Raw genomic sequence first — 57158 nt, 5'->3', positions numbered from 1 at the left:
CGGCCTCAAGGCAGCCGCCAGGATGATCGAGGACAAGGCTCTGTCGAAGCCGCTGGCCGATCGTTACGCCGGCTGGGAATCGGCCGAGGCGCAGAAGCTGTTCCGCGGCGAATACTCGCTGGATGAGATCACCAACTGGGTCGAGACCAAGGACGTCAATCCGCAGCCGAGATCCGGTCAACAGGAACTGCTCGAGAACGTCGTCAACCGTTACGTCTGATAAAGCGCGCCGGCGGCGAGCGGTCGCCGGCGCAGCTCTTTGTAGCCGGCTATTATCGCGTCTTCAGCGCTTCAACCATTGGCGCGACGGTGCGGAGACGGAGTTGCGAACCACCAGATCCGGCCGCAGCAGGATTTCCGTCTCGGCCGGGCGGCCATCGGACAAGAGTTCCAACAGCAGCGCCATGGCCTGTTTGCCGATCGCCGTTCGCGGCTGGCGGATCGTTGTCAGCGACGGGGATATGAAGACGGCCTGCGGCACGTCGTCGAAACCGGTCACCGAGAAATCGCGTGGAATGTCGTAGCCACGCGCCCCGAGCCCGACCATGACGCCGATCGCCGTCTGATCGTTCACGCACATGAAGGCGGTCGGAAGCGTGTCGCGCATGAAAAGCTGTTCAACCGCATGCCGGCCGCTTTCGATCGTGCCGTCGCCTTCGAGCACGATCCTGAGATCCGGCGGGATGCCGGCAGCATCGAGGCCGGCATCGTAACCCATGCGGCGTCTGACATAGGCAAGCCGGGTGCGGGAATCGCCGATGAAGGCGATCTTGCGATGGCCTTCGGCCAGCAGCAGATCCACCGCCTTTCGCGCCCCTTCGCTATCGTCGACGCCGACATAGGGAATGCCGCCGTTGAAGACCGGTTCGAAAACGCCGACGCTCGGCGGCAGCCGCGCGGTCATCGTCTGATGACCGAAGGGCAGGATGCCGGTGAAAAGGATCAGCCCGGCCGCTTGGTTGGAGTTGAAGAATTTCAGATATTCCAGGCCGCGCTGGGCATCGTTCTGCGTGTGGCCGATCAGGACGCCGTAGCCATGGGCGCGGGCCTCGTTCTCCAGGCCGACGAGAATATTGGAGAAATTGGGGTCGCCGATATCGGGCGCCACCACGAGGATCATGTTGGAGCGGCCGAGCCTGAGGCTGCGCGCCATGGCGTTGGTGGTGTAGCCGGTGACGGCGATCGCCTGGTTGACTTTAAGCCGCGTGGAGTTGGCAACCTTCTCCGGCGTGTGAATCGCCCGCGAAACCGTTGCGATGGAGACTTCGGCAATCCGGGCGACGTCTTCGATTGTTGCGGGCGTGGAATTCGACACTGGGCTCTGCCTTGGGGCTGTCTTCGCCGCGACACTACACAGACTTGTCGACAGGTCAAAGGCGGGCTTCGACGGATCTGCGTAAATCCACGATGTAAACCTTTACATGCCGTATGTAAAGGTTTACATAAAGTCCCGAAGCGGACGGGAGCCGCAAGCGCACGCGCCTGAAAGTCGGAGACGGTTTTCAGAAGCAGAATCTGCGCTAGTTCAAGATGATGGAGCGTTGCCGGCGCGTGCTGCCGGATGCAAGGCGCTTCTGGGGGAGGCATGATGACCGTGGAGATCGCCGACATCGCGCCTGTGGTGCTGTCCGCAAGGCGTATATGCAAATCCTTCAGCGGCGTGCAGGTCCTCTTCAGCGTGAACTTCGATCTTCGCGCCGGCGAAATTCATGCGCTGATGGGTGAGAACGGCGCCGGCAAGTCTACGCTCGTCAAGGTGTTGTCGGGCTTCGAACAGCCGAGCTCCGGCGAAATCCTGCTCGACGGCAAGCCTGTCGTGCTGCCGCCCAATGGCGCGGCGGAAGCACTCGGTATCGTCATCATTCACCAGGAATTCAATCTCGCCGACCACCTGACCGTGACGGAAAGCCTTTTTCTCGGGCGTGAGGTGACGCGTGTTGGTGTACTGGATCGCAAATACATGCGCGCTGAGACGCGCAAGGTGCTCGACGTGCTCGGTTCGCATGTCGACGAGAACGCGCTGATCAGCACGCTTTCCATCGCCGACAAGCAAATGGTCGAGATCGCCAAGGCGATCAGCCGCGATGCGCGCGTCGTTTTCATGGACGAGCCGACGGCCGTCCTGTCGCGGGAAGAGACCAATATGCTCTTCAAGCAGGTCCGCAAGCTGCGCGACCAGGGCACCAGTTTCGTCTTCATCTCCCATAAGCTCGACGAGGTAATGGAGCTGACGGATCGGGTGACGGTGCTGCGGGATGGCCAGTGGATCAAGACGTCGCCGACATCAATTCTCGATGGGGAATCGATCGCGCAGCTGATGGTCGGCCGCGAGCTTTCCAGCCTCTATCCCGCCAAAGTCGAGCCGGATGTCGACGAGGAGGTCGTTTTGCGCATTTCCTCAGTGTCGACCGATTATGTCAGGGATGCGAGCTTTGAGGTGCGCAAGGGCGAGATTATCGGCTTCTCCGGGATGATCGGCTCCGGCCGCACCGAATTGATGGAGGCGATCGCCGGCCTGCGAAGCCGCCTCGAGGGTGACGTGGTCATCAAGGGACAAAACGTTCCCTCCGGCGATGTGCATGCGGCCAATCGCTGCGGGCTTGCCTACATGACCAAGGACCGCAAGTCGAAGGGCTTGCTGCTGCGCTCCGGCATGATGACCAATCTGACGCTGCAATCGCTCGGAAGGCATTCTCGCCACGGTTATCTCAGTCCCGGCAGTGAGGCGGCTGCGCTGGCGAAGGCCAAGCGCCGCTTCGACATCAGGGTTCGCGACGGCAATATCATTGCCGGCCGCATGTCCGGCGGGAACCAGCAGAAGCTGCTCCTGGCGAAGGTCATGGAGACCGAGCCTGATATCATCATCATCGACGAGCCGACGCGCGGCATCGACGTCGGCACCAAGCAGCAGATCTATCATTTCATCTCGGCTCTCGCCCGCGACGGCCGGTCGATCATTGTCGTTTCCTCGGAGATGCCCGAGGTCATCGGCCTGTGCACGCGGGTGGTGGTGATGCGCGAGGGACATATCGTCGGCGTGCTCGAAGGCGACGAGATTTCCGAGCAGGAGATCATGCGCTACGCCGCCGGCCTCAAGAAGAAGGCGGCGGCCTGATGCATGTCGCCCCGACAGCGTGCCGCGGTTCGGGAGACATGCATAAGACAAAGACCTGAGCGGACGGGACTTTGCCGACACGGACAATAAATAACATGCCCAGGCAGTCTGGGACGGGAGGTTGGTTTTGGACATGAGTGTGAACGAGGAGACCAGGGAAATCCGGCGCAGGTCCTGGCGTGACGTTGATCTGCGCGCAGTTGCACCTTTTGCCGCTTTGGCCTTGCTTCTCATCGTCGGCGCACTGGTCAATCCGAATTTCATCGGCATCACCAATCTTGCCAACGTCGCGACACGCTGCGCTTTCATCGCCATTATCGCCGTCGGCGCAACCTTCGTGATCTCCGCCGGAGACCTCGATCTTTCCGTCGGCTCGATGGTGGCCTTCGTCGCCAGCCTGATGATCCTGCTGATCAATTCGGGCGTCATTGCCGACCCGGTGCTGATGCTGACGGCGGCTGTGGTCTTCACGGTCATTGCGGGGGCGCTTTGCGGCCTCGCCAACGGTCTCATCACCACCGTCGGAAAAATCGAACCTTTCATCGCCACGCTCGGCACCATGGGCATTTATCGCGGCCTGACCACCTGGCTGTCTCAGGGCGGCGCGATCACGTTGCGTTCGAGCGACATCCAGACGCTCTACCGGCCAGCCTATTTCGGCAATATCCTCGGTCTTCCGGTTCCGATCGTGGTGATCCTCGTCGTCACCGCGATTGCGGCCTTCATCCTCTACCGCACGCGTTACGGCCGCCATGTCGTGGCCGTCGGTTCGAACAGCGACGTCGCGCGCTATTCCGGCATCGCCGTCAACCGCGTGCGCACCATTGCGTTCGTCATCCAAGGCCTCTGCGTGGCGATCGCCGTGCTTCTCTACGTGCCGCGTCTCGGTTCCACCTCGGCAACGACCGGCATCCTGTGGGAATTGCAGGCGATTACCGCCGTCGTCGTTGGCGGCACGGCGCTCAAGGGTGGCGCCGGCCGTGTCTGGGGCACGATTTGCGGCGCCTTCATTCTCGAACTCGTCGGCAACATCATGCTGCTGTCGAACTTCATCAGCGAGTATCTCATCGGCGCGATCCAGGGTGCGATCATCATCATCGCCATGCTGGTGCAGCGGTCGCTGGTGCGCAAATCATAAAGTCAGACGGTTCTCGGATTGGCCGGGCTTCACAGGGCACCCGGCTCGGATTGGACAAGTCCCTGATATTTTTGGGAGGAAATAAGCATGCGCAAGCTCATGTTGGGTCTGGCCGTTGCGGGGGTGGCTTTTGCCGGCGCAGCCTACGCCCAGGACAAGAACTACACGATCGGTGTGTCCATTCCGGCCGCCGATCACGGCTGGACTTCTGGCGTTGTGTTCCATGCCGAGCGTATTGCCAAGAAGCTGATGGCCGAACATCCGGGCCTCAACGTCATCGTCAAGACCTCGCCGGATGCTGCGACGCAGGCCAACGCCGTGCAGGACCTCGATACGCAGGGCATCGACGCGCTCGTCATCCTGCCGTCGGATCCGGATCCGCTCGTCAACGCCATCAAGGAAGTCAAGGACAAGGGCAAGTTCGTGGCGCTTGTCGACCGGGCACCATCGAACAACGACAACTCCGTGCGCGACCTCTATGTCGCCGGCAACAACCCGGCGCTCGGCGAAGTCGCCGGCAAATACATTGCTGAAAAGACGCCGGATGCCGAAGTCGTCGTCATCCGCGGCCTGCCGATTCCGATCGACCAGCAGCGCCAGGACGGTTTCGACAAGGGCATTGCCGGCTCCAAGGTCAAGGTGCTTGACCGCCAGTATGGCAACTGGAACCGCGACGACGCCTTCAAGGTCATGCAGGACTATCTGACGAAGTACCCGAAGATCGACGTCGTCTGGTGCCAGGACGACGACATGGCCGTCGGCGTTCTGCAGGCGATCGAGCAGGCCAAGCGCACCGACATCCAGTATGTCGTCGCCGGCGCCGGCTCCAAGGACATGGTCAAGAAGGTCATGGATGGCGACAAACTGATCCCGGTCGACGTTCTTTATCCGCCGGCAATGGTCGGCACGGCGATGGAACTGACGGCGGCCGCGCTCTACGACCAGGTCCCCGTTCATGGCAACTACATCCTCGATGCGACGCTCGTCACCAAGGACAATGCCAAGAACTTCTACTTCCCCGATTCGCCGTTCTGATCGCGATCGGAGATATGCGCCCATTCGAAAGAATGGGCGCATATCTGTCTTTCGATGGCATGCAGCCGAAAATGCTGCACGTACCTCTTGCCCGCCAAAGCCCATCATGATTAGCTCGCAGCCACATCGCATCCAGGCTCACGCCAGATCCGCGAGCGAGGGCGAAAAGGCGCCTTGCGCCCGCCGAATTGCGTGCTACAAAGTTTCCAGAAACGTTTACGGTCGATATTCAGGGAGGAATCTGACATGAAGACGATCAAGGGTCCCGGCCTTTTCCTTGGCCAGTTCGCGGGCGATGCCGCGCCTTTCAATTCGTGGGACGCCATTACCAAATGGGCAGCCGATATCGGCTATAAGGGCGTTCAGGTGCCGACTTGGGCGAGCCAGCTGATCGATCTGAAGAAGGCCGCGACATCCAAGGATTATTGCGACGAATTCGCCGGCAAGGCCCGCGAAAACGGCATCGAGATCACCGAACTCTCCACCCATCTGCAAGGCCAGCTCGTCGCCGTTCATCCGGCCTATGACGAAGCCTTCGATGGGTTTGCTGCTCCTGAAGTGCGCGGAAATCCCAAGGCCCGCCAGGAATGGGCGGTCGAGCAGGTCAAGATGGCGCTGACGGCATCGAAAAACCTTGGCCTCAAGGCGCATGCGACCTTTTCCGGCGCGCTCGCCTGGCCGTTCATCTATCCCTGGCCGCAGCGTCCCGCCGGTCTGGTCGAGACCGCTTTCGACGAGCTTGCCCGTCGCTGGACGCCGATCCTCAACCATGCCGACGAAAACGGCATCGACGTCTGCTACGAGATCCATCCCGGTGAAGACCTGCATGACGGCATCACTTTCGAGATGTTCCTGGAGCGGGTGAAGAACCATCCGCGCGCCAACATGCTCTACGATCCCTCGCATTACGTGCTGCAGTGCCTCGATTATCTCGACAATATCGACATCTACAAGGACCGCATCAAGATGTTCCACGTCAAGGATGCGGAGTTCAATCCGACCGGGCGCCAGGGCGTCTATGGCGGCTATCAGGGCTGGGTGGAACGGGCCGGCCGCTTCCGCTCGCTCGGCGACGGCCAGGTCGATTTCGGTGCGGTATTCTCGAAGATGACGGCCAATAATTTCGACGGCTGGGCCGTGGTCGAATGGGAATGCGCGCTGAAGCATCCCGAGGACGGCGCCCGCGAAGGGGCCGAGTTCGTCGCTGCACACATCATCCGCGTCACCGAAAAGGCCTTCGACGACTTCGCCGGCAGCGGCACCGATCAGGCGGCGAACCGGCGGATGCTGGGGCTCTGACATAAGGCACGTTGCGAGGCTGCCCCTCCCCTAACACTCTCCCCGTTCTGACGGGGAGTGCCTTGCGGGACGTTAGCGAGGGACGGAGAGGTCGCGGCATATCCCCTTCTCCCCGTCAGAACGGGGAGAAGGTGGCGGCAGCCGGATGAGGGGCCCATCCGCACCAAGTTCAATTTCAGGAGGACAAGAATGGCAATCGAAGCATCATCCGAACAGACCCGCGAGCCGCGCATCCGGCTCGGCATGGTGGGCGGCGGCGCCGGCGCGTTCATCGGTGCGGTGCACCGGATCGCGGCCCGCATCGACGATCAGTACGATCTCATCGCCGGGGCGCTGTCGTCGACACCTGACAAGGCCGTGCAGTCCGGCCGCGACCTCGGCCTCGATCCGTCGCGGACCTATTCCAGCTACCGCGAAATGGCGATCCGCGAGGCGAAGCTGAAGAACGGCATCGAGGCGGTGGCGATCGTCACACCGAACCATGTGCATTACGATGCGGCCAAGGAATTTCTGAAGCGCGGCATCCATGTCATCTGCGACAAGCCGCTGACATCGAACCTTGCCGATGCGAAGAAGCTGAAAAAGCTCGCCGACGAGAGCGGCGCGCTCTTCGTGCTGACGCATAATTACACCGGCTATCCAATGGTCCGCCAGGCGCGCGAGATGATCGCCAACGGCGAACTCGGCGATATCAGGGTCGTCCAGGCCGAGTATCCGCAGGACTGGCTGACCGAAGCCGTCGAACACACCGGTCAGAAGCAGGCGGCCTGGCGCACCGATCCGGCCCAGTCCGGCGTCGGCGGCTCCACAGGCGATATCGGCACGCATGCCTATAATCTCGCTTCCTTCATCACGGGCCTGGAACTCGACAGCCTGGCCGCCGATCTCGACAGTTTCGTGCCCGGCCGCCGGCTGGACGACAATGCCCATGTGATGCTGCGCTTCAAGCCGAAGGACTCGGAGAAGCCGGCTAAGGGCATGCTCTGGTGCAGCCAGGTAGCACCTGGCCATGAGAACGGCCTGATGGTGCGCGTCTACGGCAGCAAGGGCGGGCTGGAATGGACGCAGAAGGATCCGAACTACCTCTGGTACACGCCGTTCGGCGAGCCGAAGCGGCTGATCACCCGTGGCGGCGCTGGCGCCGGAGCGGCCGCCGGCCGTGTGACGCGCGTGCCGTCAGGCCATCCGGAAGGTTACCTCGAAGCCTTCGCGACGATCTATACGGAAGCCGCGCATGCGATCAATGCCCACAAGAAGGGGAAGGCGGTCGACAAGGCGGTGGTCTATCCGACGGTTGACGATGGCGTGAAGGGTGTGGCCTTTGTCGAGGCCTGTGTCGCCTCGTCCAAGAAAAACGGCGCCTGGGTCAAGCTCTGAGGCTTGGCGATCCGCGCCTGGAATCAGGCGTAGTCTGCGAAAACGCCGAGGCGGCCATTGGCTGCCTCGGCTTGTCCGTCCTTCGTCAGGCCGCAGCGCGGTTGCGCTTCATCAGGCCGTCGACGCTGAGCGGTCCGGCGCCTGCCGCCACCAGATAAAGAAATACGAAGCAGAACAGGATTGCCGCGACGCCCCCATTCTGCGCGGGATAAAAGCTTTTTCCCGCATGGCCGATGAAATAGGCGAAGGCCATCAGGCCCGACAGTACGAAGGCTGCGATGCGGGTCTGGAATCCGATCAGGACGAGAAAGCCGAGGGTGAGTTCGATCAGCCCGGCAATCCAGGAGAGCGAGCCCATCGGCGGCACGCTTGCCGCGGCCGGAAAATGCAGGATCTTCTGCGTGCCGTAGCTGAACAGCACGAGCGACGAGATGATACGCAGCAGGCTCAGCAGGTGCGGCTGCAGCAGATGGATCGAAGACAGCATCGGATTCCTTTCATATTTGCGGTGTCTTGGCTGTGTCGGTGATCGCGGGCGCGGCGGCAAGTCACGACTTCTGACGTTCGCGTTATGAGAGCGGTCAGCGTCGGAGATCGCGGCGGTGGAACGCGACGAAATGCTGCAGACGCCACCGCTTCACGGCTCACTGTAACGTTGCAGTTTTCTGCTGCCGGACCTGTACTTTGTTTTCCGGCTTGGCTAAATCCGGCTTAAGCGATCCATTCACACGCTGAGAGACGGGAATTTACAGATGATCGATGCGAAGACGCTTGCAGACCGCTTTCCCGGCGATTTCACCTTTGGCGTCGCCACCGCCGCCTTCCAGATCGAAGGTGCCGGCAGGGCCGATGGGCGCAAGCCATCCATCTGGGACGCTTTCTGCAACATGCCCGGGCGCGTCCACAATCGCGATAATGGCGACGTTGCCTGCGATCATTATAACCGGCTGGAGCAGGATCTCGATCTCATCAAGGAGATGGGCGTCGAGGCCTATCGCTTCTCGATCGCCTGGCCGCGCATCATCCCCGACGGCACGGGTCCGGTGAACGAGGCCGGCCTCGATTTCTACGACCGGCTCGTCGACGGCTGCAAGGCGCGCGGGATCAAGACCTTCGCGACGCTCTACCATTGGGATCTGCCGCTGCTGCTTGCCGGTGACGGCGGCTGGACGGCACGCTCAACCGCTTATGCCTTCCAGCGCTATGCCAAGACGGTGATCAGCCGCCTTGGCGATCGTCTCGACGCCGTCGCGACCTTCAACGAACCCTGGTGCATCGTCTGGCTCAGCCACCTCTACGGCATCCATGCGCCGGGAGAGCGCAACATGCAGGCCGCCCTTCACGCCATGCATTATATGAACCTCGCCCACGGTCTCGGCGTCGAAGCGATCCGTTCGGAGGCCCCGAACGTGCCGGTCGGGCTTGTGCTCAACGCTGCGTCGATCATTCCCGGTTCCACCAGCCCTGCCGACCTCGCCGCCGCCGAGCGCGCGCATCAGTTCCACAACGGCGCCTTCTTCGATCCGGTCTTCAAGGGCGAATATCCCAAGGCATTCGTCGAGGCGCTGGGTGACCGCATGCCTGTCGTCGAGGACGATGACATGAAGCTGATCAGCCAGAAGCTCGACTGGTGGGGTCTGAACTATTACACTCCGGAGCGCGTGGCCGACGATGCCGACCGCAAGGGCGATTTTCCCTGGACCGTGAAAGTGCCGCTGGCAAGCGACGTCAAGACCGACATCGGCTGGGAAATCTATGCGCCGGGCTTGAAGCGCCTCGTCGAGGATCTCTATCGCCGCTACGATCTGCCGGAATGCTACATCACCGAGAACGGTGCCTGCGACAACACAGGTGTCGCCGATGGCGAGGTCGAAGACACGATGCGCCTCGACTATCTTGGCGACCATCTCGATGTCGTGGCCGGCCTCATCAAGGACGGCTATCCGATGCGCGGTTATTTCGCCTGGAGCCTGATGGACAATTTCGAATGGGCGGAAGGCTACCGCATGCGCTTCGGCCTCGTCCATGTCGATTATGAGACACAGCTGCGGACGGTGAAGAAGAGCGGCAAATGGTATCGCGACCTCGCGGCACAATTTCCGAAAGGCAATCACAAGCCGAGTCAGCTCTGAACGCGACGCCTGCCGGCGCCGCACGGTCGGCTTGGACCGGCGGCAAAAAATAGGCCGACGAAATCTGCAACAGACGGTTGCTTAAACGTTTCTGAACCCTTGGCTGGCAAAGTCGGATGGTCAGGGAGCGATAATGCAGATACTCGGAAAATTGCAGGGCAGGGGATTGGGAGTAGGCCGTCACATCACCGTTACTGGTGTCTTGTTCTCCTTTGCAGTCATTGTCGCGGTCGCAACCATCATGGTGCTGACAGCAATCGAACGCGTCGCTGAAAATGCCAATGTCCTTGATGACGAGCGCTCGCGTGAAACGACGGTCGGCGCGCTGAAGACCTTCGAGGATCAACTCGGGGCGACGCTCGACGATTATGCCGCTTGGGACGACGCCGCCGCCAACGTTTACACACCTGACGGAATGGCGTGGACGGTCAGCAATTATGGCGAGATGTCGGTCAACAGCTCGCTTTTCGATATGGCGATCGTCATCGACGATACAAAGAATTCGATCATCGCCTATCGCGATGGCAAGCCGATGGAGGAGTCGCTCACAGATTTCTTCGCGCCTTCTCTCTGGAAGCTGCTCGACACGGTCAAAGCGGCCGGCTCGGCGGACAGGCCGCAGGCCGTCGGTTTCGTCCGCACCAAACGGGGGATTGCCGCTGCCGGCGTGGCGCTGGTACGGCAAAAATCCGGAGCGCTCGACGTGCCCGCCGGCCAACACCGCTATCTCATCTTCGCCCGCCATCTCGATGACGACCGGGTGAGCGCGCTCGGCCAGACCTATGTTATCGGCGGATTGAGGCTGGCGCCGGCAACGTTCAAAGCCGATTATCTCGTGTCCATCGTCGATCCGCTCGGGGCAACGCTCGGCAAGCTCGTCTGGACCTCGCGCTCACCGGGGGATGTGGCCTATGCCCAGGTGCGGCCGATGGTCATCGAGGCTCTCGGTCTGGTCGGCATGTTCTTCATGGTGCTGCTCGCCATCGGCTGGCTCGCTGGCCGCCGCCTGAAGGCGGAGGAAAACAGCGCCCGCGAGGAGGCGCTGCGCGACAGGCTGAGCGGGTTGTCCAATCGCGACGGCCTCGGGCTCGCTGTCGACCGCTTCGTCGCCGAAGCCCGCCAGAGCAAGCGCAACGTGCTGCTCCTCTACCTCGACCTCGACGGTTTCAAGGAAGTCAATGACAGTTATGGACACGGCACCGGCGACCAGTTGATCCGGGCGGTCGCGGCCGGGCTCAAGGTGTTGATCCCACAAGGCGCGGTGCTCGCCCGCATCGGCGGCGATGAATTTGCGATCGCCTTTCTCTCCGATGGCGAGAATGCCGCCGCGCTACAGCTTTCCGAGCAGATCCTGGATTTCCTCGTCGAACCGCTGGAGATCGGCCGCCGCGTCGTCGTCGTCGGCGCCAGCATCGGTATCGCCATGTCGCCTGCTGGCGCAATCGACCGCGAAGAACTGGTGCGGCGCTCCGATTTGGCCATGTACAAGGCGAAGGAGGCTGGCCGCGCGCGCATGACGCTTTACGATCCGTCGATGGATGCGGACCGGGAGCAGCGCAATGCGCTGGAGCTCGATCTCAGGATCGCCATCGAAAGCGGCGACCTGACGCTCGCCTATCAGCCACTGGTCGATGCAGCCACGCAGGCGCTGACCGGCGTCGAGGCGCTGGTGCGCTGGAACCGCCCGGGCCACGGCCCGGTTTCGCCCGAAGTATTCATTCCGATCGCCGAGACCAGCGGCCTGATCGAATCGCTCGGCCTGTTCGTGCTGCGCAAAGCCTGCGAGACGGCCAAACAATGGCCGGAACTCAACGTCTCGGTCAATGTCTCGCCCGGTCAGTTCCGCAATCCCGCCTTCACCGACTATGTGCGCTACGTCTTGAAGCAGACGGAGATCGAAGCCAGCCGCATCACGCTGGAGATCACCGAAGGTTACATGATCCAGAATCCGCAGCGTACCCGCCAGTCGATCGAACGGCTGAAGGGGCTGGGAGTGAAAGTGGCGCTCGACGACTTCGGTTCCGGCTTCTCCTCGATCGGATATCTCCGGCAGTTCGGCTTCGACCGCATCAAGATCGACCGCTCGCTGGTCATGGGCGTCAACGAGGACAAGCGCCAGCGCGAAATGCTGCAGGCGACGGTGGCGCTTGCCCGCTCGCTCGATATCCCGGTGACAGCCGAAGGCATCGAGACCGAGGGACAGGCGGTCGCCATGCGCCTGTTCGGCTGCGACTGCCTGCAAGGTTACTTGTTCGGAAAACCCATGGTGGCCGAGCGAATTACCGACATGCTCAACGAGCTTCGTGCTGCGGCGCCGTCGACCCGGCGCCGTCTCGGCGCGGCCTGACAGAGAAATTCGCAGACCGCAAGCCCGTCCGACAGGAACAGGCTCAACTGCCGATATGCCGCCTGCCGCGTTTTCTTGCCAGGGCGATCTGATGCTGCCGCTGACGGTAGCGAAGCCGGTCTTCTTCCGAGCGCGTGTGATAGCAGTGGCTGCAGGAAACACCTTCCTCGTAGAGCGGCGAGGTGATTTCCTCTGAAGTGATCGGGTTGCGGCAGGCGTGGCACAACCGGTGCTCACCTTCCTTCAGCCCATGCTCAACGGAGACGCGTTCATCGAACACGAAGCAGGCGCCGTCCCAGAGGCTTTCCTCCTGCGGTACGTCCTCCAGATATTTCAGAATGCCACCCTTGAGATGATAGACTTCGTCGAAGCCCTCAGCCTTCATGAAGGCCGTTGCCTTCTCGCAGCGTATGCCGCCGGTGCAGTACATGGCGATCTTCGGCTTGTTGTGCAGGCCGGTATTGCCGCGCACCCAATCCGGAAATTCGCGGAACGTCTTTGTCTTCGGGTCGAGCGCGCCGCGAAACGTGCCGATCGCCGTTTCGTAGTCGTTGCGGGTGTCGATGACGATCGTATCGGGATCGGAAATCAGCGCGTTCCAGTCCTGAGGCGCCACATAGGTGCCGACCACCTTGTTGGGGTCGATGTCTTCGACGCCCATGGTGACGATTTCCTTCTTCAGCTTCACCTTCAGACGCAGGAAAGGCATTTTCGACGCCCGGCTTTCCTTGTGCTCCAGGCCCGCAAATTCCGGCTGGGCACGCAGGAAGGCGAGCACGGCGCCTATGCCGGCATCCGGTCCCGCGATCGTGCCGTTGATGCCTTCATGCGCCAGAAGCAGCGTTCCCTTGACGCCGTTCTCTTCGCAAAGCGCCTGCAACGGCGCCTGCAAGCTCGCAAAGCGCGGCACGGAAACGAAATGGTAGAGCGCCGCTACGAGGAACGGGCCGGTGTGTGTCAGGCTGTCGGTCATGCGCGGGAAATACAGAAAATCGGCGAGCGGCGCAATTGCCTTCCCAAATGGCCTCATCAACCTGCGGCCGTCAGCCAGAGGAGTTCGATACGCTCGGCTTCCTCGTCTGGATCGTCGGCGAAGACGGCCTCGGCTGTGACGAGCGCTTGCCGTCGGTCTTCCTGCTGGCGGAAGATGATGGCGTCGAGCAGGTGGGCCAGATCATCGTTGCGGGTGAAGAGCTGGGGTTCTGCCTCGACCAGTTCAGAGAGTACGGCGAGATCGTGGATGTGGCCGAGATCCTCGACAAGCTCCTTGGCCGCATCGCGTTTGGCCTGCATCGCGCCCGGCCAGACGTCGCGCAGGAGGGAATGATAGAGCCGGTAGTCATACGTGCGCTTGCGCAGGTCGTGGAAATCGCCGGCCGATGCCTCGCCGTGGCAGGCGCCAAGGGCAGCCTTCGCCTTCCGCGCGGTACGACGCCAGCTTTTGCCCAGCATGCGGGCATTCTTGCGATGGCCGCCGGCGAAGGACACCTCATCCAGGCAACCGATCGCCTCGTTCAAAGCGTCCGAGATTTCCACCAGTCTCTGTTCCAGGCCGCTTTCGGCTTCTGCCATCCAGTCGCGGCGCCCTTCGAGGATGGCGACGATGCGGCCGAGCGCCTCGTTCTCTTCTTCCTCGCGAGCCGTTGCCTGCAGGTACTGGGCGGTGCCGACGAGCGCATTGGCGTCCCGGATCGGCGAAAGCGACCGGGCTGCGTCGCGCAGGCGTTCATTCTCACGGGCCTGGAAATCCGGCACCTCGTGGGCTACGAGCCGATAGAGCGAGCGCAGCCGCTTCAGGTTCTTGCGAAAGGAATGGATCGCCTCATGCGCGCCATCCGGTCTCTCCTCGAGAACTGTGACCGCTTCAGCCAACTGCTCCTTCGCAACGCTGTGGAATTCGCGGGTGAAATCGGCGTCAGGCCGTATGCGATAGGCCATGCCTGTGGTGCCCATATTCTGTGGCAAGGGCCTGGTTGGAATAGCGGAAATCGCCGGTTACCTCGCGGCCTAGCCAGCTGGGCAGGGCCGGGTCGTCGGTCTCCGACGTCATCTCGACCTCGGCGATGACAAGTCCGCGGTGCTCGCCGGCAAAGACGTCGACCTCCCAGATGAAGCCCTGATGCGGAACCCGGTAGCGCGTTTTCTCGATGACGACGCCGATTGCGTTCTGCAGCAGCTCTTCGGCATCGGCGATCGGAATGTCATATTCGAATTCGTCACGAGTGATGGCGCTGCGACCGATCTTGACCGTCAGCTTCGCATTCCTGCCGTCGAGGGTGCGCACCCGGACGGAACGATCGTCCATCGAGGCAATGTAACCCTGCCTGAGAACAGACTTCGTTTCGACGGCGGACCGCCATCCATCGGCGCGTACCAGGAACTTCCGCTCGATCTCTTTCGCCATAATCAGTGAACCTTTTGTGACGATCACTGCACGGTAGACCAATTTCCACGCATTTCCTACCCATCTTAACATGCGGCCTGGTTTTATCTCGACAAGGTCCGGCGGTGGCGTTATTCGGGAGACAATTTCAATCGTTTCAAGGAGGTCGTGCGACCATGGGCGAGAAAACAGAGAAACTCCTTTCCATCCTGAAACTCCAGCCCGTTGTCCCGGTCCTGATCGTCGATGATGCCAAGTCGGCGGTGCCGCTGGCCCGTGCACTCGTCGCGGGCGGCCTGAAGGCAATTGAGATCACCATGCGCACGCCGGCCGCCCTCGAGGCCGTGCGCGCCGTCGCCGCCGAGGTCGAGGGCGCCGAGGTCGGCGCCGGTACGATCCTGAATGCCGCGCACTGGGAAGCCGCCGTCGAGGCCGGTTCCAAGTTCATCGTCAGCCCGGGCACGACGCAGGAACTGCTCGATGCCGCTGCCGATTCCGACGTGCCTCTGCTTCCGGGAGCTGCCACCGCCAGCGAGGTCATGGCGTTGCGAGAGGAAGGCTACCAGGTGCTGAAATTCTTCCCTGCCGAGCAGGCCGGCGGTGCTGCCTATCTCAAGGCGCTTTCCTCACCCCTTGCCGGCACGCTGTTCTGCCCGACCGGCGGCATTTCGCTGAAAAATGCCAATGATTATCTGTCGCTGCCGAACGTCATCTGCGTCGGCGGCTCCTGGGTGGCGCCGAAGGAACTGGTCGCTGCCGGCGATTGGGCGGGGATCACCAAGCTCGCGGCAGAAGCGGCAGCGCTCAAAGCTTGAGTTTCGACGGGAGCGGGTCGAGCCCGCTCCCGTATTTGTATTTCAGCCGTCGCAAACCTATGTTCTCCTCCAGCCTCAACAGGGAGATGACGAGGAATGTTCGACGCAAAGAAGCTTCTCGACCAATTCTTGGGTTCGCAGGTGCCGGGTCTGGGCGGTTCGGTCCGCGACAGGGCAGACGAGGCCGTGCAGACGGCAAAGAACAATCCAATGAAGACCGGCGCGATCGCAGCCGTGCTTCTTGGCACCAAGACCGGTCGCAGCATCGCCGGCAATGCACTGGCGATCGGTGGTCTTGCCGCCATTGCCGGCCTCGGCTACCAGGCTTACAAGAATTATCAGGCGGGACAGGCGCCTGCGGCTCCCTCGGATGCGCCCTCGGCGAACAATCCGGTTCTCCTGCCACCGCCGGCCGAATCCGGTTTCGGGCCGGCGTCGCCGGCCGGCAGCAACGAATTCGTGCTGGTGCTGATCCGTGCGATGATCGCCGCCGCCAAAGCTGACGGCCATATTGACGATGCCGAGCGCGCCCTCATCATGGACAAGATCAAAGCCGCCGACGTCAGCGGCGAGGCTGCCGCCTTCATCGAGCGCGAACTCGCGTCGCCGACCGATATCGATGCGCTCGTCGCCGCGGCGGTGACGGAAGAACAGCGTGTCGAGCTCTATACTGCCTCGCGGCTCACCATCGATCCGAATTCGCGCGCCGAGCGTGGTTATCTCGATCTGCTCGCCGGCCGGCTCGGCCTTGCCGATCAGCTGGTCGACCATATCGAGGCGACGGTCTCGTCCGCCAAGACCACCTTGTCACAGTAACATCTCGGCCGGTTGCCTTTGTCGGGCGGCTGGCCTATCCACTCCTCAGAACACGGGAGTGAACATGCGCGATCTTGCAAATTTTAAGGGCTGCCCGGCGCCGAAGCCGGTGACGCTGAGGGGCCGCTTCGTCACCGTCGAGCCTTATCGACGCGCGGAGCATCTTGAAGCGCTGTGGGAGGGGCTTGGCGGCATGGGTATCAACCCGCTGCTGCTTTATTTCGCGCAGGACGATTTTTCCGGCATTGAGGATTTCGCCAATTGGCTGGAATCCGTCTACACCAAGTCCGGCTGGCTCACCCATATCTTCCGTGACAACGCCACCGGCAAGATTGTCGGCATGGCGAACTATATGCGGGCCGACCCGGCAAATGGTGTGGTCGAGATCGGCGGGGTGGCGCATGGCGCCGACATGAAGCGCTCACCGCTTTCCACCGAGGCGCATTACCTGATGGCCAAGCACGTCTTCGAAGATCTCGGCTACCGGCGCTACGAATGGAAATGCGACAATAACAACGAGGCGAGCAAGACGACGGCCGCCCGTTACGGCTTCAGCTTCGAAGGCGTCTTCCGCCAGCACATGATCTCCAAGCACCGCAACCGCGACACTGCCTGGTTTTCGATGATCGATGCCGAGTGGCCGCTGATCAACGATGCCTTTGAAGCCTGGCTTTCGCCGGAGAATTTCGACGCCGCCGGCAACCAGATCCGGCGCCTGCAGGATATTCGCGCCAATCTGGAAAAGGAAAGGCTAGCGTGAGCCCTGAGAGCCGCTCGCAGGCGATCGCCGCCGCCATCATTCTGATCGGCGCCGGCCTCGTCATTTATTTTCTGCCGACCATCGTCTTATGGATCGGCAATTTCTCGCCGGTGCTGGGGATCGCTGTCGGCGTCTGCCTGATCATGGCGTTTTTCGCGATCTTCTGGCTCAGGGCGCGCTACCAGCGCAGCAAAGGGAAGCATTAGACACGGAGGTCTCTCTACCCCTGCAGCGATGCCCCGAGCAGCAGGGCGCCCATCAGGATGACGAGCAGGGCGCCGAGGATTTCGATGGCGTTGCCGATCCAGATCGAGGCGGTCGAGCCGCGCCCGGAGAGGCGGACGGCAGCCCCCTTGGCGGTGACGGCGAGCGTGGCAAGGACGGAAACGGTGATTGCGGTGCCGAGCGACATGGCCGCGACCGACAGCATGCCGCCGAGATAGAGCCCGTTCAGCAGCGAGAAGGTCATGACCAGAAGCGCGCCGGAGCAGGGCCGAAGGCCGACGGCAACGATCGCCGACCAGGCCTCGCGGACGCTGAACTTGTCGCCGGCGAGCAGGGCCGGGTCCGGCACATGGGCATTGCCGCAGGTCTCGCAGACCATGCCGGGAACGAAGGTGTGGCCGGCGCCGACGGCCTGCGCCCTGCCGTTGAAGGCATAGGCCTGGCGTTCGGCGGCATTGTCCTTCCAGTCGAGCATCATGCTGACCGGACCGGCGGATGTCGCCATCAGCCGGCGACGCGGCAAATTGCCCACCATCGAGCGCAGTTTGCGAAACAGCAGCCAACCGCCGAAGAGGATAACCATGACGAAGCTTGCGATTTCCATTGCATGGGTCGCGGCTGTCAGCGTGATGCCGGTGCCGCGCAGCACCAGCCAGGCACCGCCGACCAGCCCCACGGCGACGACGCCCTGAATGAACGCCGAAATGAAGGAAATCACCACGCCGCGCTTCAGCTCGACCTCGTTGGCGATCATATAGGAGGAGATGACCGCCTTGCCGTGGCCGGGGCCGGCGGCATGGAAGACACCGTAGGCAAAGGAAAGGCCGATCAGCGACGTCAGTTGCCACGGATCCTGACGCATGCCCTTCAACGCATCGGTCAGCGCGCGGTAGAAGGCCTGCTGCTCATAATTCACATAGAGCAAAAGCGGTGCGAACGGCCCGCCGGTCGGTTGAAAGCTTGGTTCCGCCGTGCCGATGCCGAGCGGCGATTGCGCATGGGCGAGGCTTGCCGCCGTCACCAGCGCAAGGAGTGCTGCGGAAAGGACGAAGCACGGGCGTTTTGTCAGCATGTGATCTCCAGCCGGGTGGCGAAGAGTTTGGACATGTTGGTGCCGGTGGGGTCGTTGAAGAATGCGTCGGTCAGCGACTGCTTGTTTTGCGAGATTACCTCGTCGGCATCGGGCCTTACCACCTGATGTTTGCAGGCCTTGAAGCCGTCGCCGACCGTGGCGAGTTCGTTGTCTGTCGGAAAGTCGATCGACGTATAGAGCGTCGGGTCGTAGACGCCGAAAGTGAGCCTGCCTTTCAGCGGCATCTTCTCCGCCGGCTTGACTGCGAAGAACATCAGCAGCTGGCCGTTCTTGTAGTCGACATGGATGATGTCAGGCTGCTGGACGGTGATGTTCTTCCCGTTGACCGTCAGGTTCATGTAGTAGTCGTAGTCGGCAAGCGATTGCTTCACCGTTTTGCCGACCTGCGCGAGTTCGTTCGGCTCCAGCTTCAGATCGGTGTTCTTGTCGAAATCCATGACGACCGAGGAGGAGAAGACCTCGTCGAAGCGCCAGACATTACGCAGTTCCTCGATGCTGCCGTCATCGCCGGCCACGACTTCGAGCCGCGCCTCCACGAAGATATGCGGATGCGCAAAGGCGGCGGCCGGCGTCAGCGAAAGTAGCGCGGTCATCAATGGTATGGATCTGTTCATGCGTCCCGCTGCCTTATTCGCTCGAGCTGAGTTCTTGCCAGAAATTGGGACGGAATTGGGACAGGCTTGCCGGCCGAACGTGCCCGGCATCACCCGTGCTCGGGCGGGTCTTTCGATGCAGTCTCACGGATGCTTCCTGAACCAGTTGTGCAGGTAGTCGACGAAAATCCTCACCTTGGCCGGCAGGTAGCGCCGGTGCGGGTAGACGGCATAGATGCCGCGGTCGGTCGGGATGTAGTCGTTAAACAGCGTCAGCAGTTCGCCGCTCTCGATCGGTTTGCGGGCGATGAAATCGGGAATGAGGGCGATGCCGATGCCCGCGAGGGCGGCGCGCAATGTCGCATGCGGGCTGTTGACTTCTATCGGCCCGGAGACGGCGACGGCGAAGGTTGTGTTATCAGGGTTGTAGAAGCGAATGCTGCCTTGGGTGCGCGAATTGGTATCGACGATGAAGGGGACGTTGGAAATGTCGCTCGGATGCTCGAGTTCGGGATGGTGCTCGATAAAATCCGGGGTGGCGCAGAGATGGACGCGAAAATCGGAGATCTTGCGGGCGATCATGCCGGAATCTTCGAGCTTGGAAATGCGGATCGCCACGTCGAAGCCTTCTTCGATCAGGTCGACGAATCGGTCATCGGCAGCGATCTCCAGCGAAAGATCCGGGTTCTCGGCGGCAAAATCGATCAGAGACTGGCCGACGTCGGCGTCGACGAAGGTGCGGGGGACGGAGATGCGCAGCCGTCCCTTCAGCTGGGCGTTGTTTTCACGCACGAGATCGGCAAGGTTGTCGATCTCTTTCAGAATATCGGACGCGCTGCGGTAATAGGTGTGGCCGGCTTCGGTCATGGAGAACTGCCGGGTGGTGCGGTTGAGCAGCAGAGCGCCGAGCTCGTCTTCCAGTTCGCGCACATATTTGGACAGCAGCGCTTTCGAGCGGCCGGTGCGCCGTGCGGCGGCGGAAAAGCCTTCGGCCTCGACGACGTCGATGAAGGCACGTATGCGGGTCAGAGTGTCCATTGCGCTTTCCAAGCTGTTTCGAAACGTTGAACAAATTGGCCCGACCTGTTCAATTATTTTTTTGACCCCAAGATCAAAAAAACGCTTGATTGTGAAGGCGAATATTCTTATTTCCACCTCAGCCCAAAGTCGCACGTGCCCATGGGTGTCCGCCGAACCCTCGAATTGGTGAGGAAATCGGTAAGGTACCTGGAATTAACCCCTCCAGTCGCTATTCCGGCCAACCGGAAAATGCGAGGACGCCTGAAGCAACGACGGTGCGGGCCTTTTTGTTCTCTCCCTGCTTTCCATCAGCGGGGGTTACTGAAGAGGCACACCATCATTGCCGGAAGTGCGGTTGGGATTCTCCCTCCAATCCATGGCAGACAAAGCCGAACTTACACCGCGTCCGCGGCGTTGGTTCACTATCCGCGCATCGAGCGCTTGCTATGGTTCCGGGGTCTCCACCGGCTGGTTCCAATGCGAGTTCTCGTATGCCCTTTGTCCTCCGGTTCATGCCGGAGCTCTGGAATTGGAAGAGGGAACGATATGACCACCCAGCGCATCCGCGACTTTCTCGCAACCCGACGTCCCGACGGTCCCTGCCTCGTGGTTGACCTCGACGTCGTTCGCGACAATTTCCACGCCTTCCGTCATGCCATGCCGGACAGCGCCATCTACTACGCCGTCAAGGCAAACCCGGCTCCTGAAGTGCTGAAGCTGCTCGCAGGTCTCGGCTCCAATTTCGATTGCGCATCCGTTGCCGAAATCGAGATGGCGCTCGAAGCCGGTGCGACCGCTGCCCGCATCTCCTTCGGCAACACGATCAAGAAGGAACGCGACATTGCCCGCGCCCATGCGCTCGGCGTCAGCCTCTTTGCCGTCGACAGCCACGAGGAAGTCGAGAAGATCTCGCGTGCCGCTCCCGGCGCCCGCGTCTTCTGCCGCGTGCTGACCGATGGCGAAGGCGCTGAATGGCCGCTGTCGCGCAAGTTCGGCTGCGTTCCGCAGATGGCCGTCGACGTTCTCGTCTACGCCCATCAGCTCGGCCTGCAGTCCTACGGCGTCTCGTTCCATGTCGGTTCGCAGATGACCAAGGTCGATGCCTGGGATTCCGCACTCGCCGACGCCAAGCGCGTCTTCGTCTCGCTTGCCAAGCAGGGCATCCACCTGCAGATGGTCAACATGGGCGGCGGCTTCCCGACCAAGTATCTGCGCGACGTTCCGTCCGCAGAAGCTTACGGCAAGTCGATCTACCAGGCGCTGCGCACGCATTTCGGCAACCAGATCCCGCAGACGATCATCGAGCCGGGCCGCGGCATGGTCGGCAATGCCGGCGTCATCAAGGCTGAGGTCGTGCTGATTTCGAAGAAGTCGGACAATGACGACGCCCGCTGGGTCTTCCTCGACATCGGCAAGTTCGGCGGTCTCGCCGAAACGATGGACGAAGCCATCCGCTATCCGATCCGCACGGAGCATGACGGCGACGAAATGGAGCCCTGCGTCATCGCCGGCCCGACCTGCGATTCGGCCGACGTGCTCTACGAGAAGAACCTTTATCCGCTGCCGATCTCCCTTTCGATCGGTGACGAGGTTCTGATCGAAGGCACCGGCGCCTATACGACGACCTATTCGGCGGTCGCGTTCAACGGTTTCGAGCCGCTGAAGGCCTACGTCATCTAAGGTCGTTTCCGCCGGCCCCGTAACCAGCCGGGGCGGCAACTTCACAATTTTCCTTCATCGCCGCTGATAACGGTATTGGGTACGGGAGGCCAAGATGGCCGCTGTTCTTGATTCTGTCCGCGCATTCTTTGCGCCTTCCATTTTCACCATCGACGCCGAAAATCCGTCGGACGTGGTTGCCCGCGAAAACCTGCTCGACCGTGTCATGGGGCCGGACCGCCGCAAGAAGTCATCGGAGAAGATCCGCCGCAACCGTGTTCCGGCCGAGGGCCTCGCGCTCGTCGCGCGTGATCGCGATGGTCATGTCATCGGCTCTGTGCGGCTCTGGAACATCGAGGCCGGCGTCAACGATGAAGGCACGCCGATCAATGCGCTGCTGCTCGGTCCGCTCGCCGTCGATTCCCGTCACGGCGGCAAGGGCATCGGCGCGGCGCTGATGCGGGCAGCGATTCTCGAAGCGAAGAATCGCGGGCATGGTGCCGTCCTGCTCGTCGGCGATGCAGCCTATTACGAGCGTTTCGGCTTCTTTGCCGAAAAGGCTCGCCATCTCGTCATGCCGGGTCCGTTCGAACGCTCGCGCTTTCTTGCGCTGGAGCTTACGGAAGGCTGGCTTGACGGTGCGGCCGGCATGATCGTCCCCTCAGGGCGCATGCTGGCCAGCGCGCCGGTTCGCCGCGCCGCCTAAGGTCGGCGCAACCAGTCGGCTGGGGTTGAGGTCCTTCCCTCGGCCGGCAATGTCCGCGCCACTTGACCATGAAGGCAGGCGGGCCGCCGTGGTTGCGGCGCGGATTTTCTTTCAGCAAGATATTATCGGCGCCGTGCGCGCCGCCTGACAAAGGGCGCCTTGAAAAATCGGGATCGTTAAACTTTTAACGAAGCCTCCAATCAAACCGCAAAATGCTTGCTGTAGGTTCGCTGCCAGAACCTCGGGAATGCGTCATGCTGCTGGATCTCCGGACGATCTATTTCATTGTTGCCGTGAGCTGTTTCGTGCTGGGGATTCTCCAGCTTGCAGCCTATGCGACCGGCCGCTTCGACAGGTGGCCCCTCTGGTGGGGCTTGAGCAACCTCCTCATCGGCATCGGTTCCTTTCTCGTCGCGCTGCGCAATATCGTTCCCTACGCGGTGTCGATCGACGGCGGCAATGTCGTCACCATCGCCGGCTACATGCTGATGTTCTTTGCCGTGCGCGTCTTTTCCGGACGGGTTCTCGGGCAGCGCTGTTTCTGGCTGGCCGTCCTCCTCGTCAGCGTGCCTGTCATTCTGATCGTCAGCGATCCCACCACGGTCTCGGCAAGGCTCCTCTACGTTTCCGTTATTTGCTGCCTCTGCGATCTTGCCGTCGCAAAGGAGGCGTTCAGCATCGTCCGTCGCGAGAGGCTGTATTCGGCGGCCCTGCTGGTCGCTCTCTACATCTGCACAGCCGTGATCTTTGCCGCGCGCAGCATACTTGCGGCGACCGGCGAGATCGGCGGGCCGGATCCCTTCGGCGGCAGTGTGGTCCATAGCTGGATGGCGGTATCGGCGGTTGCTTTCATCATGCTTCGCAGCATGGCCATGGTGCTGATGGCAGCCGAGCGCAGCCGAAACCAGCTGACCGAGCTCGCCCATCACGATCCGTTGACAGGCGCGCTCAATCGCGGCGGCCTTGCCCAGCATCTGCCCGCTCTCGGTTCCCAGCCTGTCTCGCTGCTGATCATCGATATCGATCACTTCAAGCAGCTGAACGATAGGCATGGTCACGCGGCCGGCGACGAGATCCTGCGACTTTTCGCCAGCGTTTCGAGGAGCATCATGCGCCCGCAGGATCTGCTCGCCCGTCAAGGCGGGGATGAGTTCCTGGCCGTGCTGAAAAACCTATCACGGGAAGATGCGATGGCGATTGCCGAACGCATTCGTCTCGACTTCGCCGCTGCCGTCATGCAGCGGCCGGATCTCGCCGTCTTTCCGACGCTGAGCATCGGGGTCGCCACGCGGGTAAGCGGTGGAGATTTTGACAGCCTGATGCACAGAGCGGATGAGGCGCTCTACCGCTCGAAGCGCGAAGGCCGCAACCGCGTCGAAGCCTCCTGGGATAAGCAGCAGGCCGCGTAGCTAGATATTCTGATCCATCGTCTCGGCCGGAATTTCGTCGGCGCGGTGGATGCGCACGACGGTGGCCGGCACGCCGGCGACCGTGCAATGTTCGGGAACCGCTTTCAGCACGACGCTGCCGGCGGCGATTTTGCTGAAGGCGCCGATTTCGATATTGCCGAGGATCTTGGCGCCGGCGCCGATCATCACCCCGTGGCGGATCTTCGGGTGGCGGTCGCCGGTTTCCTTGCCGGTGCCGCCGAGCGTGACGCCCTGCAGGATCGATACCTCGTCCTCGATCACCGCCGTTTCCCCGATGACGATGCCCGATCCGTGGTCGAGCATGATGGAGGCGCCGATCCGTGCGGCCGGATGGATATCCGGGCCGAAGACCAACGAAGCAAGATTGGCGAGCCAGGTGGCGATCTCCGGCCGGCCGGCATTCCAGAGCGCGTGGGCGATGCGATGCGTCTGCAGCGCATGAAAACCCTTGAGGTTCAGGAGCGCGTGCAGGAACGTCGTGCAGGCCGGGTCGCGCTCGCGCACGGCTGCGAGATCGGCCTCGATCTTGCGCATGATGTCGTCGGTGAGCGTTGAGAGGATAAGATCGAACAGATTGCCGGTTTCCACCTGCGTCACCGAAAGCCGCGCGGCCAAAACACGGGCGAGGATCTCATTATCGCCGATGGCATCCGTTACCTCGGTGGTCAGCAGCCGCCGCAATATCGGCTCGCGCGCGGCAAGCTCCGCCGCCTCGGCGCGGATGGTGGTCCAGACGGATGCATCGCCCAAAGGCGGCGGCTGTTGCTCGGCAAAACCGAGGCCGGTCGATTTCGGCATTCGCATTTCCTCTGTCAGAACGGCGACGGCAATGCCTGCGTCAGTTTCCATGTTTCGCCCGTGCAAAGCATTTGGCAAGCCCGATATTCTCAGGCCTCGGCCGATATATTAGTCGGACGGTTTCAGGTCAGGCGCCAGCTCCGGAAGGCGGCGCCAATGATAGAGCACGTCAGGCTCCTTTTCCTCATTATCAACGCCGTCGGTTTTCTCTTCGGCGGAAAAACCATGCCGCTCATAGAAAGCGCGTGCGCCCCAATTGCGCTGAAATGTCCAGAGCCTGATCTCATCCATCTCCCCCTTGGCGCAGCCGAGGAGCAGGGAGCCGATCCCCATGCCCTGGAAACCCGGGAGAACATAAAGCTGCTCTATCCATTCGTCGCCATAGGCGATGACGCCGACGAGCTTGTTTCCTACAGCGGCGCCGAGGATCGTGCAGTTCGGCAGGAGATGCATGCGCCAATACTGCTCTTCTTCCTCAGGAGTATGTACGTCCGGCAGCCAAGGCAGGCGCTGCCACAGCGCCACGCGCCGGATCCCTGCCGCCACCTGCATGTGCTCGGCGCCGAGCGTCACGATCTCTGGTTCCAGAGCGCCATCCATCGCCGGCAACACGGCCTCAAGCCGAAATATCGATGACGCCGCAATCGCCGGCTTCGGAGGCGAAGGCGAGCAGCTTGCCGTTTGCGCTCCAGCTCATCGCCGTGATCGCGCCCTTGCCGGGGCGGCGCAGCAGCGCTTCCTTGCTGTCGGCGATGCGCACAGCCAGAATCATGCCGTCGACGAAGCCGATGGCAAGGATGTCTTCCAACGGGTGGAATTTCACCGCGGTCGCCATGATATTGGCGCGGGTGCCGAGTTCGAGCGGCGCCTTGCCCATCGGCCCGTCCTTGCCCTGGAAGGGCCAGACGATGGCTGCGGGTGCGCCTGATGAGGCGAGCCACTTCCCCTTGATCGACCAAGAAAGCGATTTAACCTTGGTGGGATAGCCGGTCATGCGCATGTGCCGGGCCTCGGCGCCGGGCTTGCTGTCGAGCTTCCAGCCGTGCAGGGCATTTTCCTGCATCGAGGTGACGAGGAAATTGCCATCCGGCGAGAAGGTGACGCCGGTATGGGCGCCCTTCCACTCGAGATCGACCGGTTTGGCGCTCGTGCCGACCCAGTGCAGCGTTACGCCGTTGTAACGGGCGGCGGCGATGCGCAGGCCCTTCGGCGCGAAGGCGATGCCTTCGACTGTGCGTTCCTCGGGAAATTCCTTGGTCGTGCCGTCGGCGAGGCGGACGAGCGAGCTCTTACCGTAGGAATAGGCGATGGCGCCCTGCGGGCCGGCCGCAACTTGGGAGATCCACTTGCGCGGCGCCGTTGCGAGTTCGCTGACGCTGCCATCGGCAGCGATGCGCAGCACCTTGCCGTCCTCACCGCCCGAGATCAGGCTTTCGCTATAAGGATCGCGGATGGCGGTGAGCATGCCCTGATGGGCTTCGCAAACCCTCTCGCCGCCGTCCAGCCGATGAAACGTGCCGTTTGCGTTTGCGAAGACGGGGATGTCACCTAAAAATTCGACGGCCAGAACGTGGCCGTCGAGATCAAGCGGTGCAACTGTCGGCATCAGGCGGCTGCCTCGCAGGCCTTGAAGGAGGCCTCCAGTTTTTCGCGGTCGAGGTCGCGGCCGATGAAGACCAGACGGCTTTCATGCTTTTCGCCGTCCTTCCAGGGCCGCTGATGATCACCCTCGATGATCATGTGCACACCCTGGACGACATAACGCTCGGGATCGTCTTTGAAGGCGATGATGCCTTTGAGGCGCAGGATGTTCGGCCCCTGCATCTGGGTGACTTTTTGGATCCAGGGGAAGAAGCGCTCGGCATTCATCTCGCCGCCGCGCAACGACACCGACTGCACCGTCACATCGTGGATCGCCGACATGGCGCCGTGATGATGGTGGCCGTGGTCATGATCGTGATGGTGGTCGTGATCATGGTCGTGGTGATGATCGCAATCCGGGCCGCAAACATGATCGTCATGGCCGTGTTCGAGGAAATGCGGATCGTTTTCGAGCGCGCGCTCCAGGTTGAAGGCGCCCTGGTCGAGCACGCGGGCGAGGTCGACGCCGGAGCGGCTGGTCTTGTAGACGCGGGCGGCCGGGTTGATGGCGCGGACAATGTCTTCGATCACATCAAGTTCTTCCGCGGTTACCAGATCGCTCTTGTTGATGACGATGACGTCGGCGAAGGCGATCTGATCTTCGGCCTCACGGCTGTCCTTCAGGCGCAGCGGCAAGTGCTTGGCGTCGACGAGAGCGATGACGGCGTCGAGCTCGGTCTTGGCGCGCACGTCGTCATCCATGAAGAAGGTCTGGGCGACCGGCACCGGATCGGCAAGGCCGGTCGTTTCGACGATGATGCCGTCGAAGCGGCCGGGCCGGCGCATCAGGCCTTCTACGACGCGGATCAGGTCGCCGCGCACCGTGCAACAGACGCAACCATTGTTCATCTCATAGATTTCTTCATCCGACTCGACGATCAGGTCGTTGTCGATGCCGATTTCGCCGAACTCATTGACGATGACCGCATATTTCTTGCCGTGGTTTTCAGACAGGATGCGGTTGAGCAAGGTCGTCTTGCCGGCGCCGAGATAACCGGTGAGCACGGTGACGGGAATGGGCTTCTGGGTGGAGATCGCGTCGGTCATGAGAACCTCTAGGATTAGGCGTGCGGCCGAACGGCTGGGATCGGCCGCTTGAGCGGTTGGTCTCATATAATGGCATGGGCACGGCAGTTCAAAGGATTTTATAATGTTATAAGATCACGTCATCTGCCGGTGTGGATCAGTCGTCACCGGAGTTCGCCAACGTCGAAGGCATCGACATCCTCGAGCAATTCCACCAGCCCCTTCACCGCATGGGCAATCAGCGCTTCGCCCTTTTCAGCCGTCGCGGCCGCGGCGTTGCCCGCCGCGCCTTGCGGGTTGAGATCCGACATCTTCCAGCCGAAAGCGTGCGGCCCGTAGGCGCGCAGATGTTTGAAGCGCCCGGCAAATTCGCTCTGCCGGGAGGGGAAGTCCGCCGCCTTCGCCATGTCGACCTTATCAGGATGAAGCGCCAGCATGACCGAGGTCTCGATATCGCCGCCGTGAATGCCGATCGCCTTTTCCTCCGGCCGGATCACACCGCCGGGCAGGCCGAAGCGGGTCCAGCTCGTCGCCACCGCCAGCATGGCAAAGCGAATCCGCGCCTCGGTCGCGACGATCGTCATCAGGGGCGAATTGCCGCCATGGGCGTTCAGCATCACCAATTTGCGGATTTTCTGCTCGGCCAGCCGCTCGGCAATGCCGAGCCAGCGGTTGACCGCTTCGTCGAAAGCGAGCGTCTTCGTTCCTTCAACATCCATGTGCTCTATCGAATAGCCGACCGATTCGGCGGGCAGAAAGGTGACCGGCAGGCCGGCGGGCAGGGCCGCCTTCAACCGTGCGGCGATGCCTTCGGCAATCAGCGTGTCGGTTTCGAAGGGCAGGTGAGGACCGTGCTGCTCGTGAGCACCCAGCGGCAGCACGGCGATCGGCGGGCGCGGGGCAGGGGCAGAGGCCGGGTGGCTATCGGGCGAAGGCGTCATCATCCGGTCGTTGCCTCTTGTTTATGACGAGATCCTGGGCAATGTCATATCGCAGCGGCGTCGGGGCTTAAAGATCAAAGGGATGGCTATGGGAAAGAAGCATAAGGACGGCAAGAAGAGCAAGTCCAAGAAGAAGGACCAGACGGAGTATACGCTCGTCGATCTCTCGCCGGCGCTGACCCAGGCGGCCCGTTCCATGCGTACGGTGCTCTCGCGCAACCTGTTCGAAAGCGGCCTCTATGCCGGCCAGGACGGCGTCATTCTCTCGCTCGCCGAGAGCGACGGCATGACGGCGGGCGGCCTTGCCCAGAAGCTCGGCGTCAAGGCGCCGACGATGACGCGCACGATCGGCCGCATGGAGGCGCAGGGCTTCCTCGAGCGCAAGCCCGACGCCGAAGATGCGCGCCTGACCAAGGTCTATCTCACGGCGCTCGGGCGTGACAGCGTGCGGGCGATCGAGATGGCGGCGTCGGCCTGCGACAGACTGGCGACGCTGGAATTTTCAGAAAAGGAAATCCGCAATCTCGTGCGGCTGCTGAAGGCTATCGACGCCAATCTGCAGGCCGAAGCGCTTCCTTTGGAAGAGCCGGACGAAGATTGAAATTTCGCTGAAAGACGAATTGCCTGCGCCTGTTAAATCTTTTAATTAAACATTTTAAGGGACCGCGCCGGTTTTCCGGTGCGGTCTGCTGTCTTGCGTGCTGCCTGGAGGAGGACACGTGGTCCAGAAGATCAAGCTTTCGACAATCGCCGAGACGCTCGGCATCTCAACGGCAACCGTATCGCTCGCCTTGCGCGATAGTCCGCTCGTCGCCGGCAATACGCGGGAGAAGATCAAGGAGCAGGCGCGCGCGCTCGGTTACATCTACAATCGCCGCGCGGCCAGCCTGCGCACCTCGCGCTCCGGCATCATCGGCGTCGTCGTGCACGACATCATGAATCCGTTCTACGGCGAAATCCTGAAGGCGATCGAAAGCGAACTCGATCGCAGCCGCCACACCTTCATCCTTTCCAACCATTACGACAATGTCGAAAAGCAGCGCACCTTCATTGAGACGCTGCTGCAGCTCGGCGGCGACGGCGTCATTATGTCGCCGGCGATCGGCACGCCGCCGGAGGATCTGCAGCTGGCGGAGGAAAATGGCATGCCGGCAATCCTTGTCGCCCGCTCGATGGACGGTCTGGAGCTGCCGACCTATCGCGGTGACGACAGCTACGGCATTTCGCTCGCCACCAACCACCTGATCGGTCTCGGTCACCGCTCGATCGCGATGATCGGCGGCACGGACCAGACCTCCACCGGCCGCGACCGCTACCAGGGTTATGTCAATGCGCTGCGCAAGGCCGGCATCGAAGTCGATCCGAACCTGCGCATTCCCGGGCCTCGCTCGAAGCAGGGCGGTTTCGAGGCCGCGGTGCATTTCCTCTCACTGCCACAGCAGCCGACGGCGGCCGTCTGCTGGAACGATCTCGTTGCAATCGGCCTGATGAATGGCATTGCTCGTGCCGGCCTGGTGCCGGGGCGCGACATTTCCGTCACCGGTTATGACGATCTCGAGGAAGCCTCGATTGCCACGCCGGCGCTGACAACCGTCTGGAACGGCCAGACCGAAGTCGGCCGCCTGGCTGCGCGCGCCCTTCTTGATCGTCTCGCCGGCAGCCACGAACCCGACGGCATGCATCTCATCAAGCCGGAAATGCGCATCCGCCAGTCGACCAGTCCCCATCGGCCCCGCGCCTGAACCAGACCCCGTCCAAGAGGAAAAGCCATGTCCCGCATCGCCATTCTCGTTCCTGGGAAGATACACGAGCGTGTTCTCGAGAGACTGAAGGATCGTTTTGAGATCATTGCCGTCGCCCGTGAGGAAAAGCTGGCGCTCGACGGCGAGATGGCCGGCCGCATCCGCGGCGTCGCCGTCTCCGGCGCCTGTCCCGGCAGCTGGATGGACCAGTTGCCCGGCGTCGAGGTGATCGCCAGTTTCGGCGTCGGTTATGACGGCATGGATGTCAAACGGGCGGCTGAAAAGGGCATCGTCGTCACCAATACGCCAGAAGTTTTGAATGACGAGGTTGCCGACACGGCGATTGGCCTGCTCCTGAACACGATCCGCGAATTGCCGCGGGCCGAAGCCTGGCTGCGTGCGGGTAACTGGAAGCCGGGCACAGCCTATCCGCTGTCGCGGTTTTCGCTCAAGGGCCGTCATGTCGGGCTCTACGGCCTCGGCCGCATCGGTCTCGAGATTGCCAAACGGCTGGAGCCGTTCAAGGTGAAGATCAGCTATCACACACGCTCGCGCCATGCCGATGCGCCCTATGATTATTACCCGACGTTGAAGGGACTGGCCGAGGCGGTGGACACATTGATCGCCATCGTTCCGAAGACGCCGCAGACGCATAAGACGATCGATGCCGATATCCTGGCCTCTCTCGGTTCGAACGGCATCCTCATCAATGTCGGCCGTGGCTGGACGGTGGATGAAGAGGCGCTGAGTGTGGCGCTTGCGTCAGGCGCGCTCGGTGCCGCCGGCCTCGACGTTTTCTATGACGAGCCGACCGTGCCGGCGACGCTCATGGAACCGGCCAATGCCGTGCTGCTGCCGCACGTCGCCTCGGCCTCCGTGCCCACACGCAACGCAATGGCCGATCTCGTCGCCGACAATCTGATCGCCTGGTTCGAGACAGGGGCGGCGCTGACGCCGGTGCCGGAGACGCCGCAAAAGGTTTAGAGATGGTTCAAGCCGGCACGCTTGACCGAGCCAGTGGTCAGCTGATCGCCTGCGCCGCGGTCACCGGCGGTTTGGCGGCGGCGTAATCGCGGACGGCGTCGCCGAAGGCGGAAAACAGCCGATTCGACGTCTTGTCGGTTTCGGCCCAATATTCCGGATGCCATTGCACGCCGACGGCGAAGGCCTTGGCATCGATGACGGAAACGGCCTCCACGGTGCCATCCTCGGCGGTGGCCTCCACCTGCAGGCGCGGCGCGGTTCTGGCGATCGCCTGACGATGCAGCGAGTTGACGCGGATATCGCCCGGGCCGAGGATGCCGGCAATGCAGGAACCTTCCTTGACGTGAACAGTCTGGCGGATGGCATACATGCCGTCACGGTCGACGCCTTCCGGCCGGCGATGATCCCAGATGCCGGGCTGCTCGTGGATCTCGCTTGCCAGCGAGCCGCCGAGCGCAACGTTCAGCTCTTGAATGCCGCGGCAGATGGCGAGCAGCGGGATGGCGCGATCGATGGCGCGGCGGATGAGCGGCAGGCTTGTCGCGTCGCGGGCGGGATCGAAGGGGCCGTCCTTGTCTTTTGCCTCGGCGCCGTAAAGCGAAGGATGCACATTGCTGGCCGAGCCCGAAACCAGCAGACCATCGACGCGGTCGAGGATTGCGTCGGTGTCGTAGCCCGCCTCGAAAGCCGGGATGAGAAAGGCCATGACGCCGGCCGCATTCAATGCGGCACTGAGATATTGGTGCTGCACGGCGTGCCAGGTCGCGCCGTCGTAGCTGCGGATATCGGCAGGAATGGCAACGATCGGTTTCGTCATGTTCGCCCCGGTGAAATCTTCTGCTTGTCGTTTCTGCCGCCAGAATGGCGGCGAAGTCAACGTTTGGCTGCGGCTGGCGGCCATTTTCCGCCAGGGCCTTGTCGCTGCTTCTGTCCTCGCAGCTAACCTGCTGATTTTGATGGGTGCGTGCGTGTTGCCTTATTGCCGTCTTGATGCCAAAGGCTAATGGACTAAAGCTTGAATCGCGGCCTTCGCCATGCTTAGCTCTGCCCTCGCTGCGGGTAGGGGTGAAGATCGGCCGCGCAGTGCCATCTATATGGGAGGTTTTTGATGGATCGTCGTTCGTTTTTCAAGAAGGCGGGAACCGCCGGGGCCGGCGCGGTCGCCGCAACGGCATTGGCAGCGCCTGCGATCGCGCAGGAGAATCCGAAGATCGCGTGGCGCATGACGTCGTCGTTTCCGAAGAGCTTGGATACGATTTATGGCGGTGCCGAAGACATCGCCAAGCATGTTGCCGCCGCAACCGACGGCAATTTCACCATCCAGCCTTTCGCGGCCGGTGAAGTCGTGCCGGGCCTGCAGGCCGTCGATGCCGTCGCCGCCGGGACGGTCGAGGCAGCCCACACCACCTCCTATTATTTCGTCGGCAAAGATCCGACCTACGCCATCGGAACGGCCATCCCCTTCGGCCTCAATAGCCGCCTGACAAATGCCTGGTTTTACGAGGGCAACGGCACCAAGCTGATGAACGAGTTTTATGCCACGCAAGGGATGTATGCTTTGCCGGCCGGCAATACCGGTGCCCAGATGGGCGGCTGGTTCCGCAAGGAAATCAACACGCTCGACGACCTCAAGGGCGTCAAGATGCGTATCGCCGGCCTTGCCGGTCGCGTCATGGAGAAGGTCGGCGTCATCCCGCAGCAGATCGCCGGCGGCGACATCTACCCGGCGCTCGAAAAGGGCACGATCGATGCGGCGGAATTCGTCGGTCCCTATGACGATCTGAAGCTCGGCTTCCACAAGGTGGCGAAATATTACTACTATCCGGGCTGGTGGGAAGGTGGCCCGACGGTGCATGCGTTCTTCAATCTGGATAAATGGAGCAACCTGCCGAAGCACTACCAGGCAGCGCTCACCGACGCCTGCGCCTTCGCCAACACCAACATGCTGGCGAAATACGACACGAAGAACCCGACCGCCCTGAAGCAGCTCGTCGCCGAAGGGGCGACACTGCGTCCGTTCAGCCAGGAAATCATGGAAGCCTGCTTCCAGGCGGCCATGGGCATCTACGGCGAAATCTCGGCCAACAACCAGTATTTCAAGAAGATCTACGACGACCAGACCGCTTTCAAGCGCGACGCCTATCTGTGGATGCAGCTTTCGGAATACACGTTTGATACGTTCATGATGATCCAGCAGCGGGCCGGCAAGCTCTAAGCGCTTCCATCGGCGCATCGAACGCATACGAAAAAACCCCGGATCGCCTGGTCCGGGGTTTTCTTTTGGCCTTGTTATCTGGGAAGGTTATTTCGCGGGTGGCGGCGGGGCTCCCGGCAAGCCGAGAGGCGGCAGGTTGAGGCCGGGGATCTGCGGCGCGCCATTGCCGCTGCCGCCCACCGGCGGCAGGCCGAGCTGGCCGCCGAAGCCCGGCACTTCGATCTTGATCGAGTTCGGGTCGACCTTCGGGCCATGGTCCAGCCAGTAGGTCACCGATTGCGGCCAGAAGATCACGATTGCCACCAAGATGATCTGCATGCCGACCCATGGCAGCGCGCCCATATAGATATCGGATGTCTTGACGTCCTTGCTGGCGATCGAGCGCAGATAGAAGAGCGCGAAGCCGAAGGGCGGATGCATGAAGCTCGTCTGCATGTTGACGCAGATCAGCACGCCGAACCAGATCAGATCGATGCCGAGACTGGAGGCGACCGGCGCCAGCATCGGGATCACGATGAAGGCGATCTCGAAGAAATCGAGAAAGAAGGCGAGCACGAAGATGAAGATGTTGACGAAGATCAGGAAGCCGACCGGGCCGCCTGGGATGCCCGAGAGCATGTGCTCGATCCAGCGCGAGCCGTCCATGCCCTGAAAGACCAGGCTGAAGCAGGTGGAGCCGATCAGGATCATCACCACCATCGAGGTGATGTGGGTGGTCGACGTCATCGCTTCGCGGATCAGCGGCCAAGTGAGGCGGCGATTCATCGCGGCGAGCAGCATGGCGCCGACGACGCCGAGCGCGCCGGCTTCCGTCGGCGTCGCAAGCCCCATGAAGATCGTGCCGAGTACGAGGAAGATCAGCACGATCGAGGGCACCATGCCCATCAGCACCTTCGCTAGCAGTGCCCAATTGAAATCGCCGCGCACCTCCTTCGGCAGCGGCGGCATCGATTTCGGTCGGATGATCGACATGACAAGGACGAAGAGCACGAAGATCGTCACCTGCAGGATCGAGGGGCCGATCGCGCCGAGATACATGTCGCCGACCGATCTGCCGAGCTGGTCGGCGAGGACGACGAGCACGAGCGAGGGCGGGATCACCTGGGTGATGGTGCCGGAGGCGGCGATGACGCCGGTGGCAAGGCGCGGGCTGTAACCGTAGCGCAACATGATCGGCAGCGAAATCACGCCCATGGTGATGACGGAGGCGGCCACCGTGCCGGTGATGGCGCCGAGCACGGCGCCGACCAGGATGACGGCATAGGCGAGGCCGCCGGGAATGCCGCCAAAGAGCTTGCCGGTGCCTTCGAGCAGATCCTCGGCAAGGCCGCAGCGTTCCAGCACCGCCCCCATGAAGGTGAAGAAGGGAATGGCGAGCAGGAGGTCGTTGGAGACGATGCCGAAAAAGCGCAGGGGCAGCGCCTGCAGAAAGGCTTCGCTGAAATGGCCGGTGGCGATGCCGATGATGCCGAAGAACAGGCCGACGGCGGCGAGCGAAAAGGCCACCGGAAAACCGTAAAGCATGAAAATGACCATGCCCAGGAACATGGCCGGCGGAATGATGCCGAAATCAAACAAATCCGTTCCTCCCCGGGGGCGCTATTGCAGCGGCTTTTCGTATGTCGTGTCGATGCTGATATGACCGGTGAGGGCAGCGATCCGCTTGATCAACTCGGAAAGGCCCTGGAGGGACAACAGTCCGAAACCGGCGACCAGGATCAGCTTGACGGGCCAGCGGATCAGTCCGCCGGCATTGCCCGATATTTCCCCCTGCCTGTAGGACAGTGCGAAGAAGGGCCAGCAGAGCCAGGTGAGGAAGATGCAGACGGGGATGAGGAACAGGATGAGACCGACGATATCGATCCAGATCTTCGCCTTGTCGGACACGGCGCCGTAGATCAGGTCGACGCGGACATGCTCATTGTTGCGCAGCGCGTGCGAGGCGCCGAGCATGACGACAAAGGCGAAAAGGTACCACTGAATTTCCAGCCAGCCATTCGAACTATAGTTGAAGGCATAGCGAACGATGGCATTTCCGGCGCTGATCAGGCAGCAGAACAGCACCATGTATTCGGAAAGTTTGCCCATGATCCGACTGAGCGAATCAATCAGCCGGCTTGCCGCCAGAAGTCCCGACATGCGTTTCCCTTGTTCTTGTCCTGCCGTTATTCGGCAGCTTTCCCTCTTTGGAATTCGGTGTAGACCACGACCTTTGAAATTGGAAGGATAAATGCCGCGCATAGGCGCATAGTCGTATAGCGCCGTCTCGTCATTTCCCGCGCGCGCTTCGGATTTTTCCGAAAACGATTCCGATTTTCGGGGCTGAGGCGCCACTTAAGATGGCCGGCCCGCACGGCCGGTAACCATTTTAACAACCCAGGCGTGGATGATTATTTCAACAACCTCGCGACAAGGCTGCAATATCACGCCAAGGCTGTGGTGTTCATCCTGGGGCTTTAGAAAATTTGACCAAATGTTTGATTCGATTGAAATCAATTTTTAAAGGGTTGCCACTAGAATTCCCGCGCACAGGGAAAGTGTGGATGAAGCCAGATAGCCCGAACAGGGTCCCTTTAGATGTGTATCTGTCGTTTGTGAGCTCCCTTTCCGGGAATCGCATGACGCTTCTTGTTGGCGTGATAGTACATATTGCGACGTGCCTTGCCGTGGCCGCCAAAACACAATCTTTCATCTATATTCCGCTGTCGATTGCCTTCCTTCTGGTTTTCACCGCCCGCATGGCCATCTTCCGGCAGTTCGATCGCGTCGACAAGGAGAGCTTGTCGCATGCCGGAATCGAGCGTTGGGAGCGGATCCTCGTTGCCAGCGGGGCCTGCACTACGGCCCTGCTTGGCTTTGCCAGCGGCTACGCCATCTTCGTCGTCCACGATTCCTTTGCTGAACTTGCCTGCATTTCCGTCACCATGGCGACGATGGTGTCCGTCGTCGGCCGCAACTACGGCTCGCGCTTCGCAGTCGACCTCCAGACGTTCTTCTGCTGCCTGCCGATGATCGTCTGCAGCCTGCTGGCGATGGATTTCTATCGCGGCGTGCTGTCGATCTTCCTCATCCCCTTCTGGCTGACGACGCGGGCGATGGCCAACGGCGTGCGCGAGTTTCTTTACGAGAATGTCATCGCGCGCCGGGAAATCACCATCATTGCCGACCGTTTCGATACAGCGCTCAACAACATGCCGCATGGTCTCGTCATGGTCGATGCCGAGAACCGCGTCCAGGTCATCAACCGCAAGGCGTGCGAGCTTCTGAAGATCGGGGCGCCTGAGCGGCTGAAGGACCGCGATCTCGGCGCGGTGCTGCGCTACGGCGCCCGCTACAGCTTCATGGATGCCTCGCAGCCGGAGCTCATCCTGCGCCAGCTCACCCAGGTCGCCGACGGCAACCTGTCGCGCACGCTCATTCATTTCCCTGAGGACCTGTCGCTCGAATTCTCCGCCAGCCGGAGGGCCGACGGCGGTGCCGTTCTGATCTTCGAGGACGTGTCGAGCCGGGTGAAGGCGGAGCAGAAGATCATGCATATGGTCCGCTTCGATGCGCTGACCGGCCTGCCGAACCGTGAATATTTCGGGCAGCTGGTACAGGAATATCTCGCCAGACATCCGCGCAAATCAGGACCGCTCGGCTTCATGGTCCTCGACATCGACGAGTTCAAACATGTCAACGACATGCGTGGTCACGTCACCGGCGACCATCTGCTTTGCGCCATCGCCGCCCGCATCAAGCAGGCTTGCGGCAATGCCATCCTCGGCCGCTTGATGGGCGATCAGTTCATCCTGTTCTTCCCGCATGCGAAGGAGCCCACATCGCTCGAGCTCTCGATTCGCCGGGTGCACGCTGCGATCCAGGGCCATTACGAGGTCGACGAGCTCACCTTCCTCGTTTCGCTCAGCGCCGGCTACGCGATCCTCGAAAGCTCGGCCTTTGCCATGGACGAGTGGAGCGTCAAGGCGGATCTCGCACTGTTCGAAAGCAAGTCCCGCCTCAAGGGTGGCATCTCAGGATTCGAGCGGGAGATGGACGGGCGCTATATCGAGCAGCAGAAGCTGAAGGCCGACTTGCGCGAAGCGGTTTCGGCGCAGGCGCTGCATCTCGTCTTCCAGCCGATGTTCCGGGCCGATGGCACACGGATAGAATGTGCCGAAGCGCTGGCGCGCTGGGTGCATCCGGAGAAGGGTTCGATCCCGCCCGACGTGTTCATCCGGCTTGCCGAAGAGATGGGCATTATCTCCGACATTACCCGTTTCGTCCTGTTCAAGGCTTGCAGCGAGTGCATGAACTGGCCGGACCATATCGCCGTTTCGGTCAATCTCTCGGCGCGCGACCTGCGCGATGCCGATATCCTTTCGGTGGTCGCCGATGCGCTCGTCCATTCCGGCCTCGACGCGGCGCGGCTGCATCTCGAAGTCACCGAAAGCTGCCTGATCGACGAGCCGCAGGCCGTGCGCGCCATCCTGGCGGAACTGAGGGCCCGCGGCATCACCATCGCCATCGACGATTTCGGCACCGGTTTCTCCAGCCTCAGCTACCTCGACACGCTGCCGCTCGATATCGTCAAGATCGACCGTTCCTTCGTGCGCAACATTGTCGAGGATACCCGCCGTCTCAAGCTGTTGCGCGGCACGGTCCATCTCGCCCGCGAGCTCGGCCTGAAGATCGTCATCGAGGGCGTCGAGACAGAGGAGCAGCTCGCGCTGCTCAACAAGCACCGCAGCACCGATCTCGTCCAGGGCTATGTTTTCTCTCAGCCGGTGCCTTCCCAGAACATCCCGCTGTTGCAGCAGGGCATCGGCCGCCGCCCCGTCCAGCGCCGGCGCAACAAGGTCGCCTGAGCGCGTCGCAGCGGCCGCCCTTTCTCCTGACAATACTCCCCGCCGTTAACCTTAATAGTTTATATACGGCCCGAATTATCGGATTTCCTTGCCTAAATTTCGCCGCCGTATGATTAATGATCCGTTAACGACGGATCGAGAGAATGTCAGACATACTTTTCACGCGTAGTGATTTCAGCAGTAAAATCCTGGAAATTTTGGACCATGTCGAATATCGCCGCGTTGAGAGCAGCGAAGACATGGAAGAGGTGGAACGCCTGCGCTACAAGGCCTACAAGGCCCACGGCGCGCTGTCGCTTGCCCCGGAAGGCCTATTGGACGAGGTCGATTTCGACAGCCATGCCTATATCTTCGGACTGTATTATTATGGTGAACTGATCAGTACGATCCGAATTCATTATGTGACACCGGAGCATCGTGTCAGCCGGTCGGGAGAGGCCTTTGCCGAGGCGATGGACGAGCTTCTGGACGCCGGGCTGACCTTGATCGACCCGGCGCGTTTCGCGGCTGATCCCGAACTCACCGCCAACATGCCATGGGTTCCCTATCTGACACTGAGACCTGCCATCGTCGCGGCTGCCTATTTTCGGGCGGACCGTGTTATTCAATCCGTCCGGCCGCCGCATGCCGCCTTCTACAAACGGGTTTTCTATGCCGATACGATTGTGCCCGGCCGGCTGGCGGAGAGTTACGGGGTTGATGTGACGCTGATGGCGACGAACGTGGTCGAGGTCGGGCGCAAGCTTCTGACGCGTTATCCCTTCTTCATCTCCAGCGCCAGCGAGCAGCGCATGATGTTTTCGCGCAATCCGAATGACACCCTGCCGCCGCTCACCATTATACCGACGGCGCGTTTCGTGCCGCAAGGCGAACTCGGCACCGACCTGCCGCTCTGATTGCTTCGAAGCCAGCATCCAAGTGAGAAGCGTGGGGCGACGGCGCTATCGCAGTCGTCGCCTTCATGCTTTTTTTTTGCCTGGAAACCGGTGGTTTTGCAGCGTAAAGCGCGTCGTATCAAATTTGATTGATGCGATGCGCCTCAGTCCTTTGTTGCCATGCATGTCGTGTTCCGGAGCCGCTGCACACATCCTGATGACATGGGTTGACTGCGGCATTCTCATGCATTGCGCTTTCGCCTGTCATTGTGTAATTCCTGCAGCAGGGATTTCCCTCGGCATAAGCGAGGGAATCAGGCAGCGCACAGGCATTTGAGGGAGACGATATTTATGGCCGAACATCATACCGGACCGGTCGAGACCGGCGCGCCGATGGATTACCGGGAACATGAAAAGACCTACGACATGTTCATCGCCGGCGCGAAATACGGCTCGATGCTTCTCATCGTCCTCCTGCTTGCCATGACTGCCGGTTTCTTCGGCGGCGCCGGCCTTCTCGGTGGCCTCTTCGTTTTCATCGTTCTTCTCGCTGCCGGCATCTTCCTGGTCCGCTGATCGCGGCAAGGGGAGGAGGGGGCATTTCCGCAGCTTTGTGACTGAAGCGGGTCGCGGTCTTTCAGATTCGCTGCTCGCGCTTCAGGACTTCATTTTTCTCGCGCGTCGTCATCGCAGAACCGCCGTACAGTTTTGCGCGACATGCTTAGGTGCTTGGCCTGCGCAGGTAAGCCTGCGGCGGTCTGGCTGACCCGGAGGAGGGGGCAGTTGGGCAATATCGTTTTCGTTGCAAGGGAAATTGCCGGCGGGGAGACGCGTGTCGCGGCCTCGGCCGAGACCGTGAAGAAAATGAAGAGTTTCGGCTTCGACGTCGTCGTCGAAGCCGATGCCGGGGCGGCGTCACGTATTCCTGATCGAGAGTTCGAGGCTGCCGGCGCCAGGATCGGCAGTTCGGCGGATGCCGCTTCGGCCGACGTCGTGCTCAAGGTGCGTCGTCCGAACGAACAGGAAATCTCATCCTATAAAAGCGGCGCCGTGGTGATCGCCATCATGGATCCCTACGGCAATGACGAGGCGATCGCGGCCCTCGCCGTTGCCGGGGTTTCGGCTTTCGCGATGGAACTGATGCCGCGCATAACCCGCGCCCAATCGATGGACGTGCTGTCGTCTCAGGCCAATCTCGCCGGTTACCAGGCCGTCATCGAAGCGGCGGCGGTTTATGACCGCGCCATGCCGATGATGATGACGGCGGCCGGTACCGTGCCGGCTGCCAAGGTCTTCGTCATGGGCGCCGGCGTCGCCGGTCTTCAGGCAATCGCCACCGCGCGGCGTCTGGGTGCTGCGGTCTCGGCCACCGACGTGCGACCGGCCGCCAAGGAACAGGTCGCCTCGCTCGGCGCGAAGTTCATCGCCGTCGAGGACGAGGAGTTCAAGGCGGCGGAAACGGCCGGCGGCTATGCCAAGGAAATGTCGGCCGATTATCAGGGCAAGCAGGCCGCGCTCGTGGCCGAACATATCACCAAGCAGGATATCGTCATCACCACGGCACTGATTCCCGGTCGCGCTGCGCCGCGTCTCGTTTCGCGCGCCATGCTCGCCTCGATGAAGCCGGGTGCGGTGGCCGTCGACCTTGCCGTCGAGCGCGGCGGCAACATCGAGGGCGTCGTTGCCGGTGAGATCGCCGATGTCGAAGGCGTGAGCGTCATCGGTTTTGCCAACATGCCGGGCCGGGTTGCGGCCAGCGCTTCGGCGCTCTACGCCAAGAACCTCGTCACCTTCCTCGAGACCATGGTCAACAAGGAAACCGGGAGCGTCGTCGTCAACCTCGACGACGAGCTGGTCAAGGCGACGATGCTGACCTATGCCGGCGACGTGGTTCATCCCGCCTTCGGCGGCGCGAAGAAGGGGGACAACTGATGGCCAGTGAAGCAATGGACAAAGCGCTGGAACAGCTCGACCAGGCGGTAACCGCCGTCGTCACGGCGGCGGCCCAGGCGCCGGAAGCGGCCAGTGCGGCGACCGGTGGGGCGATCGATCCCTTCGTCTTTCAATTCGCGATCTTCGTCTTGACGATCTTCGTCGGTTATTACGTCGTCTGGTCGGTGACGCCGGCGCTGCATACGCCGCTGATGGCGGTCACCAATGCGATCTCCTCCGTCATTGTCGTCGGCGCGCTTCTGGCGGTCGGCATTTCGACGAGCGGGCTTGCGACCGGCTTCGGCTTCGTCGCCCTCGTGCTGGTTTCGGTGAACATCTTCGGCGGCTTCCTCGTCACGCAGCGAATGCTTGCGATGTACCGCAAGAAGGACCGGTGAGGGACCGATGACCAATATTGCAGCCTTCCTCTACCTCGTCTCCGGTGTCCTGTTCATCCTGGCGCTGCGCGGCCTGTCGCATCCTGCCACCAGCCGCAAAGGCAATCTCTACGGCATGGTCGGCATGGCGATCGCCATTCTGACGACGCTCGTGCTGGCAACGCCCAATTTCGGCGGCTTCGTGCTGATCATCCTCGGCCTTGCCATCGGCGGTAGTGTCGGCGCCTATGTCGCCCGCACGATTGCCATGACCTCGATGCCGCAGCTGGTCGCCGGCTTCCATTCGCTGGTCGGCCTTGCCGCCGTCCTGGTCGCCGCCTCGGCGCTCTATACGCCGGCCTCGTTCGGCATCGGCGAAATCGGTCACATCCACACCGAGGCGCGCATCGAAATGGCGCTCGGCGTGGCGATCGGAGCGCTCACCTTCACCGGCTCGATCATCGCCTTCCTGAAGCTCGACGGACGCATGTCGGGCAAGCCGATCTTGCTGCCTTACCGGCATGTGATCAATGCGGCGCTGCTGGCGCTGATCATTCTCTTCATCATCGGGCTTGCCGCCACCGAAAGCCATTTCGATTTCTGGGCCGTCGTGGCGCTGTCGCTGGCACTCGGCGTTCTCCTGATCGTGCCGATCGGCGGCGCCGACATGCCCGTCGTCGTTTCAATGCTGAACTCCTATTCGGGATGGGCCGCGGCCGGCATCGGCTTCACGCTCGGCAACCTGGCGCTGATCGTCACCGGCGCGCTCGTCGGCTCCTCCGGCGCAATCCTCTCCTACATCATGTGCAAGGGCATGAACCGTTCCTTCGTCTCGGTCATCCTCGGCGGTTTCGGCGGCGAGACGGCCTCCGGCGGACCCGACACCACAGACCGGACGGTCAAGCTCGGCTCGGCCGAGGATGCGGCCTATCTGATGGCCAATGCGTCGAAGGTCATCATCGTGCCGGGATACGGCATGGCGGTGGCCCAGGCCCAGCATGCATTGCGTGAACTCGCCGACAATCTGAAGAAGAATGGCGTCGAGGTGAAATATGCCATTCATCCGGTCGCGGGCCGCATGCCCGGCCATATGAACGTGCTGCTCGCCGAAGCCAATGTTCCCTATGACGAAGTCTTCGAGCTGGAGGACATCAATTCGGAATTCGCCCAGGCCGATGTCGCCTATGTCATCGGCGCCAATGACGTCACCAATCCTGCCGCGCGCGACGACAAGACCTCGCCGATCTACGGCATGCCGATTCTGGACGTCGATCGGGCCAAAACCTGCCTGTTCGTCAAGCGCTCGCTCGGCTCCGGTTATGCCGGCATCGACAATACGCTATTCTACAAGGACGGCACGATGATGCTGCTCGGCGATGCGAAGAAAATGACCGAGGATATCAACAAGGCGATTTCGCATTGATCGAGTGAAATGCAGCCGCCCATCGGGCGGCTGTTTGATTCATCCTGTTCAGTCGATGTGATGCCGGCTCGGTCTCGCCTTGCCGCAAACAACGCTCCTTCGTCATATCTCGCCCGGTACGAGCGTCATCTTCTCGACCCCGATCGCCAGGTTCAGCCCTTCCTGAGCCTGCACGTTCAACGGCTGCAGCATGAAAGCCTTGTTGGTGCCGCCGGCGATAACCTTGGCGCCGGCGCCTGCACCGATGCTCGCATCCGCCCCGACGCCGTAATATTCGCCGGCCAGGGCGTATTGCGGCATATCCGTGCCGGTTTTCGCCAGCACCTGCCAGATCATCACGCTCTTGCCGGTCTGGCCGATATCGAGGCCGAACTTCTCGATCTTGCCGGCATAGACCGCCTTGGCGCCGCCGGATGCCGGCGTGTAGGTGCAGATCAGGTTCTTCTGCGACGTGATGATCAAACCCTGGCCGCCATCCGATCCGCAGACCAGACGGCCAAGCGTGACATAGTTTTCCGCGCCCGCCGGGCTTGCCCAGGCCGTGGCCGTCAGAGCCGCGGCCGCGATCATGGTTTGCTTGAACATGGTCCTTCTCCTTGGAAACGACCTGTTCGAAACGGGTGCAAGTGGCGATTGTTCCGGGAGACTGAAGCCCGCTGCATCAGACGTGATGCATGGGATGCGCTCCCGCGCTTTGATTTCCGGGGAAAGGCTCCGCCCCTTCGGGCGACATATGTCAGTCCCGCTCCAGCGTGGCGCGCTGTGCCGTCAACACCCATAACAGGCCTTCAGGCAGGAAATCGATCTCAACGGTGCCGCGGAAGGCAGCGGCGGCATGGGCTTTGATAACGGTCGTGCCGAAGCCCGTGCGTGACGGCTCTACCACCGGCGGGCCGCCACGCTCCTCCCAGGTGAAGCGGAGCAGGGCATCCGGCTCGTCTTCCTCCCTGACATCGCGCCATTCGAAGCGAACGCGGCCTTGCGGAACGGAAAGCGCGCCGTATTTCACCGAATTGGTGGCCAGCTCGTGCAGCGCCAGACCCAGATTCTGCACCGCATCCGGCTTCAGGACGAAATCCTCACCTGCGATTTCGATCTGTTCGCGCGATTGCGGGAAGGCCTGCAGATGGATATCGACGACTCGCCGGAGTGACACGCCTCCCCATTGCTCGCTGGTCAGGAGCTCGATCGAACGCCCCAGCCCGTCGAGTCGGTCGGCGACAGCGGCCTGGAAGGTCTCGACGCTATCGGCCTGCTTGGCGAGCTGGCGCATCATTGCCTGGGCGAGCGTCAGAAGATTCTTCGTGCGGTGGACGAGCTCGTGCATGACGAAACGCAGCCGGTCCTCGGTCTGGCTGCGGTCGAAGGACGCATTCGACAGGGCGATCGCCACCTGGTTCGCCTCGATGACGCTGGTCTCGACCGGCGAAACGATGTGGCCGTCGCCCATACGCTTTGCCATGTCGGCAATATCGCGGATGGTGGTGCGCACCTGCCTTGCGACGGCATAGGCAGCGAGCACTGCGACCAGCACAAGCGCCACGCCACCGATGATCAGGAAGCGCCAGGTGCTGAGGATCGAAGCCTGCGCCACCGGCCCCCAGATCACGGTTTTCCATGACCAGCCGGGAATTTGGGCATAACCGAGGAGCATGTGGGGCAGGATCGTCTTATCTTCGAAGACCCCTCGGGCGAAACTAAGCGCCGGCAGGATACGCGGATCGAATGGTGTGCCGGGTTCCAGCGCTGCTGGGCCGGCGGCAACGACCACGTGACCGCTTTGATCGATGACGGCGGCCGACCAGCCGGGAGCAAGGCCCTGAGTCGTCACGAGCTTGCCGAGATCTCCCGCATCCTGCGTGATGATGAGGGCGGCGACCGGATCATCCGCCCGCGGGAGGGTGACGTTATAGACCCAATCGCCGCTGGTTTTGCCGCGAAAAACATCCGAAGCCTCGATGCGGCCGGATTTCATGGCGGCATCCAGCGCAGCGATGTTTGCCATCTGTCCCAGCGGGGTCCCGAAAGGCCGGCGTGTATTCAGCAGTTGGTGACCGGTGCGATCGACGGCGAGGACGTAAAGCGAATTGTTGCGCAGCGCTGTTTCCGTGCGCTCGTGGAAGGAAGCGAGGTCGCCGTTTTCAAGCTCCGGCGAGCTCGACAACAGCCGCAGCGTCGTCGCCATGTCCTGAAGCTGGCGGTCGATGATGCGCGAAAGGGCAAGCGCGTCCTGCGCCGTCTCGCGCTTCAATGTCGAACGCTGGTTGTCCTCCAGCTGCAACAGAAGCAGCGCCACGAAGGCGAAAATCGGCAGCGCGATCGCCACCGCCATGGCGACGAGATAGGTGCCGATCGAAGCCTTTGGGAAGAACAGCGCAACGATCTTCATTGAACGCGCCACGTCGCCAGTACCATCGGACAATCCAGCGAGGCCGATCGAGCGAAGGATAAAATCACAGGGCGGAAAAGGTAGCCGCATCCCTGGCGTCGCTCGGACGAAGCGCGGCACCGGTGCGGGCGCTGCCCGCGATAGTTTTCGCTCGCGGTCAGGAAGGCAAAGATCCGCATTTCTCGCAAAACGCCCTCAACACGTTTTTCCAACGCCCGATAGCGGGCTATCGAAGCAGCGACATGTTAGGGGGAGCATGAGCCGGTTGCAACATCGTATGACATGCCAGCGATGATGACGGGTGTTTTTCCGCCTCTCTTTTCAAGGCGATGCGGCCGCCTTCATGACAAGCTTCCCTGTCATCGGCGGCCGCGCCCATGCGCATCTTTAACCGGCTGAGGCGCCAACCCGGGCGAGGCCATCGCGGGCCGGCTGGTATTTCGGATCAAGCCCGACGGCATGGCGATAGGAGCGGGCAGCCTTCGCCTTATCGCCGCGGCGTTCGTAGACGAGCGCCTGGTTGGCCCAGGATTCGGCGATGTTGCCGTTGAGCTCGATTGCATGGTTGAAATCGGCAAAGGCGTTATCGTCGTCATTCAGTGCGATGTAGGAAATGCCTCGGCCGTTATAGGGCTCGGGCGAATTCGGTGCGAGCGAGATCGCTTTCGAGAAATCGTCGATCGCCTTGTCCTGCTGATTGCGCTTCTGATAGATCAAGCCGCGATTGTGATAGGCGCGGCCGTCGGTGGTGCCGAGCTGGATCGCCCGGTCGAAATCGTTGAAGGCCTGATCGTCCTGGCCGGCCATGCGATAGACATTGCCGCGGCCGATATAGGCGACGTCATAGCTCGGATTGATCTGCAGTGCGGCGTTATAATCGGCGATCGCCTGGGCCTGCTGACCCATGTTGCGATAGACGAGGGCGCGGTTGGCATAGGCCTGGAAGAAGCGCGGATTGATCTGCAGGGCCGTATTGAAATCGTTCAGCGCCTGGCGGAACTGGCCGCCGCGGCCGTAGGCGGAGCCGCGGACATTATATCCTTCGGGATCCTTGGGGTTGGCGTTGATAACCGCCGTCAGTGACGCAATATTCTCTTCCGACCCTTGAGCCTTGTCGATGCGGATCACGGCGTCCGTGGTATTGGTCGTTTCGCAACCGGCAAGGCCGAGCATGGCGGCCAGCGCCATAGCGGGCAGCAATGCGGTTTTCTGCAGGCGCCATGCGCGGGACGGATTGAAGGTGGTAACAGCCATTCGGGCTCGCTTTCCCCATGCGGCATATCCGAGACCGGAATATGCGATCTTCAGCGGCAAACTAAAAAGGCGGCGGCGAACCAATCGCCCCCGCCACAATGCATCTGAAAACGTCGAAAAAACGACGGCAACGCTTAGCGTGCGACCAGGCCTTCGCGCTGGGCGCGCTTGCGGGCCAGCTTGCGAACGCGGCGAACAGCCTCGGCCTTTTCGCGCGCACGCTTCTGCGACGGCTTCTCGTAGTAGTCGCGCATCTTCATTTCGCGGAAAATGCCTTCGCGCTGCATCTTCTTCTTGAGAGCGCGGAGAGCCTGATCGACATTGTTATCGCGGACAAGTACCTGCACGAGAATCACGTTCCTTTGGTTTGGTTGATGCCTGAGGCGGCGCAGCGCCAGGGGCAAAAAAATAACGTTCGCGCGGCCGCAGCCTTGCGATTGGTGATGCGGGATAGCAGATCGAGTAGGGGAAGTCCAGACGGATATGGGAGGCGGGCGGAAAAATCACACCTGGCCGGCATCCTGTCTCGATCGCGCCGACTCCGGCAAGGCGTCATCCAGAGCTGCGATCGCCTCCTTGAGCGCCGTCCTGACCCGCAGGCGGTCGGCAGGCTCCACCCGGCTCATATCCAGATGCAGGTCGAGGCCGGAGAGGTGTTCGCTCAGAACGCGGCTCTTATGGTCGGCACCGAGCGTCAGCCCGTCCACGGCATAGGGCACGATCTCGCGCTGTATGCCTTTCATCGTGATCGGCGGCAGCGGATGCGCGGCGACGATTTCGTTCACCAGCGCATAGGTCTCGTAGCTGATGACGATCTCTCCGCCCTGGGCGATTGATTGCAGGCGGGCGGCGAGATTGGCTTCGGCGCCGATGATCGTATAGTCCATGCGGTCGCTGCTGCCGAAATTGCCGACGTTGCAATAGCCGCTGTTGATTCCCATGCGCACGACAAAAGGCTCTTCGGTGCCGTTTCTGCGCCATCTGTCCTTGAGTTCGCCGAGGCGGCGCTGCATGTCGACGGCCATGCGCAGGCAGGCCTTCGCATCCTCCTCAGGCCCCTTCGTTTCCGGATCGCCGAAGAAAACCAGCATGGCGTCGCCGATGAACTTGTCGACCGTGCCGCCGTGGGCGAGCGCAATGTTCGACATTTCGGTCAGATATTCGTTGAGCATCTCCGTCAGCGCTTCCGGCTGCAGCCGCTCGGTGGTCGCGGTGAAATCCTTGATGTCGGAGAAGAAGATCGTCAGGCGCTTGCGCTCGGTATGGACGACCACGTCCTTCTGCCCGCTGAAAATGCTCTTGTAGATCTGCGGCGAGAGGTAGCGTGAAATCTTAAGGGAAACGCCGGCGAGGAATTCATTGGCCGCTTCCAAATCCCGGTTGGCGTTATGGATCGCGCGCGCCTGCTGCCGCTGCAGCAGAATGAAACTGAGGCCGATGATGGCGACAAACAGAAAATAGCAGAGCAGGTATTTGAAGGCGAAGACGTTGCTGGCATAGGGCTGCCGGATGATCACTTCCTGGATGCCGCGCACATCGCCCACCTTCCAATCGGTCTTCGGGCTTTCCGGGTGGCTATTGTGGCAGGCAACGCAGGCCTGCCCCATGACGACGGGGGTGATGAACCGCAGGGTATCGGTCAATCCCACACGCGTGAGATCGTTCAGCGTCTGTTGCGGATTGGCGCGCAGCGCCGTAAGCGCTCGTTTCTCGAAGTCGTCGAGTTCGTGGGATGCGCGGCTCTTGAACGGCAGGTCGGAGACGAAACGATAGGTGATATTGGCCTGCTGTTCCTTGATGACGTCGCCGAGCTCGAGCGAAAGTGTCGCCGGCAGCGGGATGGCGCCTGGAATATTGGCGTAGTTGTGGGAGACGACCGTGCCGGCGGTCGCCCCGCTGGCATGCGCGGCCAGAACGCGTCCGACAACGTTCGCCGAATAATAGGAGCGAATGCTCGATATCAGCGAACTCATGTCACGCGCCTGCCGCCGCAAGGTATTTCCCGAGAGATCGCTGATGTCGAGCCAGACGGCAAGCGGTAGCCCGGCCAGCATTGCCAGCACGACGGCGATCAGCCAGTAGCCGCTTCGGCGCGCGGCGGATTCGGAAATCACGGCGACCCTTCCCCTTCTCTCGAAAAAAAGCATGCGATTTTAAATCGGTAAAAGAACATTTCGCCGGGCGCCCGGCAAGGTCGAAGCCTTGTCATCCCGGTAAAAGCCCCGCCAAAATCACGGCCGCGGGCTGATTGAAGGCGCTCCTTATCGGCTGAGTGGAAAGACGAAGGGCAGGAGGTCGAAAACGGAGCGTCCTGGACGCGTCCGTGAATGGCATTCGGGCCGAAAGCGGCGTAGCCTGTCTGCCGGCAGACGCAGGCCGCTTCGTCGGCCGCGGGAGGGACAGCCGGTGAGATGATGACGCGCGCGCAGCAAATCGGTGTGGTTATCGGCCTGGCGATCGTGGCGGCGCTGACGATGCTGCGGGCGGACGATCCCGGGATTTTCAAGCTGATCCGCGGGGTGACCTTCGACGAATATCAGCGGCTGGTCCCGAGAAGCTTCGAACCGATGCCGGTCCGCGTGGTCGACATCGACGAGGCTTCGCTGCGCGAATTCGGCCAGTGGCCGTGGCCGCGGGACAGGCTGGCCCTGCTGGTGGACAGGCTCTCGCAAATGGGGGCCGCCGCCATCGCCTTCGATGTTCTTTTCGCCGAGCCGGACAGGCTGTCGCCGCGCAATGTCGTTCGCGAGGTCGCCGGGGTCGATCCGGTGCTGGCTGAGAAATTGCCTGACAACGACGAGATATTCGCCGGTTCGATTGCCGGCAAACCCGTCGTGCTCGGCTTCGGCTTGTCCAACGAAGGCGGATACCGGCCGCCCGTCAAGGCCGGCTTCGCCTTCACCGGAGAAAGCCCGGTCTCGGCTCCGCCGTTTCTCAGCGCTTCGACGCCGCTCAGGCCGCAACTGGAGGCCAATGCAGCAGGGCTTGGCCATATCAGCCTCAATCCCGGCAATCCCTCGCCTGTGGTTCGTGCAGTTCCGCTGTTCCTGACCGATGGCGAGCAACTCTATCCGAATCTGGCGATCGAGGCGCTGCGGGTCGCCCAAGGGGTCTCGACCTATGTGCTGTCGGGCGCGCCCGACCGCGCCGGCGTGATGACATCGGCAAAGATCGGCGACTTCGTCGTGCCGCTGACGGCGGCTGGCGAACTCTGGCTCTATGTCACGCCCGACCGGGCCGAGCGATATATATCTGCCCGCCAGGTGCTCGCCGGTGCAGGTGTCAGCCCCGACGTCGCGGCCGCCGTCAACGGCAGCATCATTTTCGTCGGGACTTCGGCCGCCGGCCTGCAGGATATTCGCGTCACTGCGCTCGGCGAGAATGTCCCCGGCGTTTCGCTGCATGCGCAGGCCGTCGAGCAGATTCTCTCCGGCCAGTTCCTGTCGCGGCCCGATTGGGCGGACGGGCTGGAAATCCTTGTCATCGCGGTGCTCGGATTTCTGCTCGTCGTGGTGACGACCTTCGTCAGTCCCGCCGTTGCTCTGATCTGCGGTCTGCTGATCACGGCAATGGCGCTGGTGGCGTCCTGGTTGTCGTTTCTCTATGGGGGCCTTCTCTTCGATCCGCTGGCTCCGATCATCAGCGGATCGATCACCCATTTTGCCGCGACCTCGTTCAGGATCCTGGTGATCGACCGGGAGCGGCGCGCGGTGCGACGCGCCTTCGGGCACTATCTGTCGCCGTCGCTGCTCCATCGCATCGAGCATACCCGCGATGCATTGCGGCTCGGCGGCGACGACCGCGAACTGACCGTCATGTTCGTCGATGTCAGGAACTTCACCGAGATCAGCGAGCGACTGGCGCCGGCCGAGGTCGTCAGGTTCCTGAACACGCTGCTCGATGCGCTGAGCCGCCATGTGGTGGCCAATGAAGGCACGCTCGACAAATTCATCGGCGATTCGATCATGGCGTTCTGGAATGCGCCCATCGATGTGACCGATCATGCGACAAAGGCGGTTCGCGCCGCACTTGCCATGCGCGAAACGCTGGCCGAATTGAATGCCGGCGACGCTTTCGGTTTTGGGCTCGGGCAACAGGTCGGCATCGGCATCGGCATCCATACCGGCCTTGCCTGCGTCGGCAATATGGGTGCCAAAACGCGCTTCAACTATTCGGCGGTCGGCGATGCCGTCAATGTCGCGGCGCGCATCGAATCCTGCTGCAAGGAGGTCGGCTTCGATATTCTGATATCCGACAGCACGGCAAAGCTGGTGCAGACCATGGCGCTGGTCGAGGCTGGCGCCATCCCGCTCAAGGGCAAGAGCAGCCGAACGAAGATCCTCGCGGTGGTCGGCAATGAGCGCGTCGCGGCATCCCGGGAATTTGCCGCACTCGATATCGTTCACCGGCAGCTGATCCAGGCTTTGCATTCGCATTCGAGGAACACGCGCAAGCTTGTCGGGACCGCGAAACTCGGAGCGGCGCAGGTGATCGGCGGCTTGACGGAGTTTTACCAGCGGATTTCTGCCAGGACCGACCACTTCCGGGACATGTCCGAGGACATCGAGAAGACGGCTGATTGAGGGGTCTCAGCGGCTGCGATTGAAATTCCAGCTTCTGTCGTGGTTGCGATCCCAGTCGTGACGGCGATGATCCCTGTTGTCGTCCCCATCATCCCCATGATGCTCGCCGTGGTCGTCATGGCGCTCGTGGCGGCCCGGCTTGTCATGCTCATCATGGTCGTCGGGTTTATCCGGCCTATCATGATGCGGCCTATCGTAATGCGGCCTGTCGTGATGCGGCTTGTCGTGATGGTGCTCATGATGCGGCTTGTCGTGATGCGGTGTGTCGGGCTTGTTCGGCCGTTCTTTCTGCGGCTCGACAGGTGTTTGCGGCGGATCCTGGCGTTGCGGCGCGGGCGTGGCTGCCGGCGGCGGCGGGCTCCGATCGCTTCTTTCCGGCAGCAGCGAGGCCATTCCGCAGCCGCCCAGCATGCCGAGGCCGCCGGAAAGCCGTTGATTGCCGGAAAGGAAGGGCAGGGCACGCTGGTTCCCAAGTCTGCCAAGAACGTTGCGATCGACCCGGCCGGCTGCCGTCATATCGCCATTCGGTTTGGCGACAACGCAATCGCAGCGTTGCTGCAGCTGGCGACAGCCACCGGGGCCGCAGAAGTTGGCCGCGCCGTTCAAGAGGACGACGGCGGTGGTGCCGTCGGGACCGACATAGAAATCGAATGCGGTGCCGCGCACGCCGATCGTGCCGGCCGGCGTCAGGATTTGATAGGCCGAAGATTTCGAGTTGCCGCTGACCCAGCGGAAGGTCCCCTTGGCCGCCCTGATGGTGAGTTTCCTGACCGATTGGGAATCATCGAAGACATATTTGTCGATAACGACGGAGGAACCCCAGCCGACTGCGAGCTTTGTGCCGTCACGAAACACAAACTGGCCGAGCCCGGATTGCGACGTCCTGATGCGTTCGTCGCGGTGCACGCTGGTATTGACCTCAATCGGTCCGGCCTGTCCGGTGACTTCGGTCTTGATGAGGACAGCCTGGCCGACCGGCTCGGCGGCGAGCGCCACCTGGGCGCTGCAAAACGCGATGAAAAGCGCGTGGAAGAATGAACGCCGACCCCACATCATGCAAGAACCCCGGCAATGGGGCGAGAATTAACATTTTAGTAACTGCTTGTCTTCTCGCCCTCTTGGGTGAGGGCTAATGCCACCTCGGTGCACGGCATTCGCTGCGGCGTCGGAGGCAGAGAAACAGGGCGCTTTTCGACATCATGTCGCTCAGTGTCAAAACCAAAGCTCTCGCGCGTCGCAAAAGAGCCGTTGTGCCGCATTTGGATTTGCGATTTGTATGGGCACGGAGAATAGCCTGCCCGAAGGAGAAGAAGGCGGATGCGGAAATATTCGGTTTTTGCCGTGGCGCGAGAGGCCCTGCGCGGTCATCGGGGTTGGGAGAAGCAGTGGACGTCGCCGGAACCGCGCGCCGAATACGACGTCGTCATCATCGGCGCCGGCGGACACGGCCTGGGCGCCGCCTATTATCTCGCCAAGGAGCATGGCATCACCAATGTGGCGGTGATCGAGAAGGGCTGGCTCGGCGGCGGCAATACCGGGCGAAACACCACCATCATCCGCTCGAACTATCTCTATGAAGAGAGCATGCACATTTACGAGCATTCGATGAAGCTCTGGGAGGGGCTATCGCAGGAGCTCAATTACAATGTGATGTATTCGCCGCGCGGCGTGATGATGCTCTCGCACAATATTCACGACCAGCAGTCCTTCAAGCGGCATATCCACGCCAACCGGCTCTACGGCATCGACAATGAATGGCTGACGCCGGAACAGGCGAAGGCCTATTGCCCGCCGCTCGATATCTCCGCCAGCGCGCGCTACCCGATCAACGGTGCGGCGCTCCAGCGGCGCGGCGGCACGGCGCGGCATGATGCAGTCGCCTGGGGTTATGCCCGCGCAGCATCGGACCGCGGTGTCCATATCATCCAGAATTGCGAAGTGACCGGCATCCGGCGTGCGCCCGATGGACGCGTGACCGGTGTGGAGACTACGCGCGGGTTCATCGGCGCCAGAAAGGTCGGCGTGTCGGCGGCCGGCCACACGACGACGATCATGAAAATGGCCGATGTGCGGGTGCCGCTGCAGTCGAGCCCGCTGCAGGCGCTGGTGTCCGAGCCGCTGAAGCCGATCTTCCCATGCGTCGTCATGTCAAACACGGTTCATGCCTATATCTCCCAGTCCGACAAAGGAGAACTCGTCATCGGCGCCGGCACCGACCAATACAATTCCTACTCACAGACCGGCGGGCTGCAGATCATCACCCACACGCTCGATGCCATCTGCGAGCTCTTCCCGATGTTCCGGCGCGTCAAGATGATGCGCCAATGGGGCGGCATCGTCGACAACACGCCGGATCGTTCGGCGATCCAGTCGAAGACGCCGGTTCCCGGGCTTTACGTCAATTGCGGCTGGGGCACCGGCGGCTTCAAGGCGACGCCGGGCTCGGCCAATCTCTTCGCCCATCTTATCGCCCGCGACGAACCGCACAAGTTCAGCGCCGGCCTAACGCTGGAGCGTTTCCGCAGCGGCCGGCTGATCGACGAGGCTGCTGCGGCGGCGGTGGCGCACTGACGATGGGTGCTTTCGTGCTAACGCTCGCTCCTTTCGTCGCTCACCCCCTCATCCGTCTTTCAGGCACCTTCTCCCCGCTGGGGAGAAGTGGAGGAGAAGGAAATCCCACATGCTGCTGATCCATTGCCCTTACTGCCAGGAAGAGCGCTCCGAGCTCGAATTCCGTGGCGCGGGCGACGCGCATATCGCGCGGCCCACCAACATGGCTTCGATATCGGATGAGGAATTCGAGGCCTATTTCTTTCTGCGCGACAATCCGAAGGGGCTGATCTTCGAACGCTGGCGGCATATTCACGGCTGCGGGCGCTTCTTCAATGCCGCGCGCGACACGGTGAGCGACAAGTTCATCATGACCTACAAGGCAGGCGAGCCGAAGCCCGAGATTGGGGCTGCGGCCGAGAAACATGCGCCTGTCGAGACATATGAAGCCCTGGAAGGAGAGGCGCAATGAGCGGCGTCAACCGTATCGCCGGCAAGGGGCGCTTGACGCCAGCCAAAACCGCGCGCTTCAGCTTCGACGGCAAAAGTTACACGGCGCTCGAAGGCGATAGCGTCGCCTCGGCGCTGATCGCTCACGACGTGCATCTCGTCGGCCGTTCGTTCAAGTATCATCGGCCGCGCGGCATTCTGTCGGCCGGCGCCGAGGAGCCGAACGCCCTGATCGACGTCGCTCGCGATGCCGCACGCAAGCAGCCGAACGTGCGTGCCACCGTGCAGGAAGTCTTCGACGGCATGATCGTCAGCTCGCAGAATCGCTGGCCGTCGCTTGCCCGCGATGTCGGGGCCATCAACAATCTGATGTCGCCGTTCTTTGCCGCCGGCTTCTACTACAAGACCTTCATGTGGCCGCGCGCCGCCTGGAAGCACGTCTATGAACCGCTCATCCGTCGCGCCGCCGGCCTCGGTGTTGCGCCGAAGGAAGGCGATCCGGATCATTATGCCAGCCGTTACGCCCATTGCGACGTGCTGGTGGTCGGCGCCGGCGTTGCCGGGCTGTCAGCGGCGTTGGCCGCGGCCCGGACCGGCGTCAGGGTAATCCTCTGCGACGAGCAGCCGGAAGCGGGCGGTGCGCTACGCTATGATGCCGGCGCCAAGATCGACGGGCAGGACGGCTTCACCTGGGCGCAGAGGACCGTGGCGCAGCTGAAGGCGATGGACAATGTCGAAGTGCTGCTGCGCACGACGGCCTTCGGCTACTACAACCACAATTTCGTCGGTCTTGCCGAGCGCGTCACCGACCATTTGGCCAATCCGGCCCATGATCTGCCGCGCGAGCGGCTCTGGCAGGTCCGGGCCAAGCGCGTGGTCCTCGCCAACGGCGCGATCGAACGGCACATGGTATTTCCGAACAACGACCGGCCAGGCATCATGCTGGCCTCGGCGGCGCGGACCTATCTCAACCATTACGGCGTCGCTGTCGGCACCAATGTCGGCATCTATACGGCCCACGATTCGGCCTATGAAGCGGCTTTCGATCTGAAACGAGCAGGTGTCTCGATCGCCGCCATCGTCGATGTCAGGCAGGCGCCGGGTGCGGCGGTGCTGGCGGAGGCGCGTGCGCTCGGTATCGATGTCCTGGCCGGCCAGTCGGTCATCAACACCGCTGGGCGGCTGCGCATCTCGTCGATGACGGTGGCGCGCAACGGCGGCGGTTCGCCGCGTAAGATCGCGGTCGATGCACTGCTGGTTTCGGCCGGCTGGACGCCGTCCGTGCATCTGTTCTCGCAGTCGCGCGGCAAAGTCGCCTTCGACGCTGAAAGCCAGCGCTTCCTGCCCGGCTCCTACGCGCAGGACTGCCTGTCGGTCGGCGCCTGCAACGGCACCGACGACCTGCAGCAGACGATCGAGGAATCGCTTGCCGCCGGCGAGCTGATGGCCCAGGCCACCGGCGGAAGCCGCGGCGAGAAGATCGCAATTTCTGCCGAGCAGGCCTTCGAATGGACAGGCGGCATGATCGGTGCTGCCGAAGGCGCCGGGCCGAAAACCAACGCCAAGGCCTTCATCGACTTCCAGCACGATGTCTGTGCCAAGGATATCCGCCTTGCCGTGCGCGAGGGCATGCATTCGATCGAGCACATCAAGCGCTTTACGACGAATGGAATGGCCTCGGACCAGGGCAAGCTTTCGAACATGCACGGCCTGGCGATCGCAGCCGAAATGCTCGGCAAGGAAATCCCGCAGGTCGGTCTCACCACCTTCCGCGCGCCCTACACGCCGGTCACCTACGGCACGCTGATCGGCCATTCGCGCGGACCGCTGTTCGATCCGACGCGCAAGACACCGCTGCATGGCTGGGAAGAAGCCCATGGCGCCGTTTTCGAAGATGTCGGCAACTGGAAACGCGCCTGGTTCTATCCGCGTGCCGGCGAGAACATGCATCAGGCGGTCGCGCGCGAATGCCGCACGGCCCGAGAGTCGGCTGGTATTTTCGACGCTTCGACGCTTGGCAAGATCGAAGTGGTGGGGCCGGATGCGGCGAAGTTCCTCAACCTCATCTACACCAATGCCTGGGATACGCTGAAGCCGGGGAAGGCCCGCTACGGCATCATGACCCGCGAAGACGGCTTCGTTTATGACGACGGCGTCGTCGGGCGACTGGCCGAGGACCGTTTCCATGTCACGACGACGACCGGCGGAGCGCCGCGCGTTCTTCACCACATGGAAGATTACCTGCAGACGGAATTCCCGGACCTGAAGGTATGGCTGACCTCGGTCACCGAGCAATGGGCCGTCATTGCCGTGCAGGGACCGAAGGCGCGCGCGATCGTCGAGCCGCTGGTCCAAGGCGTCGACCTCTCAAACGAGGCCTTCCCGCATATGAGCGTTGCCGAGTGCACGGTTTGCGGCGTGCCGGCGCGGCTCTTCCGCGTCTCCTTCACCGGCGAAATCGGTTTCGAAATCAACGTGCCGGCCGATTATGGCCAGTCGGTGCTCGAAGCCGTCTGGGCCAATGCCGAACCACTCGGCGCTTGCGTCTACGGCACGGAGACGATGCACGTTCTGCGCGCCGAAAAGGGCTACATCATCGTCGGCCAGGATACTGACGGGACGGTTACTCCTGATGACGCGGGCGTTGCCTGGGCCGTTTCGAAGAAGAAGAAGGACTTTGTCGGCATTCGCGGCCTGCAGCGGCCGGACCTCGTCAAGGAGGGACGCAAGCAGCTTGTCGGGCTTATCACCAAGGATCCGAAGCTGGTGCTCGAGGAAGGCGCTCAGGTCGTCGCCAACCCGAACGAGCCGAAGCCGATGACAATGCTCGGCCACGTCACCTCGGCCTATTGGTCGGAAAACTGCGGCCGGTCGATCGCCTTCGCGCTCGTCGCCGGTGGCCGGGCGCGGATGGGCGAGACGCTCTACGTGCCGATGCCGGACCGGACGATCGCCGTCGAGGTGACGGATCTGGTGTTCTTTGACAAGGAAGGAGGCCGCATCCATGGCTGATGTCGCAATTCGCAAGCCGGTGCTTGCCGGCCGTCTCGGCGGCTCCGCAACGGTACGGCTGACGGTGGCACCGACGGCGAGCCGGGTGGCGCTGCGCGCGCCGGCGGAATCGCTTGCCGCGCTTTCCAAAGCGCTCGGTCTCACCCTGCCGAACGCTCCGAAGACATCCAGTTGGG

53 protein-coding genes (2 of these 53 only partly in view) are annotated in these 57158 nt (G+C 61.9%); 31 read left to right on the top strand and 22 right to left on the bottom strand.

All coding sequences use genetic code 11. The features are described from left to right. On the top strand, positions 1-220 hold the final stretch of the coding sequence (gene xylA / locus EFD56_RS13165; protein WP_126905476.1) for a xylose isomerase. It extends 1091 nt beyond the left edge of the window; the window shows 220 of its 1311 coding nt (coding positions 1092-1311); its start codon lies off the left edge, out of view; it ends in the stop codon at positions 218-220. 63 nt (positions 221-283) lie between these two features. Here the strand turns inward: xylA and EFD56_RS13160 are convergent, their stop codons facing one another. Continuing rightward, a complete protein-coding gene (locus tag EFD56_RS13160; protein WP_064819009.1) occupies positions 284-1315 on the bottom strand; it encodes a LacI family DNA-binding transcriptional regulator in 1032 nt (343 codons plus the stop codon). A 273-nt stretch (positions 1316-1588) separates the two neighbouring features. Between EFD56_RS13160 and EFD56_RS13155 the strand changes: the two genes are divergently transcribed. The 5 genes from EFD56_RS13155 to EFD56_RS13135 all read left to right on the top strand — a co-directional run bounded on the left by EFD56_RS13155 (position 1589) and on the right by EFD56_RS13135 (position 7964). After that, complete coding sequence (locus tag EFD56_RS13155) at positions 1589-3115, top strand: sugar ABC transporter ATP-binding protein (protein WP_126905475.1); 1527 nt, start codon at positions 1589-1591, stop codon at positions 3113-3115. Between the two features lie 133 nt (positions 3116-3248). After that, positions 3249-4253, top strand: a complete 1005-nt coding sequence (locus tag EFD56_RS13150; protein ID WP_004677990.1) for an ABC transporter permease — start codon at positions 3249-3251, stop codon at positions 4251-4253. 87 nt (positions 4254-4340) lie between these two features. Further along, positions 4341-5288: a substrate-binding domain-containing protein gene (locus tag EFD56_RS13145; protein ID WP_004677988.1), complete on the top strand. Its 948-nt coding sequence runs from the start codon at positions 4341-4343 to the stop codon at positions 5286-5288. A 246-nt stretch (positions 5289-5534) separates the two neighbouring features. Then, entirely contained in the window at positions 5535-6587 is a 1053-nt protein-coding gene (locus tag EFD56_RS13140; RefSeq protein ID WP_003566650.1) for a sugar phosphate isomerase/epimerase family protein, read from the top strand. A gap of 189 nt (positions 6588-6776) precedes the next feature. Beyond that, positions 6777-7964, top strand: coding sequence for a Gfo/Idh/MocA family protein (locus tag EFD56_RS13135; RefSeq protein ID WP_126905474.1), 1188 nt, complete (start codon positions 6777-6779; stop codon positions 7962-7964). 85 nt (positions 7965-8049) lie between these two features. Here EFD56_RS13135 and EFD56_RS13130 read toward each other — a convergent pair whose 3' ends face one another. Further along, positions 8050-8451: a DoxX family protein gene (locus EFD56_RS13130; RefSeq protein WP_126905473.1), complete on the bottom strand. Its 402-nt coding sequence runs from the start codon at positions 8449-8451 to the stop codon at positions 8050-8052. A gap of 265 nt (positions 8452-8716) precedes the next feature. Between EFD56_RS13130 and EFD56_RS13125 the strand changes: the two genes are divergently transcribed. After that, entirely contained in the window at positions 8717-10096 is a 1380-nt protein-coding gene (locus EFD56_RS13125; protein WP_126905472.1) for a GH1 family beta-glucosidase, read from the top strand. Between the two features lie 133 nt (positions 10097-10229). After that, on the top strand, positions 10230-12443 hold the full coding sequence (locus EFD56_RS13120; RefSeq protein WP_064828473.1) for a putative bifunctional diguanylate cyclase/phosphodiesterase: 2214 nt from the start codon (positions 10230-10232) through the stop codon (positions 12441-12443). Between the two features lie 43 nt (positions 12444-12486). On the opposite strand, the gene trhO is transcribed toward EFD56_RS13120, so the two are convergent. The 3 genes from trhO to EFD56_RS13105 are packed head-to-tail and all read right to left on the bottom strand — an operon-like array spanning position 12487 to position 14847. Further along, positions 12487-13416 carry an oxygen-dependent tRNA uridine(34) hydroxylase TrhO gene (gene trhO, locus EFD56_RS13115; RefSeq protein ID WP_126905516.1) on the bottom strand — a complete coding sequence of 310 codons (930 nt, stop codon included), beginning with the start codon at positions 13414-13416 and terminating at the stop codon, positions 12487-12489. Positions 13417-13472: 56 nt separating this feature from the next. Then, entirely contained in the window at positions 13473-14381 is a 909-nt protein-coding gene (locus EFD56_RS13110; protein WP_126905471.1) for a CHAD domain-containing protein, read from the bottom strand. Beyond that, positions 14359-14847 carry a CYTH domain-containing protein gene (locus EFD56_RS13105; protein ID WP_029532240.1) on the bottom strand — a complete coding sequence of 163 codons (489 nt, stop codon included), beginning with the start codon at positions 14845-14847 and terminating at the stop codon, positions 14359-14361. The genes EFD56_RS13110 and EFD56_RS13105 overlap by 23 nt, the downstream gene beginning before the upstream one ends. 155 nt (positions 14848-15002) lie before the next feature. Here EFD56_RS13105 and EFD56_RS13100 point away from each other — a divergent pair, with 155 nt between their 5' ends. The 4 genes from EFD56_RS13100 (at position 15003) to EFD56_RS13085 (ending at position 17423) form a co-directional block, all read left to right on the top strand. Then, positions 15003-15641, top strand: coding sequence for a 2-dehydro-3-deoxy-phosphogluconate aldolase (locus EFD56_RS13100; protein WP_004677971.1), 639 nt, complete (start codon positions 15003-15005; stop codon positions 15639-15641). A gap of 96 nt (positions 15642-15737) precedes the next feature. Further along, positions 15738-16457 carry a tellurite resistance TerB family protein gene (locus EFD56_RS13095; protein WP_126905470.1) on the top strand — a complete coding sequence of 240 codons (720 nt, stop codon included), beginning with the start codon at positions 15738-15740 and terminating at the stop codon, positions 16455-16457. A gap of 64 nt (positions 16458-16521) precedes the next feature. After that, positions 16522-17217, top strand: a complete 696-nt coding sequence (locus EFD56_RS13090; protein ID WP_004677966.1) for a GNAT family N-acetyltransferase — start codon at positions 16522-16524, stop codon at positions 17215-17217. After that, positions 17214-17423, top strand: a complete 210-nt coding sequence (locus EFD56_RS13085) for a hypothetical protein (protein WP_037117411.1) — start codon at positions 17214-17216, stop codon at positions 17421-17423. The genes EFD56_RS13090 and EFD56_RS13085 overlap by 4 nt, the downstream gene beginning before the upstream one ends. A 14-nt stretch (positions 17424-17437) precedes the next feature. Here EFD56_RS13085 and EFD56_RS13080 read toward each other — a convergent pair whose 3' ends face one another. From EFD56_RS13080 to EFD56_RS13070, 3 genes are all read right to left on the bottom strand, one after another. After that, positions 17438-18514: a nickel/cobalt transporter gene (locus tag EFD56_RS13080; RefSeq protein WP_096477903.1), complete on the bottom strand. Its 1077-nt coding sequence runs from the start codon at positions 18512-18514 to the stop codon at positions 17438-17440. Further along, positions 18508-19149: a DUF1007 family protein gene (locus EFD56_RS13075; RefSeq protein ID WP_126905469.1), complete on the bottom strand. Its 642-nt coding sequence runs from the start codon at positions 19147-19149 to the stop codon at positions 18508-18510. Before EFD56_RS13075 ends, EFD56_RS13080 begins: the two co-directional genes overlap by 7 nt. 123 nt (positions 19150-19272) lie before the next feature. Further along, positions 19273-20166 (bottom strand): LysR family transcriptional regulator, encoded by an 894-nt coding sequence (locus tag EFD56_RS13070; protein ID WP_126905468.1) that lies wholly within the window; start codon positions 20164-20166, stop codon positions 19273-19275. Between the two features lie 528 nt (positions 20167-20694). On the opposite strand from EFD56_RS13070, the gene odc2 reads away from it, so the two are divergent. From odc2 to EFD56_RS13055, 3 genes are all read left to right on the top strand, one after another. Further along, positions 20695-21828: an ornithine/lysine decarboxylase gene (odc2, locus tag EFD56_RS13065; protein WP_012485255.1), complete on the top strand. Its 1134-nt coding sequence runs from the start codon at positions 20695-20697 to the stop codon at positions 21826-21828. A gap of 94 nt (positions 21829-21922) precedes the next feature. After that, on the top strand, positions 21923-22513 hold the full coding sequence (locus EFD56_RS13060; RefSeq protein WP_097602184.1) for a GNAT family N-acetyltransferase: 591 nt from the start codon (positions 21923-21925) through the stop codon (positions 22511-22513). 254 nt (positions 22514-22767) lie between these two features. Beyond that, positions 22768-23922: a GGDEF domain-containing protein gene (locus EFD56_RS13055; RefSeq protein WP_126905467.1), complete on the top strand. Its 1155-nt coding sequence runs from the start codon at positions 22768-22770 to the stop codon at positions 23920-23922. Here the strand turns inward: EFD56_RS13055 and cysE are convergent, their stop codons facing one another. The 5 genes from cysE to EFD56_RS13030 all read right to left on the bottom strand — a co-directional run bounded on the left by cysE (position 23923) and on the right by EFD56_RS13030 (position 28352). Further along, positions 23923-24741 (bottom strand): serine O-acetyltransferase, encoded by an 819-nt coding sequence (gene cysE / locus EFD56_RS13050; protein WP_126905515.1) that lies wholly within the window; start codon positions 24739-24741, stop codon positions 23923-23925. It lies immediately after the preceding gene. 108 nt (positions 24742-24849) lie between these two features. Then, the gene (locus EFD56_RS13045; RefSeq protein ID WP_064828466.1) at positions 24850-25341 is read right to left on the bottom strand and encodes a GNAT family N-acetyltransferase; all 492 of its coding nucleotides are present in this window, start codon (positions 25339-25341) and stop codon (positions 24850-24852) included. Positions 25342-25357: 16 nt separating this feature from the next. Then, positions 25358-26347, bottom strand: a complete 990-nt coding sequence (locus tag EFD56_RS13040; protein ID WP_126905466.1) for a WD40 repeat domain-containing protein — start codon at positions 26345-26347, stop codon at positions 25358-25360. Further along, positions 26347-27429 carry a CobW family GTP-binding protein gene (locus tag EFD56_RS13035; RefSeq protein ID WP_037141376.1) on the bottom strand — a complete coding sequence of 361 codons (1083 nt, stop codon included), beginning with the start codon at positions 27427-27429 and terminating at the stop codon, positions 26347-26349. Before EFD56_RS13035 ends, EFD56_RS13040 begins: the two co-directional genes overlap by 1 nt. A gap of 143 nt (positions 27430-27572) precedes the next feature. Further along, complete coding sequence (locus EFD56_RS13030; protein WP_085743257.1) at positions 27573-28352, bottom strand: creatininase family protein; 780 nt, start codon at positions 28350-28352, stop codon at positions 27573-27575. An 85-nt stretch (positions 28353-28437) separates the two neighbouring features. On the opposite strand from EFD56_RS13030, the gene EFD56_RS13025 reads away from it, so the two are divergent. The 3 genes from EFD56_RS13025 (at position 28438) to EFD56_RS13015 (ending at position 31075) form a co-directional block, all read left to right on the top strand. Next, entirely contained in the window at positions 28438-28950 is a 513-nt protein-coding gene (locus EFD56_RS13025) for a MarR family winged helix-turn-helix transcriptional regulator (RefSeq protein WP_041683777.1), read from the top strand. Positions 28951-29068: 118 nt separating this feature from the next. Then, a complete protein-coding gene (locus EFD56_RS13020; RefSeq protein WP_029532233.1) occupies positions 29069-30091 on the top strand; it encodes a LacI family DNA-binding transcriptional regulator in 1023 nt (340 codons plus the stop codon). A gap of 27 nt (positions 30092-30118) precedes the next feature. Beyond that, on the top strand, positions 30119-31075 hold the full coding sequence (locus tag EFD56_RS13015; protein ID WP_126905465.1) for a 2-hydroxyacid dehydrogenase: 957 nt from the start codon (positions 30119-30121) through the stop codon (positions 31073-31075). Between the two features lie 37 nt (positions 31076-31112). On the opposite strand, the gene EFD56_RS13010 is transcribed toward EFD56_RS13015, so the two are convergent. Then, on the bottom strand, positions 31113-31892 hold the full coding sequence (locus EFD56_RS13010; protein ID WP_126905464.1) for a gamma-glutamyl-gamma-aminobutyrate hydrolase family protein: 780 nt from the start codon (positions 31890-31892) through the stop codon (positions 31113-31115). Here EFD56_RS13010 and EFD56_RS13005 point away from each other — a divergent pair. Together EFD56_RS13005 and EFD56_RS13000 are read left to right on the top strand one after the other, a co-directional pair. Continuing rightward, complete coding sequence (locus tag EFD56_RS13005) at positions 31870-32079, top strand: hypothetical protein (RefSeq protein ID WP_037141367.1); 210 nt, start codon at positions 31870-31872, stop codon at positions 32077-32079. The two genes, EFD56_RS13010 and EFD56_RS13005, sit on opposite strands and share 23 nt — an antisense overlap. A 104-nt stretch (positions 32080-32183) precedes the next feature. Then, on the top strand, positions 32184-33290 hold the full coding sequence (locus tag EFD56_RS13000; protein WP_004668319.1) for a TRAP transporter substrate-binding protein: 1107 nt from the start codon (positions 32184-32186) through the stop codon (positions 33288-33290). An 87-nt stretch (positions 33291-33377) separates the two neighbouring features. Here the strand turns inward: EFD56_RS13000 and EFD56_RS12995 are convergent, their stop codons facing one another. Both EFD56_RS12995 and EFD56_RS12990 read right to left on the bottom strand, forming a co-directional pair. After that, entirely contained in the window at positions 33378-34868 is a 1491-nt protein-coding gene (locus EFD56_RS12995; protein ID WP_126905463.1) for a TRAP transporter large permease, read from the bottom strand. Positions 34869-34889: 21 nt separating this feature from the next. Further along, positions 34890-35429 (bottom strand): TRAP transporter small permease subunit, encoded by a 540-nt coding sequence (locus EFD56_RS12990; protein ID WP_004668322.1) that lies wholly within the window; start codon positions 35427-35429, stop codon positions 34890-34892. Between the two features lie 404 nt (positions 35430-35833). Here EFD56_RS12990 and EFD56_RS12985 point away from each other — a divergent pair, with 404 nt between their 5' ends. The 6 genes from EFD56_RS12985 (at position 35834) to EFD56_RS12960 (ending at position 42744) form a co-directional block, all read left to right on the top strand. After that, positions 35834-38137 (top strand): putative bifunctional diguanylate cyclase/phosphodiesterase, encoded by a 2304-nt coding sequence (locus tag EFD56_RS12985; protein ID WP_029532230.1) that lies wholly within the window; start codon positions 35834-35836, stop codon positions 38135-38137. Positions 38138-38280: 143 nt separating this feature from the next. Continuing rightward, positions 38281-39033: an N-acyl amino acid synthase FeeM domain-containing protein gene (locus EFD56_RS12980; RefSeq protein WP_126905462.1), complete on the top strand. Its 753-nt coding sequence runs from the start codon at positions 38281-38283 to the stop codon at positions 39031-39033. Positions 39034-39363: 330 nt separating this feature from the next. Then, entirely contained in the window at positions 39364-39588 is a 225-nt protein-coding gene (locus tag EFD56_RS12975) for an aa3-type cytochrome c oxidase subunit IV (RefSeq protein ID WP_004668331.1), read from the top strand. A gap of 207 nt (positions 39589-39795) precedes the next feature. Then, positions 39796-40944: a Re/Si-specific NAD(P)(+) transhydrogenase subunit alpha gene (locus EFD56_RS12970; protein ID WP_126905461.1), complete on the top strand. Its 1149-nt coding sequence runs from the start codon at positions 39796-39798 to the stop codon at positions 40942-40944. Beyond that, positions 40944-41342, top strand: coding sequence for a proton-translocating transhydrogenase family protein (locus tag EFD56_RS12965; protein ID WP_126905460.1), 399 nt, complete (start codon positions 40944-40946; stop codon positions 41340-41342). The genes EFD56_RS12970 and EFD56_RS12965 overlap by 1 nt, the downstream gene beginning before the upstream one ends. A gap of 7 nt (positions 41343-41349) precedes the next feature. Then, positions 41350-42744: an NAD(P)(+) transhydrogenase (Re/Si-specific) subunit beta gene (locus tag EFD56_RS12960; RefSeq protein WP_012485239.1), complete on the top strand. Its 1395-nt coding sequence runs from the start codon at positions 41350-41352 to the stop codon at positions 42742-42744. A gap of 102 nt (positions 42745-42846) precedes the next feature. Here the strand turns inward: EFD56_RS12960 and EFD56_RS12955 are convergent, their stop codons facing one another. From EFD56_RS12955 to EFD56_RS12935, 5 genes are all read right to left on the bottom strand, one after another. Then, positions 42847-43329: a DUF992 domain-containing protein gene (locus EFD56_RS12955; protein WP_126905459.1), complete on the bottom strand. Its 483-nt coding sequence runs from the start codon at positions 43327-43329 to the stop codon at positions 42847-42849. A 151-nt stretch (positions 43330-43480) separates the two neighbouring features. Further along, positions 43481-45133, bottom strand: coding sequence for a sensor histidine kinase (locus EFD56_RS12950; RefSeq protein ID WP_126905458.1), 1653 nt, complete (start codon positions 45131-45133; stop codon positions 43481-43483). Between the two features lie 387 nt (positions 45134-45520). Beyond that, positions 45521-46387 carry a tetratricopeptide repeat protein gene (locus EFD56_RS12945; RefSeq protein ID WP_010016973.1) on the bottom strand — a complete coding sequence of 289 codons (867 nt, stop codon included), beginning with the start codon at positions 46385-46387 and terminating at the stop codon, positions 45521-45523. Between the two features lie 134 nt (positions 46388-46521). After that, positions 46522-46734 carry a 30S ribosomal protein S21 gene (gene rpsU / locus EFD56_RS12940; protein WP_003585885.1) on the bottom strand — a complete coding sequence of 71 codons (213 nt, stop codon included), beginning with the start codon at positions 46732-46734 and terminating at the stop codon, positions 46522-46524. 156 nt (positions 46735-46890) lie between these two features. Next, on the bottom strand, positions 46891-48534 hold the full coding sequence (locus EFD56_RS12935) for an adenylate/guanylate cyclase domain-containing protein (RefSeq protein ID WP_126905457.1): 1644 nt from the start codon (positions 48532-48534) through the stop codon (positions 46891-46893). Between the two features lie 267 nt (positions 48535-48801). Here EFD56_RS12935 and EFD56_RS12930 point away from each other — a divergent pair, with 267 nt between their 5' ends. Then, positions 48802-50970, top strand: a complete 2169-nt coding sequence (locus tag EFD56_RS12930) for a CHASE2 domain-containing protein (protein ID WP_126905514.1) — start codon at positions 48802-48804, stop codon at positions 50968-50970. A 6-nt stretch (positions 50971-50976) separates the two neighbouring features. Here the strand turns inward: EFD56_RS12930 and EFD56_RS12925 are convergent, their stop codons facing one another. Then, the gene (locus EFD56_RS12925) at positions 50977-52023 is read right to left on the bottom strand and encodes a FecR family protein (protein ID WP_037141848.1); all 1047 of its coding nucleotides are present in this window, start codon (positions 52021-52023) and stop codon (positions 50977-50979) included. Between the two features lie 264 nt (positions 52024-52287). Here EFD56_RS12925 and EFD56_RS12920 point away from each other — a divergent pair, with 264 nt between their 5' ends. The 4 genes from EFD56_RS12920 to EFD56_RS12905 form a co-directional block, all read left to right on the top strand. Continuing rightward, the gene (locus EFD56_RS12920) at positions 52288-53541 is read left to right on the top strand and encodes a sarcosine oxidase subunit beta family protein (RefSeq protein ID WP_097541797.1); all 1254 of its coding nucleotides are present in this window, start codon (positions 52288-52290) and stop codon (positions 53539-53541) included. Between the two features lie 109 nt (positions 53542-53650). Next, entirely contained in the window at positions 53651-53992 is a 342-nt protein-coding gene (locus tag EFD56_RS12915) for a sarcosine oxidase subunit delta (RefSeq protein WP_012485232.1), read from the top strand. Then, a complete protein-coding gene (locus tag EFD56_RS12910) occupies positions 53989-56982 on the top strand; it encodes a sarcosine oxidase subunit alpha (RefSeq protein WP_126905456.1) in 2994 nt (997 codons plus the stop codon). Before EFD56_RS12915 ends, EFD56_RS12910 begins: the two co-directional genes overlap by 4 nt. After that, positions 56975-57158: the start of a sarcosine oxidase subunit gamma gene (locus EFD56_RS12905; protein WP_064818988.1), read on the top strand. It continues 365 nt past the right edge of the window; only the first 184 of its 549 coding nucleotides appear in the window; its start codon is at positions 56975-56977; its stop codon lies beyond the right edge, outside the window. Before EFD56_RS12910 ends, EFD56_RS12905 begins: the two co-directional genes overlap by 8 nt.

Source organism: Rhizobium phaseoli (genome assembly GCF_003985125.1).
In the GTDB taxonomy this organism is placed as follows: Bacteria; Pseudomonadota; Alphaproteobacteria; order Rhizobiales; family Rhizobiaceae; genus Rhizobium; species Rhizobium phaseoli.
Note: the sequence above shows the minus strand (reverse complement) of the source record. Positions and strands in the feature narration are given on the sequence as shown.

Coding starts and splice junctions, on each gene's coding strand:
- EFD56_RS13155 (WP_126905475.1), top strand. CDS start 1,589: ATGACCGTGGAGATCGCCGACATCGCGCCTGTGGTGCTGTCCGCAAGG.
- EFD56_RS13150 (WP_004677990.1), top strand. CDS start 3,249: ATGAGTGTGAACGAGGAGACCAGGGAAATCCGGCGCAGGTCCTGGCGT.
- EFD56_RS13145 (WP_004677988.1), top strand. CDS start 4,341: ATGCGCAAGCTCATGTTGGGTCTGGCCGTTGCGGGGGTGGCTTTTGCC.
- EFD56_RS13140 (WP_003566650.1), top strand. CDS start 5,535: ATGAAGACGATCAAGGGTCCCGGCCTTTTCCTTGGCCAGTTCGCGGGC.
- EFD56_RS13135 (WP_126905474.1), top strand. CDS start 6,777: ATGGCAATCGAAGCATCATCCGAACAGACCCGCGAGCCGCGCATCCGG.
- EFD56_RS13130 (WP_126905473.1), bottom strand. CDS start 8,451: ATGCTGTCTTCGATCCATCTGCTGCAGCCGCACCTGCTGAGCCTGCTG.
- EFD56_RS13125 (WP_126905472.1), top strand. CDS start 8,717: ATGATCGATGCGAAGACGCTTGCAGACCGCTTTCCCGGCGATTTCACC.
- EFD56_RS13120 (WP_064828473.1), top strand. CDS start 10,230: ATGCAGATACTCGGAAAATTGCAGGGCAGGGGATTGGGAGTAGGCCGT.
- trhO (WP_126905516.1), bottom strand. CDS start 13,416: ATGACCGACAGCCTGACACACACCGGCCCGTTCCTCGTAGCGGCGCTC.
- EFD56_RS13110 (WP_126905471.1), bottom strand. CDS start 14,381: ATGGCCTATCGCATACGGCCTGACGCCGATTTCACCCGCGAATTCCAC.
- EFD56_RS13105 (WP_029532240.1), bottom strand. CDS start 14,847: ATGGCGAAAGAGATCGAGCGGAAGTTCCTGGTACGCGCCGATGGATGG.
- EFD56_RS13100 (WP_004677971.1), top strand. CDS start 15,003: ATGGGCGAGAAAACAGAGAAACTCCTTTCCATCCTGAAACTCCAGCCC.
- EFD56_RS13095 (WP_126905470.1), top strand. CDS start 15,738: ATGTTCGACGCAAAGAAGCTTCTCGACCAATTCTTGGGTTCGCAGGTG.
- EFD56_RS13090 (WP_004677966.1), top strand. CDS start 16,522: ATGCGCGATCTTGCAAATTTTAAGGGCTGCCCGGCGCCGAAGCCGGTG.
- EFD56_RS13080 (WP_096477903.1), bottom strand. CDS start 18,514: ATGCTGACAAAACGCCCGTGCTTCGTCCTTTCCGCAGCACTCCTTGCG.
- EFD56_RS13075 (WP_126905469.1), bottom strand. CDS start 19,149: ATGAACAGATCCATACCATTGATGACCGCGCTACTTTCGCTGACGCCG.
- EFD56_RS13070 (WP_126905468.1), bottom strand. CDS start 20,166: ATGGACACTCTGACCCGCATACGTGCCTTCATCGACGTCGTCGAGGCC.
- odc2 (WP_012485255.1), top strand. CDS start 20,695: ATGACCACCCAGCGCATCCGCGACTTTCTCGCAACCCGACGTCCCGAC.
- EFD56_RS13060 (WP_097602184.1), top strand. CDS start 21,923: ATGGCCGCTGTTCTTGATTCTGTCCGCGCATTCTTTGCGCCTTCCATT.
- EFD56_RS13055 (WP_126905467.1), top strand. CDS start 22,768: ATGCTGCTGGATCTCCGGACGATCTATTTCATTGTTGCCGTGAGCTGT.
- cysE (WP_126905515.1), bottom strand. CDS start 24,741: ATGCCGAAATCGACCGGCCTCGGTTTTGCCGAGCAACAGCCGCCGCCT.
- EFD56_RS13045 (WP_064828466.1), bottom strand. CDS start 25,341: ATGGATGGCGCTCTGGAACCAGAGATCGTGACGCTCGGCGCCGAGCAC.
- EFD56_RS13040 (WP_126905466.1), bottom strand. CDS start 26,347: ATGCCGACAGTTGCACCGCTTGATCTCGACGGCCACGTTCTGGCCGTC.
- EFD56_RS13035 (WP_037141376.1), bottom strand. CDS start 27,429: ATGACCGACGCGATCTCCACCCAGAAGCCCATTCCCGTCACCGTGCTC.
- EFD56_RS13030 (WP_085743257.1), bottom strand. CDS start 28,352: ATGATGACGCCTTCGCCCGATAGCCACCCGGCCTCTGCCCCTGCCCCG.
- EFD56_RS13025 (WP_041683777.1), top strand. CDS start 28,438: ATGGGAAAGAAGCATAAGGACGGCAAGAAGAGCAAGTCCAAGAAGAAG.
- EFD56_RS13015 (WP_126905465.1), top strand. CDS start 30,119: ATGTCCCGCATCGCCATTCTCGTTCCTGGGAAGATACACGAGCGTGTT.
- EFD56_RS13005 (WP_037141367.1), top strand. CDS start 31,870: ATGGCAACGATCGGTTTCGTCATGTTCGCCCCGGTGAAATCTTCTGCT.
- EFD56_RS13010 (WP_126905464.1), bottom strand. CDS start 31,892: ATGACGAAACCGATCGTTGCCATTCCTGCCGATATCCGCAGCTACGAC.
- EFD56_RS13000 (WP_004668319.1), top strand. CDS start 32,184: ATGGATCGTCGTTCGTTTTTCAAGAAGGCGGGAACCGCCGGGGCCGGC.
- EFD56_RS12990 (WP_004668322.1), bottom strand. CDS start 35,429: ATGTCGGGACTTCTGGCGGCAAGCCGGCTGATTGATTCGCTCAGTCGG.
- EFD56_RS12985 (WP_029532230.1), top strand. CDS start 35,834: ATGAAGCCAGATAGCCCGAACAGGGTCCCTTTAGATGTGTATCTGTCG.
- EFD56_RS12980 (WP_126905462.1), top strand. CDS start 38,281: ATGTCAGACATACTTTTCACGCGTAGTGATTTCAGCAGTAAAATCCTG.
- EFD56_RS12975 (WP_004668331.1), top strand. CDS start 39,364: ATGGCCGAACATCATACCGGACCGGTCGAGACCGGCGCGCCGATGGAT.
- EFD56_RS12965 (WP_126905460.1), top strand. CDS start 40,944: ATGGCCAGTGAAGCAATGGACAAAGCGCTGGAACAGCTCGACCAGGCG.
- EFD56_RS12960 (WP_012485239.1), top strand. CDS start 41,350: ATGACCAATATTGCAGCCTTCCTCTACCTCGTCTCCGGTGTCCTGTTC.
- EFD56_RS12955 (WP_126905459.1), bottom strand. CDS start 43,329: ATGTTCAAGCAAACCATGATCGCGGCCGCGGCTCTGACGGCCACGGCC.
- EFD56_RS12950 (WP_126905458.1), bottom strand. CDS start 45,133: ATGAAGATCGTTGCGCTGTTCTTCCCAAAGGCTTCGATCGGCACCTAT.
- EFD56_RS12945 (WP_010016973.1), bottom strand. CDS start 46,387: ATGGCTGTTACCACCTTCAATCCGTCCCGCGCATGGCGCCTGCAGAAA.
- EFD56_RS12935 (WP_126905457.1), bottom strand. CDS start 48,534: ATGCTTTTTTTCGAGAGAAGGGGAAGGGTCGCCGTGATTTCCGAATCC.
- EFD56_RS12930 (WP_126905514.1), top strand. CDS start 48,802: ATGACGCGCGCGCAGCAAATCGGTGTGGTTATCGGCCTGGCGATCGTG.
- EFD56_RS12925 (WP_037141848.1), bottom strand. CDS start 52,023: ATGTGGGGTCGGCGTTCATTCTTCCACGCGCTTTTCATCGCGTTTTGC.
- EFD56_RS12920 (WP_097541797.1), top strand. CDS start 52,288: ATGCGGAAATATTCGGTTTTTGCCGTGGCGCGAGAGGCCCTGCGCGGT.
- EFD56_RS12915 (WP_012485232.1), top strand. CDS start 53,651: ATGCTGCTGATCCATTGCCCTTACTGCCAGGAAGAGCGCTCCGAGCTC.
- EFD56_RS12910 (WP_126905456.1), top strand. CDS start 53,989: ATGAGCGGCGTCAACCGTATCGCCGGCAAGGGGCGCTTGACGCCAGCC.